Here is a 57671-nt window from a genome sequence, read left to right as displayed (position 1 = left end):
GAATTAACGCTAACGCTACTACTATACCGGCTAGGACGTCTCCTCTGACGTTTCCAAACCAATCTTGTTTAATTTTTGCTACGTTCATGAAGCACCTCTTTCTAATTTTTTTGGCTTCTCTGATCCCCTCAGAGAAATTTTCCGAAATGAACAAATCGAATCATACCACAATTCACAAAATCGACAAAACTAAAAGAAAACGCGAACATCGATTTTATACTTTCATTTTCAAGCACATACTCTTCCATTCTTCTATTTATACTAAACCAAATAAAAAGTTTACTTTTCTATGTATTCCTTTTTAATTAGAAAATATATCTATCAAAACAAAAAACTGACTTTTAGAAAGCCAGTTTCATAGATACTCTGCTTTATTTGTTTTTTTCGCAAGTGGTGCACTTAATATACCAATAATAGGAAATATAAGTGTTAAAATAATGATTGGAAAAATTAGCTGAAGGTAAAAACCCACGGAAAGGGAAGCGGGCAGCCGGAGCAATGTTTTCCGTCTACATATCATTTCAAAATGACCATCTATGATACAAAAGCACTATCATGCCGCGTATTATATACTTTCCTATCTGATAAGAAAAACTGAGAAAAATTTTCTCAGTCCTTATCACTAAATGCTCAAGTTTTACGCTTCCACTTGTGGAAATTATGGAATTATTTCAATTGCTTGACCACTACTCCGGCTGCCCACGATAAGTACTGCTCTACAACATATGTCAGAGCTAGAAACTTGAATTATTCTCCCATAAAAACACTAAAATATTGCATTGAACTCTTTAAAAAAGTTATGATACCAATGTTTATATACTTTCCTTACAAAAAAAAAGGAGGTCTCCCTCCCTTTAAAATAGCTTTTGCCATGTTTCTGGACCTACGATTCCATCCACTTTCAAATTATTCCGTCTTTGGTATTGTTTCACTTTTCGCTCTGTCTCTGGTCCGAAAATGCCATCGACTTTAGCACCTACTCTTCGTTGTATAATTTCAACAATATCTCCTTTGCTTCCTCTTTTGATAATGCCAGGATAATTAGCTACTAGTGTGGTATTTTTGTCCAGTCTCGCTCTTGTTACTGGACCTACAATTCCATCTACTTTTATACCTTCAGATCGCTGAAAAGCTTTTACAGCTGATTCTGTTTCATCTCCAAACACGCCGTCTGCCCCATATTTATTTAAGTTAAAACCAAGTTTTATTAACTCTCTTTGCAGATTTCTTACTTCTGTTCCATTACTTCTTTCTTTAAGTGTTTTATTTGAACTAAACTGATTCAAATAAGAAATCGGATTTACGGTAGATGATGGTTTGTCAGCACGATATCCATATGGTGGAGCGGTTTCTACCTTTTTACGTACTTCAAAATGCAAATGTGATCCTGTTACATATCCGGTTTGTCCTTGATAACCTATTATTTGATTGTATGATACTGTATGGCCACTCTTTACGGCAACAGAATCGAGATGTGCGTAAAGCTGGGCTCTGTTATTTCTATCTCGGATTAACACTACATTCCCGTATCCTCCTAAGCCTGTACCACTTTTACCAAAGCCAGCATAAATAACGGTTCCAGAAGTAAAAGCATGAATCGGTGCTCGATGTGATTTCACTAAATCAACACCGGCATGAAAATCTCTTGAACCCCTTATCGGATGAGTTCTGTAACCATATGAACTCGTAATTCGATATCCTCGAAATTCCGCCATTAACTCCCCTCCCTTATAGTATCCTTTGCTCTATTACAAGTTTGCTTTACTATTTGATGACTAAATACAGCCAACCCAGTTGCAATAATTCCTTCCGCAATGGATCGTATGTTCCAACCATACAAATTACACGCTGCTAGGACTCCAATCGTTAATAAAATCCAAATAATCAGCCAATCAGGTATAAATGGTGTTCTTTTGCAGGCGTATCCGATAAACCAGAGTGCTGGTATAATAAAGTGAAAATCCTCTGGTAGCAAATGCCATAAATCATCCATCGAACGAACACCTCCTCTGATTTCTTCATTCGAGCCACTAAGCAGTTGAGTTCTTCCGCTTCCAACAGCGCAAAGTAAGGACTCATATTACAATATGTATCGACCTCCAATCATGACTTGGCGTTTGACATGGATATTGTCTTATTTTTATAATCGGTGAGATACAAAAGAAAGTGTCTAAATTAATTTATTATTTTCAAAAAAATGTTTATGCTAAAAAATAATAGATTAAATGTTATAAAATGAGGGAATACCTATTAAAATTAACCGCAACATAGAAAGGGGGAACTATGTCAGTAATTGACATAGGTACATATGAAAAAAGAGGACTCAATTAGTGATAAAGTTGGAAAAGTTGGTATTGTATTTATTATTTCGGCTATCTTCGTTGCTATTTTCGTATTATGGGGGGCTATATCACCTTCATCCCTGAGCGATGCTGCAAACTCAGGTCTAGAATGGATGATCACTAACTTTGGTTGGTTCTATATGCTAATCACTGCCCTGTTCGTTTTATTTGTTATAGGTTTAGCTGTTAGTCCTTATGGAAAAATACGATTAGGTAAAACCGATGACAGGCCAGAATATTCTTGGTTTTCGTGGATTGGCATGTTATTTGCAGCTGGTATAGGGGTTGGTTTTGTATTCTGGGGAGTTGCTGAACCAGTTCTATATTATATGGACCCACCTCTCGGATATGAGCCAGGAACAAGGGAATCCGCATTAGCTGGTTTACGTTACGGTTCTTATCACTGGGCTTTACATCCTTGGGCTATTTTTTCAATCGTTGGGATGACATTAGCCTATGTTCAATACCGAAAGGACCGACCAGCATTAATCAGTTCAGCATTTTACCCGATCTTGGGTGACAGAGTGAATGGTTGGGCTGGTAAAACGATCGATACATTAGCTGTATTAGCTACTTGTACAGGGGTTGCGACTACATTTGGTCTAAGTGCTATGCAAATCACAGGTGGTTTATCTCATATTACACCAATCCCTAATTCACCTTGGACACAACTTGTCATTATATGTATCGTTACCGTATTATTTATGCTTTCAGCAGCTCGCGGCCTTGACCGTGGAATCAAAATATTAAGTAATATTAACCTAGTTGTGGCTGGATTACTTCTACTATTTGTTATTATCGTCGGACCGACATTATTTATTGCAGAAAGTTTTGTTACGACATTAGGTGGTTACATAACAAATGTCGTTCCAATGGCACTTACTTTAACACCATTCTCAGAAAGTGAATGGTTAGGGACAAATACCATCTTCTTTTGGGCATGGCATATTGCATGGGCTCCATTTATGGGAATTTTCATTGCACGTATTTCCAAAGGGAGAACGATTCGAGAATTTATGGCTGGTGTACTGATTGTCCCTTCTCTGCTTGCGATTATTTGGTTTACTACATTTGGTGGTACAGCGTTAAATATCGAAATGTACGGTGCAGGAGGTCTAGCAGAATTAATTAATTCGGAAGTTGAATTAGCCTTATTCGCAACACTTGCTGAACTTCCGTTAAGTTTTATTACTAACACTTTAGCGATACTGTTAATCTTGATTTTCTTTATAACTTCTGCAGATTCAGCTTCATTTGTACTGGGGTCCATGACATCTAATGGCGATTTAGAACCAAAAAACTCAGTAAAGTTAACGTGGGGTTTCTTGATAGCTGGTGCCGCAAGTGTACTACTCTTCAGCGGAGGCGGTGGTTTAAATGCTCTGCAAACCGCTTCGATTATTGCTGCATTACCTTTCGCGATTGTGATGGTGCTCATGATCATCTCCATTGTTATTACACTAGGAAAGGATTGGAAGCTTGATCAAAGGCTCCATAGAAGAAGACGAGAAAAACGTGTAAAAACGGAGTTCAAAGACGAGTTTAAAGATGAGGTAAAGGAAGATATCCGTGATGATTTTAGGGACGACGTCAAAGAGGATATTTATCAAGATATGAAAAATGACTTCTATGATGACTTCAAAGAAGAAATTTACGATGAAATGAAAGAAGAGTTATATGATGATTTCAAAGAGAAAATATATGATGAAATGAAGGACGAAATAATCGAAGAAATAACAGAAGAAGATAACATAGAGAAAGATAAACCTGACAAATAAGTCTTATAGTCCAATAGTGCTGTACTAACAAGTATACACCTCCATAAGCAAATTGCTTTCTTTGACAGATGTATTTATGTCAGAATAAGATAGAAGCTTAAGAGAGGTGTTTTTTATGCAAATTGAAATATGGTCCGATTTTGTTTGCCCATTTTGTTATATTGGTAAAACAAGATTAGAACAAGCTTTGGAAAGATTTCCACAGAATTTAGATGTTTCGATTCAATATAAAAGCTTTGAATTAGATCCGAATGCAGCTAAATATTCAGGAAAAAATATACATGAATCTTTGGCAACTAAATACAATATGACAATCGATCAAGCAAAAGAAGCTAACCAACAAATTGGTGAACAAGCAAAAGCTGTAGGTTTGGATTTTGTTTTTGACACGATGAAACCAGGTAATACGTTTGATGCTCATCGGTTAAGTAAATATGCTCGCACATTGAATCGTGAGGCAGAATATATTGATACGATGCTTTATCAATATTTTACTTTATCAAAAGATCTTAGTGATAAAGAAACACTTCAATCTATTACGAATGAGCTTGGTTTTGATCAAAAAGAAGTTCAACGTATTTTAGAGGATGAAACAATCCATGCTGATTTAGTCAGACGGGATGAAACAGAAGCACAACAATTAGGTGTAACTGGTGTTCCATTTTTTGTGATCAACAAAAAATATGCTATTTCAGGTGCTCAACCTATTGAAACATTTATGCAAGCATTAGAAAAAGTAGCAGAAGAGGAAAATAATCAATTAGAAAATTTAAACCTTCAACAAGGTAGTTATTGCGACGGAGATCATTGCAAATAAACCATCGCTATAGTGCGAAAATAGGCTCTTTCCATTTAAATGGAACAGATCCTATTTTTTTGTGTTAATTTTAGTCCTTTAGTCCTGATTTTATGGTTAGATGAAAAGTTTGCTATTTCTTGTCGTTTATTGAATGAAAACATGTTATAATCTATTTGAACTAATTCTTAATGATTATACACCATTTATTCACCAAGAATATTTACCTACACCAATTATGAAAACCCTTACTAATAATACTAGAAGTACGGAGGATTTGATTATGACAAACAAATTTATACGCAGAAGTAAAAGCGCTTTCAAAAAAACGAAACAAGCATTTCTAAACACATCTAAGAAAATAGGCAAAGGCGCAAGCAAACTAAAAATAAAAATTCCAAGCAATAAATCTAAAGATGGACAACAAGTACTGCAAAATAGTAGTGTTTCTAAAAAAGATTCAATTAGCACCAAAATACTAATTAGTATTTTAGCAACAGTACTAATCAGTGTTTTGATCGTTGGAATTGCTTCTTATTTTATTTCTAATAATATTATTAAAGATAAAGTAACAGAAGCATCTGAACAAACAATTGTCCAATCTGGAGATAAACTCGACTATTTGATGAATCAATATAAAGATCGGGTAACAGAAATTTTAATGGCTGATAATTTCAGTAATACATTAGCCGAACTAGATCGCTACGAAGAAACAAATAATTTTGATTATTTCAATTTAAAAAGTACGATTGATGATGCGCTAACCCAAATTACTATGATTGATAACAATGTGAGTCTCTACCTTATACATACCGAAAAAGAACGATTAATCTCTTCTTCGGAAACGCTTCCTGAGGAATCCCTTTTTAGTTCTGATTGGTATCAGAGTGCTATGGAAGCGGAAGGTTCGACTGCCTGGATTGGTGGCCTTGCACAAGGGGTTAATGGGACCTCTGATGATCCTAAAGTTGCTTTTGGACAGAAGTTAAGAATTAGTGGTACAGAATATATTTTAATAGTTGAATTAGATACTGCCGTATTTGAAGATGCTCTACAAGATGTTAGATTTGGAGAAGAAGGTCTCGTGAGCATGGTAGATCGAAATAATGAAGTTGTCTTTTCTTTTGATCACGAAGAAATAACACAACCATATGCTTACCAAATTGCAGTAGATTCTGAAGAGAACATGACCGAAGATAATGGGCAACTCGTTTTTCAACATGATTCTGAAGTAACAGATTGGTATTTAGTTGGCTCTGTTCCTGAAGCAGAATTAACAAAAGATACAACCATTATTTTCTACGTAACGGCAGGTATTATCTTATTATCGTTAATTATCTCTCTTATCATTGCAAACGGAATAGTTAAAACAATTGCTCGGCCAATTGCTGATGTTTCCAGTTTGATGGCTTCTGCCGAACAAGGTGATCTTACAGTGAGATCGAATCATACGTCTCGCAAGGATGAAATTGGAGAATTGGCAGAAAGCTTTAATGAAATGCTCGAAAATATCTCAGGAATGATGCATCAAACAAGAGAATCTGCCAACAAAGTATTACATGCTGCTATAGAATTAACGGATATTTCTCAAATGCAATCACAATCAGCGAAAGAAGTCGCTGCTGCCTCTGAAGAAATTGCTAGTGGTGCTACAGGCTTAACAGATGAAGCTGAAAAAGGTAATTCCTTAGCATCCAACATACATGATGAAGTGGAAAATGTCTTCGAAAATAATAGTGATATGGAGAATCATGCAGTAGAAGTGCTAGAGCGAAGTCATGAAGGTTTAGAAAAGATGGACGAGTTAGTAACCAAAACAAAAGACGGCGAACAAATGACAAATGCACTTGTCGAAAAAGTTGATACATTGAAAGAAAGCACAGAGCAAATCAATCAAGTAATGGAAATGCTCACGAATATTGCACAGCAAACGAACCTACTTTCACTCAATGCTGCAATTGAGGCTGCACGTGCAGGTGAAGCTGGTCAAGGCTTTGCAGTAGTTGCAGATGAAATCAGAAAGCTTTCTACTCAATCTAAAGATTCGATTGATAAAGTGGAAGAAATTACAACAGGTATCGTAAATGAGGTTAATGAAACGTTAGAGATTTTAGAGGAAGCTACTCCTCGTTTTAAAGAACAAGTAACACAAGCAGAAGATACACAGATAATACTAAATGGTGTTGGAGAAAGTATGGGTACGTTTACTGGTAAGATTCAGCAAGTTACTCAATCTATCCAGCAATTAAGAGATTCACAGGAAGTATTAACTTCGACCATTCACCAAGTAAGTGCAACAGCACAACAGTCTTCTGCGATTAGTGAAGAAGTGTCAGCCACAACAGAGGAGCAATTAAAAGTAAGTGAGTCGCTAGTTACTACTTCCGATGAACTAAAACAGCTTTCTGAAGAATTACAAGAAATGATGAAAAAATTTCAGGTGTAGGAGTAGCAGATGATTCAAAAGTAGATACAAACTGCGAAGTAATGAGAATTTGACTTGATGTAGCTTCTCCCATTCTGAATTAAGGTGAGTGCTAGCATCCGCTACGGCAGAGTACTGCGCTTTCCATGGGCACGGCTTCAGCTTCCTCGGAAAGCGAAAATCACTTTCCTGCGGGATCTTCAGCTCGCGCTGTTCCCATAGGAGTCTCCGTACTCTGCCTCCGCTATTTTTGTTATCTGATTATAGAAAAAAATGAACTCATGGAACAAAACTTTTCTACAGTACTAACCCTTTTAGCATAGTCGTACCCTACGCTACTATAGTGGAGAAATCGACTGGCTGATTTCGGATAAGTGTTGTGGAGCATAGCTTAACGAAGGCCGCCCACTTCCACTCCTGTGGGACCTGTTTGACCTGAAGATCCACTTTTTCGAGTGGTTTTTGCTCGAAAAAGTTAGCTGAAGGGCAAACCCCACGGAAAGGGAAGTGGGCAGCCGGAGTGGTAGTTAACATCATGATATATTTCAAAATTATCTCTTAATGCAGTACGAGTAAGGGAAGAGAACAAATCCATGTCCAGTTACTTCGCAGTTTTTTAGATATTGTGCATTAAACTATCTTTACTTTTTGGATTACAAAATTGGATGATCAAGCAAAGCTTCAAATTGCAGCGCTATTATTTTAGCTATTTGATCAGCACCTTTTTCTGTAAAGTGCGTATGATCTTCTCCATTATGCGCAACCATAAAATAAGTTTTAGCAGCTTGATAACCTATTGATTGTAAATGAGCATTGCTAAGTTTCATTAAATCTATTAAAGCTACATCTTCTTCAGCTGCTACTTCTTTCATAGCATTACAATAATCACCGAAATCCTGCAAAAATTCTCCCTTAACGTAATGTAACCTAGTTACAGGTGTCAACAGTAATGGTACAGCTTGCTTAGCTCTTGCTCCTTCTATATACTGACGAAGAAAATCCTTATATTCTTGATAAGGCTCTGTATACCTAGTAGGTTTTTCTTTAGTAGAATCATTATGCCCCATCTGAATAAACAAATAATCCTTCTCCCTTATTCCTACTAATATTTCATCTAGTCTTCCTTCTTCTATAAAAGTCTTGGAGCTTCTTCCACCAATAGCATGATTATAGATATTATATCCCTTCAAATACAGACCAAGAAACTGCCCCCAACCTGCTTGAGGGTAATCTTGCTTTTGATACGTCTGACATGTAGAATCACTTGCTAGGTAAATACTCGTTTTTTTCATAACTCCATTCCCTTTTCTTCGTTTTCATTTCTGCTTCCAGTTGTTCTTCTATCCTTTTTTGTTTATGTTCAATCTTCACAAACGTAACATACGTAATATACATGACGACCATACTCGTTAAACTCCCGCCAAATAAAAAGATAAAGATCGGAAATGTTGCAAGTAAATAATACAATGTAAATAGTGCCGCTAAAGCATAGATCGTCCTTAAAGGTTGATAAATGGCAATTAAAAAGGCATTCTTGAAATATTGTTGAAAACTATTTTGATAATGGACATATAAAGGAAATAAGTATACTACCATTATGAAAAACAGAAATGCAAAAAATAGAAAGACACCTTTTACTATCAGATTCCATATGGGATCAGGTAACGAGAAATACTGTAAATTCGTTAACAGCATTAAACCAAACAAACCGGTAACCCATGTTATCCCATTGGCTCTTAAGAATTCTTTTCGATATGTTTGCCAAAATAACTTCCCAATATGGTATCCTTGCTCTCCCATCACCCATTTACGAAACACAGTAAACATGGCTACAGTACTCGGACCTAAACCAAAAAAAATCAGCCCAATACAGGAAAAAATGATCCACAAAAAATTGACATATAATAAGAAAAGTACTGCTTCACCAAATTGATAAAATTTCCCTATCCAGCTATCACTATTCATTTGATCACCAACTTTTAATTAAGTATGTTCTATAATTAATTGTACTGGGCCAAGTAACCCAGATGGTAATGCTAATTGATCCATTTGATTTGAACTGTTGTTTGTTACTCTCACTTCTAATTGGTTCGTCCCTTCCTTTAAAACATGTATTGGAATACTAATCTGATAAGGAGCCCAAAATTGTACATCCGTAAAATGATCATTTAAAATAATTTCCGCTATTTCATAAACTTCTCCTAAGTCAAGGATTGCATCCGCTATTGGGAAAATATCTTGTTTTAAATCAAACTCAAAATAATAACTCATCGTACCAGAATAATAGCGGAGCTCTTCGAATGTAGTCCAACTAACTAATTGCTCCTTTGACCACTGGCGATAATTTGCCTTATTCGATTCTTTTTGGGGATTCCATTTAATAGGTATTTGACTAATCAAATTTTCGCTATATACCTCTTTTTTTGCCATTGATTTATTAGGATCTACCACAATGATCAGCGAAGATCTTCTTTCTAACTCTACATATAGTTCGTCATTTTGAAAATACGCCTTTTTTTGTTTTCCAGTCCATGGATCCCATATTGCTGTTGCGCCTTCTTCTTTCAAGCCTACTGTACCTTTAAATTTTTCTTCACCTTCATTGACTATCAAATAGAAATATTGCCCTAGCTTTTCTACTAGACTCACTCTGATATCAGGAAAGTATTCAGCCAATTGAACCGTTTGATACTGTTTAATATACTCTATCATCTCAACCGAATGATCTAACTGAGTGATACCATCCACTTCAGCTTCTCCACCAACTCTGATCATTTCTCCGCCCTGATTAACCCATTCCAATAATGTATCCCTTACTTTAGGATGACATTTTCTCCAAGATAACTGATCTAATATAACAACCTTATAATATTGATTGGCAATCTTTAAACTGGTACTTACTTCTACTAATTCATCAACAAATAATCTTTCATTTACATAATTAAATTCAATCTGGTTTTGAAATAATTCCATTGCTGCTTGCCATGGTAAATAATCATCTTTTGTTAGTATGGCAACTTCAGCTTGATTGACACTATCTGTCAAGAGCCAGCTTAACCTTTTCATATAGGTGCTAAAATATTGATAATATGGCCACCAAACATTATTAGGTCCTACATCTGGCGGTCGTTCATGACTTCTATGCTGACCATCTATCGAATAATAAAAAGCATGTGGGCAAAACAAATTAACACCCCGAACCGCTAACCAGTCGATGTACCATTTCATATCAGCTGCAGACAAATTCCAATTATTATCTACGCCACAAACACCTAAGAATTCATTTATATTTCTTCTGCGACGATAATGTCTCGCAATGTCTGCGCCACATTTACCTGCAGTAGAATGGGTACCTTGTATTCCCTTCTCTTCTTCAGGAGCTACCCATCGCCAAACTACGTCCTGTCCTGGTATATGGAATGGTTTTAACAAACCAATGTCATCACTTGCAGCTGGATGGCCAGTCAATGACAAGTTATTTTGCTCACACCATTCACTTATAGGACGGTAATAACTATCGAGCAGTCTTTTATGAAGTGCACGTTTATACCCTTCTTCCACTTCTTCTACCTTTCCATCTAGTTCAAAAAATAATGCAAGTAAGTCTTCGATATGAAAACCTTCGGCAAAGAAATTATTTTCAAAACTAGATGTCCATGGAATTAATCCTTCTTTGGCATTTCTTCCTAGCATATCTGGTTCATCGGTAAACACCGCAAATATAGTAGTACCAAAATAGCCTCCTACCACTTCTTTGTAACGCTCATGCGTAATATCTATAAATGTTCTAACAGCTTCCTGATTTAACAAATCAGCTGACCTTGGTGCATGAATTTCACCGTCGTCTTGACCTTCATGAACTCCTCTTATCGTACCCTGTGATTCCGTCTCAACAAGAGCAACTAACACCCATTCGTCTATGTTTCGATTGTTACTTTGGAAAAATTGTTCAATAATTTCACCTCGTAATGTAACCTCTATCTTATCCTCAACATGTTTCTGTTCTACAATTTCCACATTTAATGGATACTGGCAATATATATTGTTACGATCGATCACTCGCTCTATTTTTCGTACTAAAAATAAAGCTACTAACCGATCTGATCGCTTCATTGTAAGTTTATTATTTTGGAATGTCAGTTGCTGCTCAATAGCTTTTAAACCTTTACTAGCAAAATGTGGATTTCTTTCTACTACTTTACCATTCGCCGCACCTGATGGATACATTGCTTCATCGTATAAAATAACATGCATACCTAGTTTATCTGCTTCGGTAACAGCAAATTTTACAAATTCCATAAATGTATCCGATAAATATTCCAAATTATCTGGTAACCCTATTCGTGGATGCAGTACAAACCCTTCGACACCTTTCTCTTTAAAATCGTGGATTTGCCTTTTTAGTTCGGTTTTGGATAATTGATCATTCCAAAACCAAAATGGCATTGGTGAGTACTCAGATTCTGGATTTTTAAATTGGTTCCATAATAGCTGACTCAAATTAATCCCCCCTCTATATATTTAAGAGCTATTTGATTTTATTTTTCTATACTGACTTGGAGGTACACCTACATGTTTTTTAAAAATACGATTAAAATAACTGTGGCGATATCCAACACTCTCTGCTATTTCATTAATTTTTAAGTTTGAATTCATTAATAATTCTTTCGCTTGATCAAGGCGTATCCTTGTTAGGTAGTCTATAAAATTAATACCTAGCACTTTTTTAAATGCTTTACTTAATGTATATGCAGTCGTATCAGCTTGATCCGCACAAATTTCTAAGGAGATATCTTCCATATAATTTTCATGTATATATAATGTAACCTCATCTACTAGATGTTTCATTTCAATATTCATATTATTCTCTACAAAGTCAACATATGGTTGTATTACCTTATCTACTAACCATCTAACAATCCATTCTCTTTCTCGTATTTGTGCAAGCTCTTCATACATATTTCTCCCATTATAGAGTACAGTAGGATCAATACCAGAATGTAATATTTCATGTTGAATCGTACTATATAATTGCATTATACTAGCTTGCACATTTAATTCTTTATTACCGTTTTCAACTAAATAATTGAAAAATTGACGAATAAATGCTTCCGTTTCATTCGTACGACCTCTTCTTATACATTGAATAATCTCCTTTTCCAATTCGAACGGATAATACAACTTCTTCTTATATTCTCTTTCCTGCAATTCATTTAAATGGATAATTTGATTTTGATTTTCAAACTCCCTGTATCTTTTTCCACGCCCTATTTCCTCAAACAAATGACTGATTTGTTTCACTTGCTCTGTTTTAGAACTTATCGTTATCGTCACCTTCAAGGCTAAAACCTTATTTATTGCTTCTGTAATATTTTCTGCTAACTTATGAAGTGATGTTGGTAAACTCTCTTTATTGTTGGGAACGATTAGAAAGATTCCCGCTGATAGGTCATAATTATTTAAAATGGTGTATTGTTGAAATTGTTCTTTCGTAATATCTTCTGCGATATTAGCCATTGCGAATGTTAATAAGCTGTCATCCTCTTCATTTACTTTATCTGCGTCATACATCCCTGTAAGCTGAATATCTAAAAGGACAAACGTATGATCCTTCACACTCCAACCGTATTTCTCCATCCTTTGTTTTAAAGCATTTTCGCTGTAATCGTATAAGTATCCCTTTGTTAATTGAACTAAGAAATTTTGCCTTAATTGTGGTATTTGTTCTGATAACCTTTCTTCTAAATGACGCCTTTCGTCTGTTAAGGCATGAAACTGCTCATGAATTTGTTTAAACTCATCTGTCTTTACCTTCTGTTTGTCTGGGGTTGTAAGTGAATTGACCAAATTACGAACCGGTTTATATAATCGATTAGATGCAAACCAAGTCATCAAAAATGCTAAAATTAATATCGACAAGCTAGCGACCATGATAACTTTCGATATGGTAACGATAGGGGATGTAATAGCAGTTATTGGCGCCGCCGAAACATAAGTCCATGTTGAGCCTATTCGATCAAACTGCCCGGATGAAACTGAAAAAGTTTCATTCTCCCAATCTAATTGAAAGGAACTACTTTTATTTTGATTTTTGTTAAGTTCATTTGATAAAACATTCGCTAAATCCTCATGATTACTTTCTGCCGTAGATAGTAATACTTCATTATCCTGATTAAATAACATCGTAAATCCGTCGCTATATGGAGTTAACGTTTCGATTAATGAAGCCAACTTCTGTTTATCAATTTTCACAATAATAGCACCGAATGGATGATTAACAACACCAGGTATTTGATGTGTTAAGACAATATCATTCGTGTACTTAGTATTTTCAATAAACTGTTCTTCCTGGTCCCAGGTAACATTCTGACTGCCCAATAGTAATGATTGGTAAGCATCTTCCATATTGTGATCCTTGATAAAACTTAAGTATGGTGACAGTAATATCGGATCTCGACCATTTACGAAAAGCTCTACTTCATCAATTAGTGGATGACTCCCTTGTAATATCAGTAACTTTTGCTTCAAGTCTCTCGTTTTCTGAAATTCGCTGACATAATCCATATTTGTTAACTGAGAATTAAAAATCGGTTCAAAAGCCCAATAACTTAATGATTCTTCTAGATAGGTAAATTGATCATCAATATTCTGGGCACGATCATTAATTTCCTCCACGTGAATTTTTCGTAATTCTTCTTCAGTAGAATATAATCCAAACGTATAAATGCCAATGGCGGAAACAATACCTGGTATGGAAGTGATAAAAAGAATCATTAAAAAGCTTTTGCGAAAATACTTACTACTCCACCGGTTATCGATCCAATTTCTAATCTTTGTCCAAAAATTCATTTACGCCCACCTCTTATTCCTATAAGCATATCACATTTTGTAAGCGTTATCATGATATAAAGAAGAATTAAGGAAAATAGAACTATATTATCCTTTCACAGATCCTAGTAAAATTCCTTTTGCGAAATGTTTTTGCAAAAATGGGTAGAACACAAGTATCGGAAGTGTTGCTACTACTACTACTGCCATTTTCAAAGACTCTTCAGGTGGATCAGTGAGCATCGTATCCATTGTACCAAAGTCTACATTGGCGACCATTATTAATTGTTGTAATAATAATTGGACCGGCCATTTTGCACTATCACTAATATATAGTAAGGCATTGAAGAAATCATTCCAGTAAAATACCGCATAGAACAGAGTAAATGTTGCGATTACTGGTTTGGATAGCGGAATGACAATTCTCCAAAACACCCCCATATCTGAACAGCCATCAATACGAGCAGCCTCTTCCAATTCTGTTGGAAGGTTTTGAAAGAAACTTTTGACAATGATCAGATAGAATGGGTTGATCGCGACCGGTAATATTAATGCCCATAATGAATCTAATAATCCTAAACTTCGAACAACGATATAGGTTGGAATCATACCACCATTGAATACCATCGTAAACACAACCAAATTTAAGATAATATTACGCCCTAACAAATTTTTTCTAGATATTGGATAAGCCATAGACATCGTTAATAACAAACTTACTAATGTACCTAATACGGTGACTAGCACAGAAACCCCGATACTACGAACAAATGTATTGGTCGAAAATATATAATCATATGCCGCAGTAGTAATCGTTTCAGGTACTAGAAAAAAAGGTCTGGCTGCTATTTCTGCCTCAGTAGCAAACGATGCAGCGATTACATAAACAAATGGTATAAATGTTACTAACCCCATTAATATTAAAACGATATGGTTAAACACATCAAATACTCGTCCTAATGGTGTATTGTGCATTTTGTGCATATGAGCTTCCCCCTTTGATTGACACTTCTATTAGAATAGACCTGTTTGCCCCATTTTCTTGGCAAAATAATCTGCACCATATATCAGGATAATCCCAACAACTGCTTTAAACAGGCCAACTGCCGTACTATAACTAAACATACCTTGGGTGATACCAACAAAATAAACATATGTGTCAAATACATCTGCAACATCTCTGTTTAATGAATTGGTCATTAAGTAGATTTGCTGGAAACCTTGGTCTAAAAAATTACCTAATCGTAATATTAATAAAATGACAATGGTACTCCTTAATGCTGGTAAGGTAACGTGCCACATTCTTCTGAAGCGTCCCGCACCATCCATGATCGCTGCCTCATATTGTTCGGCACTAACACTTGCTAATGCTGCTAAAAAGATAACCGTGCCCCAGCCTGTTTCTTTCCAAATTACTTGTGCAATAATCATTGGTCGGAACCAGTCTGGACTCGAAAGAAAGTTAATTTTCTCACCAGTAAAAAATTCTACTACTGCGTTCACCGCGCCACCACTAGTGGTTAAAAAAACGTACGTAATACTAGCGATAATAACCCATGACATAAAGTGAGGTACATAAACCAATGTTTGAATTGTCCGTTTAAAAAATTGCATTCTGACTTCATTTAATAGTAAAGCTACAATAATTGGAGCGGGAAAGAAAAATATCAGATCATATAGAGCTAAAATTAATGTGTTACGTAAAAGCCTTATAAAGTCAGGGTTCTGAAAGAAGTTGATAAAATGGTCAAAACCAACCCAATCACTAGCCCAAAAACCCCTAAATGGTGAATAGTCTTGGAAGGCCATCAATACTCCCCACATGGGTAAATATTTAAAGAGAATAAAATATAAAGCACCTGGGATTAATAAAAAATATAGCCATTTATCACGCAATATTCTTTGCATATTAGTTAATTGACTTGTCGAGACAACGACATCGTTTTTTGCCTTTTTAGACTTCATACTTAGCTGTGCCAATGGTTTCCCCCCTTAATAAGCGGATATCTGTTATTTACGCTATCAAGCGTAGACAACAGATATCCAATCCAACAATCATAAGAAATTATTGTGTTGCTTGATATAGTTCATTTATTTCCTCTATATACTCTTTACCACCTGAATTCATCCACAATTCTTCCGCTTCATCCAATCCGGCTTCATCAATTTGGCCTACAATATATTGGATTTTTGCATCTAAGATAATGTTATCCAATTGTTCACCTTGACGACTATAAATCTCAGAAACGAACGGTTCAGCAGGGTTTCCGACAACTATTTCTTCATTTGCTTCTAATACTTCTTCTTCTTTTTCTTCCAGTTCTTGAAGTGGTTTTTCTAAATAACGATCTTCTGGCACAAAGGTTAACAATTGGTTGGTATCTTCATGTTCATAAATCAATGACTGATCAGTCGTTGGTGTGTAAACACCATCTTCTATTTCATAATGTCTACCTTCAATACCATTAAACGCTAAGGTTTGACCTTCTTCGGTACTCATATCATCCATAAATTGTAATACTTTATGCAGCTCTTCTTCCGTTTCAACAGTCTGTTTAGAAATAGCATACATCATGTTATATCCGGAAGTAGGCAGATTAAATAATCCATTTGGTCCCTCTACAGCGCCAAATACATCTACCGCCCCTTCTAATGATGGGTCTGCATCAATCATTTGATCTTGATTTCTACTTGCAGCATCTACTACGTCGACAATGGTTCCTGCTTCTCCATTCACAAAAGCATCATGCCATTTAGCTGGGTCCATTACCGCAAAATCTTCATTTACTAACCCTTCATCATACATTTTCTTAAAGAAATCTAAGGCATCTCGATAGTTAGGATCCTGGAAGTGAGGATAGAGTGAACCATCATCTGCAATCCCCCATTTATTAGGAACACCAAACCATGTTTGCATGATATCCCATGGGCCTTCATATTCTGAAACAATTGTACCGAGTGTATCATCTTGTCCATTTCCATCAGGATCATCATGTGTAAAGGCATACAGCACATCATAGAATTCATCAATTGTAGTCGGTGTTTCCAGCCCTAAGTTATCGAGCCAATCTTGTCTAATTGAAACAGCCATACGTCCTAATGGTCTGGAACGGTAAATTCCATAAATTCGCCCATCAATGGAGATATTATTAAGCACAATATCATTCATTTGACTTAAATTTTCATAATCGTCAAGATAATCCGTTAAATCCCAAAATGCACCATCATGAACAGCATTTATAAAACTCGACGTTTTTCCTGTTAAGATTAATGATGGAAGATCTCCAGATGCAAGTGTGATATTAAAACGTTCATCATAATTACTATTTGGAACAAAGGTAATATCTAAATTAGTATTAGTAAATTCCCCTATCGCTTCTACAACAGGACTATCATTTCCTGGAGGTTCTGGTGAATGGGATGTCGTCATAATGGAAATGTCGAATGCACCTTCAGATCCATCACCTGAATTAGTTTCAGAAAATGCATCGTCCCCACCCTCTTCTGTAGAACTATTAGTATCAGTATCGTCACTACACGCTACTAACATGGAACTAAGTAATAAACTAAATAATAACAATACAAGACTCTTTTTCATTTTCAATTCTAATTCCTCCCCTTTTTCATCATAAAAGAATAATAAACGCTTTCGTGAAATCGTGATGAGTTATTCACCCCCTCCTAATTAATCTCGTCACCTGCTGTAACGGCTTAAACAAAATATAAAACGCTTTCATTTTTCCTACAATATTCATTTTTTGTCCTTTATACTGAATAGTTGAAAAAATCCGATTCTTATTATGGATTAAGTAATTTAATATCACTTTTTTATCCTATTATCACTTTTTTGCAATCCAGTTCATACAAAGAATAATCTGCTATTAAGTAAATATTTCATCTCCATAAGAAAAGCGCAGAGCGCCCGCTTAAAAACGTAGCGGCTGGAGCTAATAAACTGAGATAAAGGAATCACTGAGAAAAGCGAACCGATGATGACTTATCGTAGGGTGATTCGTGAAGTCGCCTAATTTTTGGCACTCGGAGCTAGACCTATGCGCAAATTTTATACTTTCCTTACATACTAAGAAAAACCGGCAAACCTCGCCGGTACGTTTTAAAATGCTAATTGGATGTCGATTATTTTGGTAGTAATTATGAAATATTTGAAAAGCTTGACCACCGCTTCGACTGCCCACTTCCTTTTACGTGGAGGTTGCTCTTCCCTATGATCATGCTTTACAACGCTACCCTGAGGTAACTGGTTGTTTTTACAAATAGCAATTTTCAACCCATTGTCATAAGTGAATCTATTACTTATGACAAGAATTGTTGCATCTTCTCATAGCGGAGACTAATTACGTAGACTCCTGAGGGAATAGCGCGAGCAGAAAATCCACATTGCAAAGTTAGTTGAGGCCGCGCCCACGGAAAGTGAAGTAATTAGTCGGAGCCTTGGCAAATACATATAAACATATCAAAATAACTACTTGGCTTAACGCAGTCATTGCACTGATTTTATACTTTCTTGTCTGAAAATAAAAACCTCCGCTTGATAAGGAGGTTAATGATGATTCGAAATTCTACATGTTTAGTTCTTTTGGGATAATACTTTTATGTGTTTCTCTAGAATAGACAATGACAAAGGGGTTGGATAACCTTCGTCCCCATCTATATTAGCTACCTTTTTAGGATTTGTATCAATCTTGATAGACTTAGCCTTGTAATAAGCTACCTGTTGATGATCTTTTAACATTCCATTCCATAAATTTGAGAGCATCGAAACACTATCAAAACCCGAGATCTGTTTAATTACAAATACATGTAAGTATCCATCATCTGGATTAACTTCTCTCATTACATGTTGTAAACCTGCTATCGTATCGGTAACTGTAGTAAGAACAAGCATCGCTTCCAACTGTTTCACTTCATTTTCATATTCTACGGTGACAATAAATGTGTCTTGTTTTGTATATTGCTTCACACCCTCCATAAAGTATGCCAGTGAACCGAGCTTGGATTTTTGTTCTGAAGTAACCTCATAAGTCGCTTCAGCAATTGCTCCTAAATTAACAAGGTTGATAAAATAAGTGTTATTAATTTTGCCAATGTCAGTTATTCTTTCAACAGGATTTTCTAATACTTGTATTGCTTCTTTTGGCTTTAATGGGATATCAAGCGCTTTAGCAAAGTTATTTACGGTACCCAATGGAATTATATGTATTACTGGCCGATATTCTTTCTCTGCAATACCACTTAATACTTCATTTACAGTTCCATCTCCACCCATTACTGAGACGATGTGCACCTTTTTTTCACATGCTTCTACGGCAAATTTTTCCGCATCACTTTCTTTCTTGGTTTCTTTCACTGTAACTTGGTATCCCATTGTCATTAGCATATTTTCAGTATCGTCTATAAATAAAGAACTCTTTTCTTCACCAGAACTAGGATTAACGATTATCATTGCCTGTTTTGATATCAATCAGTTTTCTCCTTTCATTACCACAACAAATCTTCATTCTCATCCATATACATCGGCGAAATATCCATAAATAAATACAAGGAATCAGCTAACGGATAGGAAAAAGTACGAATCCTATCACCTGTTTCGATATCATTGTAAAGATCAGAAAGAATCCCAGCTTGATCTTCTTTCATACGAATAACATTTTCAATAAAATACGGACGCCAACTCCAATTTTTCCCTTTAATCGTCTCATCCCAGACCCAGCCTTGATCCATATGAACAAGGTTAACAGTTTTCTGAAACCCATCTTCATCTGTTACATAAATTCGAAAAAAGATATGTTCCATTTCTTTTGCTAGACTATCAACTTGTTCATCTAAACTCTTATTCTTCTTCACTAGCTGCCATTTTTCTTGAACCTGTTGATTTAGTGTGGCTGTCAGCTGATATTTAGTAGTTAGTTTGGATCTTTCCACCTCAATAAACTGTTGGATATTTTGACGAAAACGTGCTTTCAATACGTCTTTTGCCACGAAGGTATCAGAAGTTTCGGAGAGAAAGCTTCCTTGGTAAAACCGGCCATTATTCCTCCATGCATAATGAAAGTGATAATTGGACGTAATACCGTCAAATAATAATTCGGCTCCAAGTTTACGCGCAAGTAATGATAGGGAATAAATGATGCCATGAAAACCATTAGAATTTGATTCACTTTGAAGGGCTTGCAAATCAACTTTTAAAATATCTGGTTCCATGAGGCTAATCCGATCTAAATTACTTGTTCCTGTTCCTAGATCATCAATAGCTACTTTCACACCCATCGTTTTTAAATATTTGAATGTGTGTGTCACCAGTTCAATATCTCCACGAAATTGATGCTCCGTTATTTCGATTACAATTTTGGAAAGATCAAGACCTTTTTCCTGATATTTTAACAGATGATTTAGAAACTGATCTTCCTTATCTAAGAGAAAATAATTCGCATGCACGTTCAAATACAAGTGCTCATCCATTCCTTGCTCAACATACTGTTTTAATGCCATGTCTTGAACCTTTTGATCGATTTCCATTTTGAAATCATCGGGAACATTCGTATCATGGAAAAATGAACCTAAAGGAATAACTTGATTATCAATTTCCAATCTACCTAACACTTCATAACCAGTCACTTCATGACTATCCGCACTGAAAATTGCTTGGAAATAAGGCTTCACTTTATCTACATGCATCATTATATCTAAAGGATCCATCTTGATTCCCCTCTCTTTACATTAATTGTAACCGCACATATTGTTTTATTCAAAAAAAATAGTCTGAATCCGATTGGAATTCAGACTATTCACTACTTCGATTAAAATTTCGCTTGATATCGATCTAATTCCCATTCTGTAACGGCTATACGATAACTATCCCACTCATCTTGTTTCAATGATAAGTATTCATTTAACGCATAGTCACCAAGAACTTTTTTACCAATTTCACCGGTTTTTAATGCTTGAATGGACTCACCTAATGTTGTCGGTAAGTTTTCAATACCACGCTCTTCACGTTCTTCATCACTCATGCTAAAGATATCATCTACTGTTTCTGTAGGTGCTTGTAATGATTTTTCCACACCATCGATACCAGCCGCTGCAATACTAGCATAAGCGTAGTAAGGGTTAGCGCTTGGATCTGGACAACGAATTTCAACACGAGTTCCCGCGCCACGCGTAGCTGGAATACGAACTAATGCAGAACGGTTAGACGCAGACCATGCGATATAACAAGGTGCTTCATAACCTGGTACTAAACGTTTATACGAGTTTACTAACGGATTTGTAAATGCAACAAATGATGGTACGTGGTGTAACAAACCAGCGATAAATGAATAGGCTGTTTCAGATAACTCACGAGAATCAGACTCATCATAAAAAGCATTCTTCCCTGCTTTCTCATCGAATAGCGACATGTTCACGTGCATGCCGTTACCATTTTCACCAAATACCGGTTTTGGCATGAATGTAGCGCGTAGACCGAATTGCTGTGCTACAGTTTTTACAACCCACTTAAATGTAGTAGCATTATCTGCAGTTGTTAGTGCATCATCGAATTTAAAGTTAATTTCGTGTTGCCCTTGAGCAACTTCATGGTGAGAAGCTTCAATGGTAAAGCCCATCTTTTTCAAAGTTTTATAGATTTCCAAACGAACACGCTCACCTAAATCGTATGGTGCTGGTTCGAAATAGCCACCTTGGTCATGTACTTGTTGAGTTGGCTGTCCTTTTTCATCTGCTTCAAATAAAAAGAATTCTAATTCTGGACCTACATTAACCGAAAAGCCTTTTTCTTTAGCGTCATCTATTGTTTTTTTTAGAATATTTCGCGGATCTCCTTCGAACAAAGAACCATCAGGATTTGTGACACTGCATAAAAAACGTGCTTCTGAGTAATCTGGTTCTTCTGTCCACGGTAATACTGCGAATGAGTTTAGATCTGGTAATAGGTATAAGTCTGATTTATTAATCGGTGTAAACCCTGTAATAGATGAACCGTCGAACATTGTTTTTCCTTCGACAACATCATCTAATTGTTCTGCTGTTACCGTCACCTGTTTTAATGTTCCTTCGATATCAACAAATTGTAAATGTAGTAATTCTACATGTTTTGTTTTGATTTCTTCTTTAATCGTTTCTAGTTGCGAGACAGTGTCCACTGTTTTCTCTGGAGCAATTGTTGCCATTTTTCATTTCCCCTTTTCCATGTAACTTTATTTAACATCTTTTGTTATTAACAATCCTACAATAGACCGAAATATATCGTCATGACTTTTGTAAGAAAATCTGACAAACTTTTTTGGTGTTTTGTAACTATTAAAATGCTTTTAATCACTGGCAAATCGCCTATTATGACGTTTGTACGATAGCTTATTTTTTTTTTGCAGAAAATGATATTATGTAAAGTGTAGCTGTATACGTATTACAAAACATAGATAATGGTTACAGAAAAAAACCGGTTCCTTTTCATAGGATACCGGATTAAACAATCATTGATCTTTCACAAATAATTTTAAAGCTTGCCATTCCTCTGGAGTCAGAGTTATGCCTTTGCCCATTTTTTCATGATCTGGTGACCAATCACGAATATCATACTTTGGTTCACGATCATTCCAACTGATAAGATTTACTTCCTTTCGCCATCCTTTTGATGATTCTGAAAGAACAGCGACTTCTTCTATAATCTCATATTTAATACCTGCCAATTTAAGACCCCCTATTAAATTGATTTGCTTCTAATGATTATTTTAATAGAAGATATAGGGAAAAACAATTTATCACAGTGCTCAGCACTTTATTATGCTCTCCGATTAAGATAGAAAAATAGAAATAGAATCATTCCTACAAAAACAGCTAACATAATAAACATATTGGTAAAGCCCATTAAACTAACAACTATACCGAGGATATAAGAGCCTAATGCGATCCCTAAATCATATAAAGTATAAAAGGTTGCTGTTGCATGTCCAGTACGATGTTGCTTCACTCTGGAGACAGCTAACGTTAAGAAAAATGGCAACAATGAGCCATAACCGACACCAATTATAGCAGCAGCAATCAAAAACGTTACCGCTTGATTAGAAAAGCTTAGCATGAATAACCCTAATGAAAATAAAACCATACAAGGAATAATGACTGGCTTTGGTCCTCGAAGATCGAACTGTTTCCCTAAAAATGGTCTTGATAAAAGCATCGTTACTGCAAACACAACAAAGAAGTAATTGGATACATGATCTAATCCACGTGCATTAGCATAAACAGAGATAAAGGAAACAATACTCGCATAAGCAAAAGCAATCAATAAGCCAATAAAGGAAATAGAGACTGCTTCTTTCTCAAGTAATTCTTTCCACTTAAATGAAGTTCCTTTTGGTTGAACGGTTGATTCTACCTCTTTCGCTTGAACGAAAAAGCTAGAGATTACACTTAAGACCGTAAACAGGTTAAGCATAAGAAATAAGTTATGATACGAAGTAAATTGGATAACGGTAAGACCTATAAAGGGACCAAAAACAACCGCTAAGTTCATTGCCATTGTAAAGTACCCAAGTCCTTCTCCACGCCTTTTGGCTGGTACAATATCTGCAGCAATTGCAGATGTTACGGTTGTAACAATCGCAAATGATAACCCGTGTATAAATCGAAGTACCAGCATTGTCATAAAAGAGTCTACAAATAAATAAAAAATCATCGTCATCGCAAAAAGGATACTACTGATTAATAACATTTTGCGTTTGCCAAATTTATCGAGAATGGTACCTGAAAATGGTCTTAACAATATCGCAGCTAACAGCATGGCAGTGACAACGAGACCACCTTGTGCCTCCGTAGCCCCCCACTTATCAATCACATACAACGGTAATGTCGTTAGTAACGTATAAAATGAGATAAAAATAAACAGATTCACTGCCGCTATACTTATAAAATTCTTCGTCCATATTCTTGGTTGGGACATACCTATTCATCTCTTTCTATTGATAGTTTTTCTAGAAGGTGTTGTAAAGTAAGTTTTTCCTGTTCTGATAATTGTTCCAAAAATAATTCTTCTGTTTGTTTCACTGCTTGAATAATTTCCGGATAGGTTGATGTTGCTTTCTCCGTTAATGTGACAATCCGTTCTCGTTTGTCAGTTCCGATTTTCCGCTCAACCCAACCACTTTGCTCCATCCTTACTAATGTTCTCGTGATGGTTGGAGCTTCTACCTTTAAATATTGCCAGATTTCAGTCTGTGTCATCTTCCCCTTTTGATATAAGGTATAAAGAATTGTCCATTGAGAATGATACAGTCCAAACTGTTTTAACGTTATGTTTAATTCATTTTGAAACATTCGCAGTTTTTGATGATATAAGTGCAACAAATGACTCGTATCCATGTTCTTACTCCCTTCCATTTTATTTACCTAGGTAAATAAACAACTTTACAAGTATAAGATATAAGTGATAAAAAGTAAAGAAGCAGCCAGTAATAACTGACTACTTCTTACTTTTCATTCGTTCTTTTACATATTCAATAAATTCATTTGCTTTTTGTTCGGGTGGTTGTGTCATTAAACTAACTACTATAAATAAAGCTGTTGCAACCACAATTCCCCAGATACCAGATTTCAAACCAAGTAACAATCCGCCAGTTGCCTCTATATAAATCACCAGAATACTACTGATGGTAACACTGACGATAACTCCAGCTGCTGTACCTCGTTTCCAGAAGAAAGTCCCGATGATTGCCGGAACAACAACAATTAATCCAGCTGAAGAAGCAACTGAAAGAACAGCAATTAAATCAAGCTCCAATTGAGCAAATAAAAAGGCTAATACAGCAATTACCGGAATAACGATTTTACCGATTAATAATTGCTTACGATCGTCTGCGTCCCCTTTCACATTACGATATACGTCTCGTGAAAATAAAGATGATAATGTTAGTAAAATCGAATCAATGGTTGAAATTGCAGCAGCCATAATTCCAACCATTACGATCACACCTAAAATCGGTGGAACGACTTCAGAAGATAACAACATCGGAGTTGCTAAATCCGCATTTTCTAAACCAGGGAACAGAATAGATGCAGAGAAGCCCCAGACAACAGATACAACCGTATATATAAGTCCAAACACTAAAAATCCTATTAACATATGACGCAAACTTTTTAATGAAGCTGGCATAAATAATCGCTGACTTACTTGTGGATTGGATATACTAAAGAAAAACCACGGTATCGTTAAACCTAAAAACGTCCAGAAATTAAAAAACCCATTGCCCGGAACAGCTAATGCTTGTGGATCATTGACTTCAATTGATGAAAAAAATCCACTCACACCACCTAAACTATTGACAATTAAAATGACGACAATAGTTGAAGTAATGATCATGATTAATGATTGTAAGGAATCGGTCCATGCCACTGATCGAATCCCCGCAATATAAGAAAAGATCAGTGCTAGTACCGTTGCAATAATAACACCTATAGTATAAGGTATCGCATCATTCGTCACACCTTGTAGCAAATAGCCGATTCCTGTTAACTGAACAGCACTGTACGGAATTAAAAATAAACAGCTGGCAATCGCCGAAACGATAGCTACCCATCTATTCTGATAACGGTCACCTAACATTTCGGATGGTGTTACATAACCATACTTATTACCTACTAGCCAAAAGCGTGGACCAAATATAGCAACAAGGGAAACTCCCATAAAATAAATAATTTCAAACCCTAAGGCACCAACACCACCATTGTAAGTAAGGCCTGCCAGTCCAACTAACATAAAAGCACTATAAGTCGTAGCACTATAACTTAAAGCTGAAACAAAACCATTTAATTTTCGTTCTCCTAAAAAGTATCCAGACATACTGTTTTGTCTACCATTTCTTGATAAATAGGCAATGACAATAGCAATCACCACATAAATGGTAATCGTTGACCAAACCAATGTTGTGCTCATTCCTCGTCACTCCAATCAGTTGTTAAGAAGTAATTCGCCAAAATGGTGATAACAGCTAAGATCGACCAGACTAAAAAGCTGCCATACCATTTCGTGACATCACTGAGGAATGTGTAAGGAATCACATAACCAAGAATAACAACAAGCAAAATAATAAGTCCCCAAAATTTCTCTTTTTGATTCACTTCTCTCACCTATCCTTTCGTGTCATGATTCTTATTATACAGATAATCATACACGTGTAAAGACATCTGTTAAAAATTTTCTTTCTTATAAAGAGAGGGGATGGCGGAAAGGGAAGTGGACAGCCGCAGCAATGGTTTCCTGTACAAGCTATTTCAAAATGGCTACTCTGCTTAAAAATGCGTTGATACCGCGGATTATATACATTCCTATATTATAAAAAACACGACCAGCTTCAGAGCTGATCGCAATTTTTTAATCTTCTGGTGGATCTGGATTTTGGTCTTTTAATACTTCTAACGGGGATCGTTTCTTCTTTTTCTTTTTCCAACGTTTAATATAAATGGTTGGTGATTCATAATCATCAGACGCGGTAATATCACGATTCGATGCTCGCATAAATGACCATGCTAGTAAGAACATAATAAAAATTAATGGAAAACCACCCACAATACTAGCTGTCTGTAAAGTATCTAAACCACCAAGGAACATTAATGTAAGTGGCATAATACATAATGTAAATGCCCAAAATAGTCGGTTCCATCTCAATGGCTCATCTTCAACTTCCTTTTGCGCAACAGATGCTAAGATAAATGAGGATGAATCAAACGTCGTTGCTAGAAAAATGATTGCGAGAATTGTAAAGGCTGCAACCATTAATCCTGGAAGTGGAAGTTGGCCAATAATCGCGATAATTGTTGCTGGTGCGCCAAAGTCATTAATATAACTCATTGCGTCAAATTGTCCTGTTAACTGTAAATGCAAGCCAAAGTTGCCCATGATTCCGAAGAAAAGTACACAACCTAACGTGCCGTATACCATCGTACCAAATATCATCTCACGGATCGTACGCCCTCTCGAGATACGGGCCACAAACAAGCCAACAAACGGTGCATATACTAGCCACCATGCCCAATAAAAGACAGTCCATGCTTCTGGGAAACCAGATTCAGTGAACTCATCCAAATTTCCGAACGGTTCTACCCATGTTGCCATTTTAAAGAAGTTATCTAACAAAATCCCTAAAGAGTTGAAGGTTGTCTCCACAATGAAACGGGTAGGACCAAGTACGAGAATAAAGGCTAGAATAAAAAGTGCTAGCCATAAGTTAATATCACTTAACAGCTTAATACCTTTCCGTAGACCAGAGTAGGCACTTACCGCAAAAATGGTTGTACAGACAAGCATGATAACTGCTTGTAACCATAAGGTAACAGGCCAGCCTGTCAAATAGTGAACTCCTTCTGCAATCATTGGAGTTCCCAAAGCTAGTGTAGTTCCTGCTCCACCTAACAATCCAAAAATAAAGAAAATATCGATAATTTTACCTAATGGTCCATCTACCAAACCGCCTAAAACTGGTCTAACTGCTTCACTTACTTTTAATACAGGTTTCTTACGAACATAGAAAAAGTACGCGATTGGTAATGCCGGTAATGTATAAATCGCCCAAGCTATCGGTCCCCAGTGAAAAATACCATAGGCAGTCGCCCACTGAATTGCCTCCGTTGATTCTCCTGCCAAACCGAATGGAGGTCCTTGATAGTAATATACCCATTCAATAACAGACCAGTACAAAATACTAGAACCAATACCTGCTGCAAATAACATTGCGGCCCATGAAAAAGTATTAAATTCAGGTTCTTGACCCTCATCTCCCAATTTCACGTGACCATTCTTACTAAATGCAACATATAAAAGAAAAGCAAATATAATGAGACCCATCGCTAAATACAGCACACCAAAATTAGTGGTCATAAAAGTATTAGCCATACCAACAATTTCTTTTCCTTCTTCCGGAAATAAAACAAGCGGTAGTACTACTGCTAGTAACAGTAAAAATGCTCCAATAAATGTCGGCCAATCAATCAGTCGATGTCTCATTGTTTTTCACACCTTCCTATTCGATATTATTTTTTAACTTTCCCATATTAGCCAAAAACAAACTAAAAAGAGGACAATTTTTTGATTGTCCTCTTCTTATTTTTTCTTATTTTTATTATGTTGATTCGATACATTTCTTCGAATATGGATGTTATACCACAGTAACGCAATTGCAATAATAAAAATAACAATCGCCGGAACATGAATAACACCTGTTAAGTCTAATATCATCATCACGACTAATACTGTCAGCAATGGTATTCGAATTTTATTATAGTTCATGACATCCCCCTTTAAGTGTGTGTTCAAAAAAGTTTAGAAGTGACTTTTTGAATAAACTATTTAACCGCTTTCATTCATTAATCCTACCATAAGTAGCGGGGAATTCATAATGTTAACCAAATAATTGCTTTTTGGTTGTTGAACTCATCTGTGAAGGACTCCATACAGGTGCCGATACTAATTCAACGGTAACATCCTACACACCTATTGGTACACGCGTAAACGCTCATGTTCATCATGAGCGTTTACTGTCCAATCCATTATTTATTTGTACCATCTTTCAACCTTCTATTTACTTCTGGGATAACTTTATGGACTAGTAAATCCATTGTTTCTTTGATGGATTCGATCGGTTGCCCACCAAAATCAACTTGTGCGTAAAATCGATCATGATGAAACAATTGATGTTGGTAGATTATTTTTTCTACGATTTGTTCTGGTGTTCCTACAAATAATGTTGATTCTTTACTCGTGATAAATTCTAAATCAGTTCGAGCAGCACCCATTGCTCCACCAATTCCTTGTTTCGTTAAATGTTTCCAATAGTTAGCATAATAGGGATAGAAGTCGTGTTCTAACTTCGTTTCTGTTTCACGAATCATTGTATGACCAGCAATCGCAACTACTGGACTTTCCCCTTGATAGACTTCATGATAACGGTGCACTAATCGTTGATACTTTTTAGCAATTCCACCAATCATCACAATGGTTAAACCACAGCCATTGCGCCCTGCTCGCTCGGCACTCTCAAGCGTTCCACCAACTCCGATCGAAACCGGTAACGTGTTCTGTATCGGGCGTGGCGCAATCTCTGCCGCTTGTAAAGCTGGTCGGTATCTACCTTCCCATGTTACTCTTTCTTGTTGATTCAGCTGTAAAAATAGTTGTAAATGTTCGTCAAAGAGGTCATCATAATCCTTTTCACTGTAACCAAACAACGGAAAGGATTCGACAAATGCACCTCTCCCTGCCGTAAATTCCACACGACCGCCTGCTAACAAATCTAAGGTCGCAAAATCTTCGAATAATCGTACGGGATCCGCTGTATTTAATAAGGAGGTCAAGGCTGTTAATTTAATCTTACTCGTTTGCTGAGAAATGGCAGCAAGCAACATTTGCGGCGAGGAAACAGCGTAATCCAGACGATGATGCTCACCCACACCAAAGAAGTCTAATCCTATTTTATCTGCATATCGAGCCATTTCCACTAACATATCGACTCGCTCTTTCGTTGTTATCGTTTCTTTTGTTTTCGGATTTTCTAAGATTTCAGATAAACTATACACACCAAACTCCATACTATTCTACCTCTCTCTCTTTTGTAAGCAGAGCTTTCCAATTTGACCATGGGAACTGATTAGGCGGAAAGGACACCGCACTGATTTCCTCTTTACGCACAGGATGATTAAGTCGTAATTCGTGCGACCATAACGCAATTTGCTGACCAGGCTTGTTTACCTTTTTCCCATATTTCTGATCGCCGTATAGCGGATATCCACGTGAAGCAAACTGAACTCGAATTTGATGTGGGCGACCAGTATGTAAATTAATTTTTACCAAACTCAAACCTTTATCACTAGCTAAAAGTTGATAATCAAGCACCGCTTTTTTTGCTTTTGAATTATTTTTTGACGAAACCGTGACAATATTGTGACGACGATCTTTCCACAAAAAATCGACCCATTCCTCAGCTGGTGACGGAACCCCTCTGACAACAGCTAAATATGTTTTATCTAATTCATTTTTTCGGATTGTATCAGATAATCGGGATGCAGCCTTTGATGTTTTCGCAAATACCATCACCCCACCAACTGGTCGATCTAACCGATGGACTAGCCCTAAATAAACATTACCAGGCTTCTGATAACGGATTTTGATATCTTCCTTTAAAATAGTGAGAAAATCCTCATCATTACTTTGATCTTTCTGTACAGGTACATTGACTGGTTTTTCCACCATTAACAAGTGATTGTCTTCATATAAAATATGGATATTCATAAGAAACCCCTTTTTTTGTAGATAGTCATTCATACTAACATTCTAACATAAGAAGCGTTTAGAGCACCTGTTCGAAATATTTTAATACAACGATTTATATCCCTTCGCTTTAAATATCCTTAAATACAAAAAGATCCCCTAACTATATGTAAGGGACCTTTTATTATTTACTATTCTACTATTAAGGTTGCCACCATATCGTCGTGACCAGGACCACACTGAATCGAACATCTAATAGTATATTCACCTGGTTCAAGTGTTGCAGTTTGAGAACCTGCGTCATCCAATGCAATATCAGTACCCTCTATTTCAATACCATGAAAACCTTCTTCATTTGTTAAGTTTACCGTAACTTCACCGGCTGGTACCGTATATTCTTCTTGATCAAATTGCCAGTTAGAAGCCTGGATATCTACTGTTTCACCATCACCACTCGCAGCTTCTTCATTGTTATTTGAACTTCCTTCATCATCACCGCTACCACAAGCTGCAAGCACAAGTGCTAATGATAATGTCATCATGGTTAAAAGTATTTTTTTCATGATTGTTTTTCCCCTTTCTATTCCATTTAGTTTGTTAACCACTTACATCTTAAACGATTCCCCACCAGATTCATGTAATTTTAATCACATTCTGTGAGTCAAATCCAATAGATAGGCCGAATTGCAACATATAGAAATCAAAGGTGGCAGGTGTATTGGCAATTTATATGGCTAGATTGTGAGCTATAGCTCCATTATAACGATTTGTTTCCTTACTTATCTACTTTTACCTAGATTCTTCACAAAACATTCAAGATTTATGTAATTCCTAGAGTAGACTTTTTACCGTCAATTTAAGAAAGATGAAGGAGTTTAGAATACAAGATATTTATAAAAGGCGGGAAATTCGCGAATGGTTGAGTAAATATCTCGCCATTCAAAATATTCTGCATATGATCCGTATACTTCCTCAAACCCTTGCTGTTTCATAGCCAATTTAGTCCTGGAAATATGAAAAAATTGCGTAATAACCGTTATATGGTCTGTTGACAAATCATGTTTTTGAGCAATCTCCAAACTGTTCTCTGCTGTCATTTCGGTATTATAGCCATTGTTATCCGTTATGATCGATGATTCAGGTACTCCTTTTTCCATTAAATATGCTTTCATTACTACTGATTCATCATATCCTTCTCTACCAATGCCACCACTGACAATAATCATTTCTAGTAAGTTATTATTATACAAATGGTAGGCTTTATCAAGACGAGCTTGTAGTCAAGCTGAAGGCGTCCCATCTTCCTTCACTTTATTACCAAGGACTACGCCCACTTCTGACCGTTCGTTTTCATCAGTTAATCCATCAATAGTTATAGCGATTGTATGTATAACAAAAAAAGTTAACGCCAGTCCAATCAAAATGATAACTATTTTTTTCATAGAATACTCCTTTCCCTTCCTATCATAACTGAAAAAAGGCTTTTAAACTATTCCTTCATATAGTAAACTTATTTTCAAAGAGACAACTGGGGGATACATCATGTTAATGAAAAAATGGCTGATCAGTTTACTTATTGTGATGACCATACTAGCCGGGTGTGGTACTGCAACAATCGAAGAGGAACAAACTGATCCAACCGCAGCGGACAATACTACTGAAGAAACAATGTCTCAGGAAATAAAGACACCATCAGAAAAGCCTGAGCATGCAGAAACACCAGATGATGAACATTTCGCCACGGCTACTGTTAGTCGTGTAGTCGATGGTGATACGGTCCAGATTGAATTAGATGGTCAGGAAGAAACAGTAAGACTTTTATTAGTCGATACACCTGAAACAAAACACCCTAACCTTCCTGTTCAACCTTTTGGTCCGGAAGCATCTGAATTTGCAGTGGAAAAACTGGCAGAAAAAGAAATTCAAATCGAATTCGATGGGCCAGAACGAGATAAATATGATCGACTTCTTGGCTATATTTGGGTCGATGGAGAAAATTTTAATCAACTATTATTAGAAGAAGGCTTAGCACGTTATGCTTATGTCTATGATCCTCCTTATATCCACCAGGATGAAATGAAGCAAGCGGAACAACGAGCACGTGAAGCAGAGATTGGAATCTGGAGTATCGATGGATACGTAACTGATGATGGTTTCAACCATGAAGGAGTCAAAGATGACCCTCAAGAAAATCAAAAAACTGAAACACCTGATGAAGATGTTTATTATGCTAATTGTACAGAGGCTCGCGAAGCTGGTGTAACTCCTTTGCATGAAGGTGATCCTGGTTATGGAAGTCACATGGATGGCGATGGTGATGGCGTAGCTTGTGAGTAATGAAGGAAAGCCCGAAAGGTCGGATGACCATTTGGGCTTATTTTTATCATTGATTTTATACGCGATAAAATAATGTCGTATTCTGTTCTACTTGTTCTTTTATATGTTGTATTGGTAACTGTTTAATTTCTGCTATTTGTTTAATCACTTCTTTTATCATATTCGGATGTGTCATTTCCCGTTGAAATCGCCCTTCAAACGGCCATGGACCATCTGTTTCTACCATCATCAATTCAATAGGATAGCTTTTAATTAAATCCTGAATCTTTTTTTCATAAAAACAATCTGGTGTCACAGAAATCATAAATTGTGCCTCTATCATCCGCTTAATCGTAATGTCATCTCCTTTAAACCAATGAAAATGTGCACGTTTTACCCCATGCTTTGCTAGTAAATCACATACTAATGCAGCATCATCATATACTGCATGCAACACAATCGGCAAATCATATTGTACAGCGAAGACCATGAACCGTTCTAATATAGCGATGTATGGTTGAAGATCGAGACTAGGTTCTTCTTTTCTTTTGTAAAATGGAAGCCCGACTTCTCCAATCGCAACTAACTGCTCATGATGTTCGTGGATCAACGTTTCAATTTGTGTTAATTCTTGATCAGTCGGGAGTGGTTGTTCAGGATGCCAGCCAAACGCTGGATAAACAGTTGGATATTGCTCCGCTAATTGCCAGACTTTTTCACAGCTTGTTAGATCACTGGATACTGCAATCATCCCAGCCACGTCTAACGTATCCATGACCATTTTTTGCTCAGCGGGCTTGTACCAATCCAAATGGATATGTGCATCAATCATTTAACACACCTCGTAATGTTTGATAAATTTCCTTCTTTTTTTCAAGGAATTCCTGCGTTAACGTCAACTCTTCATTTCTCGGACGTTTGAAATCTATCGTAAATTCCTTGATGACATTGGCAGGCTTAGAACCCAACACTAGAATTCGATCTGATAAAAAAATCGCTTCCTCAATATTATGGGTAACAAATAAAACAGACGGTCTTTCTTGTTCCCAGATAGTTAATAACCATTTTTGCATTTCTAACCTTGTGAACTCATCTAATGCCGAAAAAGGTTCATCTAAACAGATAAAAGATTGTGGACTCAAAAGACTTCGAACAAACGCTACACGTTGGCGCATCCCACCAGATAATTCGTGGGGATATGCGTTGGCATAATCTTTTAACCCTGCCCGTTCCAACATTTCTAGCGCTTTTTGTTTATCAGGCTTTTGATGTAATTCCACACTTAACACAACATTTTCGAGAACAGTACGCCATGGAAAAAGCGAAGGTGTTTGTGGCATATAGCTTATCGATCCTTTTTTACCGTTGATCGCTTCATTATCTAAACGAATCGTGCCATGATCGGCTTGATAGAGCCCGCCAATCAAGTGAAAAATGGTACTTTTTCCACTGCCAGATGGTCCGAGTAAGGAAACGAATTCACCATCGTTCACGCGTAAATCTAAGTGATCAAGAATAGTTAGTTCACCAAAGCTTTTTGAAATATTTTCGAGTTCTAGTGTACTCATGACTGTTCCTCCTTACCCGGATGCCATTTTAAGATGATTTTTTCTGCAGCAATGATAATAGCGAAAAAAATCAGACATAAGATCATAATAAATAAAATCGCTACAAAAACTCGATCAGTTCGGAATGATGATGAGGCTAGCGTCATGTATACACCAATTCCTTTGTTAGCACCTAACCATTCCGAGATAACAGCCCCCATCACACTATAGGTAGCGGAAATTTTTAGTCCGGAAAACATTTGTGGAACTGCATGAGGCAGTTCCAGCTTAGTGAAAATTTGTTTCTTCGTTGCACCAGCCATTTTCATATAATGAATTAATTCCGGATTTGTATGTCTTAATCCATCGATTGTTGATACCGCAACCGGGAAGAAACATACTAATGTAATAATTAATAGTTTAGGTGTAACACCAAATCCAAACCAAATAACAAGTAAAGGTGCGAGTACAATAATCGGAATGTTTTGCGACATAATCAGCAATGGATAGAGTGCTTCACGGATTTTAGGCAATAAATGAAGCATAATCGCAATGAGTAAACCTACACTTACACCAATGGCAAATCCGCTCACAGTTAAAAATACAGTTGATAGGATATGATGCTGATAATCACTCCAGCCATTAATCGCCTCTTGCATAATGATAGTAGGTGCAGGAAGAACCCAGGTCGGAATAGCTAATATCCGACTGGACAATTCCCATATGATTAAAATACTGACGATCACACTAACTGGTAAAAAAGACTTTCTAAACATAGAGCATGCTCCTATTGGTTTACTGGACACTTTTCCAATTAACGATACTTCTTCGTCAATTCACTCATGGAAGCTTGTTGATCTTTATGAGAATAAATCTTCACTTGTGAGATCACACTTGGACAGTCTAACTCATGCATACGTTGATTCATCTTTTCGATAACAGATAATAACGTTGCCAGTTCACCCTCCATTGTTGTTTCTAATGGATGAACTTGATAGTTGACACCTGCTTGTTCGATAATCTTGATTGCTTCATCAACAAAAGGGATGGAATCTTCCCCATTAGGTGTCTTCGGAATGATTTGTACACTAACTAATGCTTCAGCCATTCATACCCCTCCATTATTATTCTGGTAAAAATTCGTTTGTATATGCTGCATCAACGTCTAGCTCGCGTTCTAGTAGGTCATTTTCGAACATGAATTCTGCGTAATTGCTCCAGACTTCTTCTGATTGTTCGCCCCATCTATCCGCATCATCTTGATATCTTGGTGATATCCATTCCTGACTAGCATGTACTAATTCTTCGTCTAAATCTGGTTGCGCTTCTATTAAAATGTCAGCTGCTTCTTCTGGATTGTCGATCGCATCCTGATAACCGCGACTAACTGCAGCCATAAATTTTTTGATTGTTTCTGGATTTTCTTCGATCATATCTTCATTTGTGGTAATAACTGGTGTGTAGTAATCTAGTTTTTCTGAATAGTCCGTAAGATAGATCATATCAATTTCCTTACCTCGAAGTTCTGCCTCGATTCCAGTCCAGCCATAGTAAATCCAAGCAAAATCTACATCACGTTCTACTGCTGTGAAAAAGTCGGTATTACCCATATTTACGATATCAACATCTTCGACAGATGCATCTTCCTGTTTCATTAACGCATCAATAACTGCCGATTCAACAGGAGCACCCCAACCACCATACGTTTTTCCGGCAAAATCTGCAGGTGATGTGATTTCTTTTTCCACTGGTGCGGCGAATCCGGAAGTATTGTGTTGGATTACTGCTGCAATCGAAACGAGTGGAATATCTTGTGTGCGAGCTTCTGTTACTTGTTCTTGATAACTGATGCCAAATTCCGCTTGACCTGAAGCAACAGTTTGATCTGCTCCAGCTTCTCCTGGCATAACAATTTCTACATCTAATCCTTCATCTTCGAAATATTCTTTTGATTCCGCAACATACAGCCCGGTATGATTAGTGTTGGGGGTCCAATCTAATACTAAGGTAACTTCTTCTAATTCTTCTGGTGTGCTTTCTTCATTCCCGCAACCTGCAAGTATAAACATACCTATTATGGCAAATAAAATTTTTTTCATAATGACTCCCCCTATTTTTTATCTTTTTAGCGGAACATATAAGAAAGCGCCCTAGACTTATAGCCTAGGGCGCATATAGATATCTCATCTCATATGTTCCCTACGCTGGTGCTAACCAGATCAGGTTCTAAGGGTCAGCATCTTTACGGATACAGTCTCAACCGGCAACACCGGTCCCCCTACATTTCATATAATATTGCTACCTTCTACTTTGACATAATTCGTGTTTTTCTTCAAGTTTTGACCACTAAAAAAACGAACCTCTAATAAGAGAGATTCGTTTTTTTATTATTATCCATGAATTTTACTTGCTACTTCAACGACACGTTTTGCCTGATGTTTAACCGCATCTTGAACATTTTCGACCATAGAGCCGTCTTCCTGGCTTTGAGTAACACTTGTACCATAAGGGTTTCCGCCAGCTGCAAAAATGGAATCATTCGAATACCCTGGAGGAACGATGATAGCACCCCAATGCATCATAGATGTATAAAGACTTAACACCGTTGCTTCCTGTCCACCATGGGGATTAGAAGCTGAAGTCATCGCACTTACTACTTTGTTAACTGTCTTACCTGATACCCATAGACCACCTTGTGTGTCAATAAATTGCTTCATTTGGGAAGCAACATTTCCAAAACGAGTTGGCGTACTGAAGATGATAGCATCTGCCCATTCTAAGTCTTCTGTTGTTGCAACAGGAACATCTTTAGTTTCTTCCACGTGCTTTTGCCAGCCAGGATTTTGAGCAATCGCTTCTTTTGGTGCTGTTTCAGCAACTCGTACTACTCTTACTTCTGCTCCTGATTCTTTTACTGCGTCTGCTGCCCAGTTTGCTAATTGATAGTTTATACCTGTGGAACTATAATAAACTACTGCTACTTTTACCATATTGATAAAACTCCTTTTCTTATCAGATATTATTGGTTTGCCCCGTTTAATAAAATCTATGCATTTTATCTCGAAACTGAGACTTTTATAATTTACCACGTAATTATCTCAGTTTCAAGGTAAATGATTTGAGAAAAACATGGAGTGATGCGCTCCATGTTTAATCAAATGTTAAGCCTGTCTCAACCAATGTATTATAACGGATCACATTTCCTACTTCCTGATAATCAAAATGAATGATTGCTTGTTTACCATATAAAATAATTTCCCCTTCTGGAGCCATCATGGTCATCGTCATTACAGATTGTGGAGTACCCTCCCGTATTTTTGTTATGATCTCCTCTTTTTCGGATTCGTCAGTTGTATCTAATACAACCTCCTCACCTACGATCACCTCAACACGGTGATAGATGTCTTCAGGAACTATCATATCTTTAAAGGGTAGATTTGCGATCTCTAATACTCCAGTGTCGTTATCACAACCTGTTAGTTCAATCATAATGTTTTGATCATCTGTTAAGTAATATTCTAATTGTTGACAGGATACTTCACCTATTGTTTCTACTTCAACAAAGTTATCTTGCGTTGCATCTTCTCTTACGGTATACTCTCCATTCTGAAAAATAAAAGTATCAAACACAGAGCTACCTTCAACTGTAATGTTTACCCCTCGCATGGTGGCTTCTTCATTGTTTTCTGTTTTTTGAATAAATTGTTCCAAAGCGACTAAGTTTATCGTTTCATCAGGTGCAATGACCATATCATGTTCTTCATCAACGATCCGTTTTATGGCAATTGCACTACTTTGTCCTGGATAGGATTCGGCAACTGCACCATGAGTGACTTGAACTTTTTCACCTCTCATAAGTGAATTAGCCATGCTATCTTCTATATCATCGAGGCTGAACCTAATTGCGTTCCCTGCCTCTTCATGCTGTTATGGATGGAACTCAGAAATGCTTGGATCTAATCGATTCTCGACAACTAATACACTATTGTCCCCTATGTTAGCGACATAACCTTCCATCACATTTTGCACATCATCTTGTATTTTATTCCCGTTATCCAAATTTGTACCACAAGCAGTTACGAATAATAGCGTGATAATACCGAGTACATATTTCAACACAATCGCCTCCCTTTTTCTATTAGTCGTTGCCCTTTGAAAAAGGTTACACTATAAAAAGGTAGCGACTGGTTAGAAGGATATTTATCTGAAACTACAAATACTACAATCCTGTTTTAGTGTTACCACTCGGGACAAATATTAGTTTCAGTTATTTTCCGGTGAAAGATCCATTTGCCAATCAATTAAGTAAAAAGGACTTTTCTTCGAATATAACCAATGTTGAAAATATTTGTAGTTTTGTTCAATAAATTTTGTATCATAGTTAATTGCTTGGATTTGTTGACCTAAACTGTAACCATAAATAAATTCAATCCAATTCTGATACCCTTGCTGTAATAATTTAACTGCCTGTATAGCTAATTGATCTGCTTCTTGTTCTGATAAATATCCGAGCCGTTTGCCAGCAGTAATCAATAATAAGTATTCCGTCATGTCAATTGCTACAATTCCTCCTTTAGGAATACGGTACATCTGCTTTATTAATAATTGATAAAGCGGATAATGCTCTCCATCCTTGGGCATGATACGCATCTGTTCTTCTCGATCCTCGGGTGGGGTCATCTTGATCGTATTAAGAATACGCTGAAATTCATATCTAACTCCTGTATCCCATAACCAATCCAATTGCTCTTTTAGCTTTTTACCGTTCGAGATATTTCTCATTTCCAGTTCACTTTTTAACTGTCGTTTTGATGTGGAATAAAAAGAATGACTAAAATATGTAAAATGCTCGCGCCGATACCGGAAAGAAATGATCGTATTAACTAGTTTCTGTAAACTCATCTTCTCACCATCCTAGAAAAATCCGAAATCTTTTAATCACCATAGCCAAAACAGTACACAGAATACAGCAATTAATCAGCATGTAGATATATACATCAAAAGGTAACGTATCACCTATTAGCTCTAAATGATCTGTTTGTAAATACTTATCTTCGACAATGAAAGCTGGTGCCTCTTGGTAAAAGGGTGGTAAATGTGCGTTAAATGAATCTTTGATTGCTGTTAGAGCTTGATCGGGAAAATGATTCCACTCAGCATTTAAGACTATGGTTTTAGACTCATGGTAAGACGTGTCCTCTACCTTTTCTTGAAGTGTGAATGGAACCGCCACATCATCTACATACCCGACATAAACAGCCAAAGCATTTTTTCCTAACAAGCGCTCCATGTCTTTTACTTCTGATAATTTAAAAAATCCTGTCTGCTCTTTTCCTTCTATTGTTCCAACTGTTTCATATAATCCTGTATGTGTAGCATCTTCTATGGTAACATTTACAAGTTCATCCTGATTATCTACCGTTTCCCGTAACAGTTCCATTGTGTCTGCCTCGATAATCTCTTTGGATTGAAATCCATTTTTTATCCAGTCAGTATAGGAATAACCTGTATATTCTTTTACTGTTTCACTTATAGAAATTTGGAACAGGATCGTCATAACTAATAAAATTCCAATTCTCCAAAGAGGCAACAGCCTTTTAGAATAACGGATTATTTCTTTTAATGAAAAAGGATTAGATCTCTTATTTTTTAATTGTTCTGCTAATAAAATTGCTTCGATGTCATATTGATCTTCAGATAATATCTGTTCTATCTCGTTCTTTGCTTCTTCATCTCTATTCAATCGGATCAATGCCTTTGCCATTAAAAGACGAACACCGTTGCTTGGATAATGATTTAAAAAGGTGCTTGCATGTTCAATCACTTCATTCCATCTTCCCATTTGAAATAAAATATCGATTTGTTCCCCATAGCTATCCATATCATCTGGATCAATGGCCAGACACTTCTCATAAGCCTGTATAGCTTGTTGCCATTCGTGCAATTCTTTACATATTAACCCTTCCATTTTTAACAAATCAGGATCATGGTCAAAAATAGCTTTGGCTCTTTGTAACAACTGTTTTGCACTGTTATGATTATTAGCTAAGATAGCTTGTGCGACCTTATCTCGGTAAGAAAAAAATAAATCATGATCAATATCGGTTTGACTTGCAGCATATGTATAGCGAAATTGATGATGTCCTAGGATATTTCTCTCAATTAAATCAACATCCGTTTCTTGCCAATCAAATATACGGGCTAATAACTGCCATATTTCTAAAGGTAAATTGGGGTATTCTCTAACGTGGCTTGTAATGAATGTTTTTACCTTAGGGTATTCTTCTATTTGCCAAATTGCTTCCGCATCCAATAATTTTTGCCATTCACGAATATCAATTCTTTTTTCAATATCATTAAATATACGAAGAAAGTGATCTTGCCAGCTCTCTTTCGGTGTTATTGGTGTAGGTGCGGATTCAGTCGTGATCGGCTCTTCCCAATTCGTTTTTTCATCTTTTGCATACTCTATTGCCTCTTCATATGCTTTTCTAAGCTGCTGGTAACCTTCTGGATCATCTTCCGGATGAAATTGTGGTAGCTGCTTAGCATATGCTTTCTTGATAACGTTCAAATCCTTTGTTGGTTCTATCCCTAGTAAATTCCAATTAATCATAAAGGAGGTGATCCCCCTTCTAACTGATTCAGGTGTTGCCTCAATGTATGTGCTGCTTGTTCTATTTTATCTGGTCGTTGTGTCGCCAAAACGCGCTCAAAAGCTTCTAACAGTTGTGCAATGTATTCTCTTCTCTCTCCCAAAGATTCTTGATAGAGTCTTTCCCCCTTGGAAATAAGGAGACGATTTTCTTCCTGGTTACGTGGGTGTATTTTGATTGCTTCTAATTCCTTTAATCGCTTATCAATCTCTTCATTTGACATATTGCCTGGATTTTGTTCAATTACAATACGTTTGGTAATACCAGTTGAAACTGGTGTACATTCTACTTCTAAAATACCATTTACATCATAAGTATAACGAACATCAACCATTCCTTCTCCTGCAGGGGCAGGTGGTACCTCTACTACTACTTCTCCAATTTTAAGATTTTCTTTTGTTATTCGATTTTCTCCTTGGTAAACATCCACTTTTAATTTGGGCTGATTATCATATACCGTGTAAAGCCGTTTGACAATACTGATCGGAATTGGGGTATTACGCTCAATAATAGGATAAAAATAACCACTTTCAATCTGATTATCATTTATCTCTTTCACAACATCTGTTCCTAAAGTAAAAGGACAAACATCCGTTAAGATGACTTCTTTCAATGATTGATCACGTTGCTTCAATGCAGCTTGTATAGCAGTGCCAACTGCGACAGATTGATCAGGATCAATGTTTGAAAATGGTATTTGACCAATGATTTTACTAACTAGCTTTTTGATCAATGGCATCCTTGTTGCACCGCCGACTAATACTACAGCATCTAGATCCTCAGGACGAAGGGAAGCATCATTTAATGCACGTACAATTGGTGAACGTACCCGTAATGCCAATTCTTTTACAAGCGTATCAAATTCTGTAGAAGTAAATTTGATCGTTTTATATTCTTCATTTATTGTAATGGTGATTTCTATTTCTTGTTGCTGACTAATCAAACGTTTGGCTTGTTCTGCTTGATTCATTACACTTTGTTTTTCATGACTTTTCAAATCATCTTCAGCTATTTTTAATTGTTGCAAAATGTACTGATAAATGGCCTTAGTAAAATCTTCTCCCCCTAAATAATTGTCTCCGGCAATCGCCCGCACTTGTATAACTCCCGCAAATTTCTCTAAAATTGAAACATCATATGTACCACCACCTAAATCGAACACTAAAAAATTACAATCTCGCTCAAACTCGTGCAAACCATAAGAAAGTGCAGCTGCAGTAGGTTCGCTAATGAGACGTTCCACTTTTAACCCTGCTAATTCCGCTGCACGCTTGGTAGATTTACGTTGCCGATCATTAAAGTAAGCAGGTACACTTATAACAGCTTCTTCTATTTCTTCTTTTAAAAAATGTTCAGCGTCTTCTTTTAACTTTCTTAATACAAAGGAGGACAATTCTTCAGGTAAATAGTATTCTCCTCCCAATTCAAAGGTTTTATCTGTGCCCATATCGCGTTTGAAAAGAGCAGCTGTTTGATCAGGGTGCGTTAATAACCTTTCTTTAGCTACCTGCCCAACAAGCAGTTGCTTTTCCTCATCTATACTAACAACTGATGGGGTCAGAATTTCACCCAGATTATTTGGAATTACATTCGCTTCTTCTTCTCTCCAATATGCTACAACACTATTAGAAGTACCCAAGTCTATCCCAATAACCGTCATCTTATCACTCCAAAATATAGTATTCATTCATTAATATAGTAATCTTAAATAAGCAATTTGCATAGTTACTTTTTACCTATTTTTGGATAATAAAATAAATTATGGTTGAATAAAATTGTTCCTTATCCCTGTAAAATATAAGAAAAATGCTACGCTAGGATTTAAAATCTTAACGTAACATTTCTATTCAAGCAGTTCTCATTTCCAAAAATAATTATTCTCCTGTTTCCGCAAACTTTCTAATCCGTTCCCCAATCTCATCACGTACTCGTTGGAAAACAGCCCATTTCTCTTCCTCTGTTCCTTCCGCTTTTGCTGGGTCATCAAATCCCCAGTGTTCATTACGGATACCAAACGGGATAACAGGACACTTATCTCGTGCATCACCACATAATGTCACAACCATATTTGAATTGCTTAGTATTTCCATGTCAATTTTGTCAGAGGTTTGTTCAGAAATATCAATACCGACTTCATTCATCGCTTTCACTGCATTTGGATTTAATCCATGTGTCTCAATTCCTGCACTGTAAACATTCCAGTCATCACCTAAATATTTTTTTCCCCAGCCTTCTGCTATTTGACTGCGACAAGAATTACCTGTACATAAAAAGTAAATGGTTTTTTTCGCCACTTTGAATTCCTCCTAATAGTTAAAATAATAATAGTGTCAGATATAGACCGACTAGTGTAATAAATAAAATCGGGATCGTGAGAATAATCCCAGTCTTAAAATAAGTACCCCATGAGATTTTTACACCTTTTTGGGATAGAACATGTAGCCATAAAAGCGTTGCTAGTGAACCGATCGGAGTGATTTTTGGACCTAAGTCAGAACCAATTACATTGGCGTAGATCAATGCTTCACGTACAACACCAGATGTATTTGTTTCGGCAATCGCCAATGCATCAATCATTACCGTAGGCATATTATTCATCACGGAAGATAATATTGCCGCTATAAAGCCCATGGCGACAGTAGCACTGAATAATCCTTGATCTGCACTCCATTGAATGAGACCTGCCAATACGTCAGTAAGTCCGGCATTACGAAGACCATAAACAACGACATACATACCAATAGAGAAGAAAACAATTTCCCATGGAGCTCCTTTAACCACTTCTGTCGTATTAACCGCTGCACTATTTCGTGCCATGATTAAGAAAAAGATAGCAACGATTCCAGCTATAATGGACACTGGAACAGCAATAAACTCACTAACAAAATAACCAACTAATAATATCGCAAGGACATACCATGACAGATGGAACATTTTAATATCTTTTAATGCTTCAGATGGCTGTTTTAAATGGTCGAGCTGATATGTTTTCGGAATATTTTTCTTAAAGTATAAATACAATACCACAATTGTTGCTAGGATTGAGAATAAGTTTGGAATGATCATTCTTGAAGCATATTCAACAAAACCAATCTCAAAGAAATCTGCCGAAACAATGTTGACCAAGTTACTCACAACTAATGGCAATGAAGTCGTATCAGCAATAAATCCACTCGCCATGATAAAAGGAAAAACCATTTTTTCGCTAAATTGCAGATTGCGTACCATCGCAAGTACTATCGGTGTTAAAATCAATGCAGCACCATCGTTTGCGAAAAAAGCAGCCACTAGTGCACCAAGTAAACTTACATAGACAAACATTTTAATACCGTGACCCTTTGCAAGGCGTGCCATATGTAAGGCAGCCCACTCAAAAAAGCCGATTTCATCCAATATTAACGAAATAATAATAATTGCTACAAATGCAAGTGTTGCATTCCAGACAATTCCGGTCACTTCTAAGACATCCTGAAATCCGACGACTCCTACGAGCAACGCTAATACAGCACCACCGATCGCAGACCAACCAATCGATAAATTTTTAGGTTGCCAGATCACTAGTACTAACGTTGCCAAAAAGATGATAATAGCTAAGATAACATCTAACAAAATACCCGTCCCCCTACTAACAACATGTAATTCTTGTTCCGTTTTTCTCTAATTCTATTAACTTGTCTTCCTGACTAGGTAGTTGTTCCAAAATAGACTTCATTAATCCGAACCATTCACTTTCATGATTTAAGGAATAAAATACCCATTGTCCTTTCCGTTCTTCCTTGATTAAGCCTACATCTCGTAATTTCCGCAAATGCTGACTGATTGATGGCTGACTCATTTGAAAAATTTCAACGAACTCACAAACACAACAAGTCTGATTTTCGATTAATTTCATCATGGTAAGTCTTGTTTTATCACCTAACACCTTAAAAATTGGTGCAGCTTTTTCAATTTGAAATTCCGTTTTGGTAGCCATACTCATCCCCCTTTTTCATTCGTATTTAACTATATAACAATATACTTATATGATCAATGCATAAAACCTATCTTTACAAAAATTTATCGAAAATAAAGGAAGAGGCTATTTTGCCTCTTCCTCTAATCCTCTAATAAAAACAAGGTACAATAGAAACTAGTACAACGGAAAGGTCTCATTTGCAATAAAAATCACTCCGTTTTTTTCTTTAGTTATCTAATGCTTCAGTTAATACGTTTAAGTTTCGTTCCATTAAACTAAAATATGTTTCGTCATTTTCAATATCTTCATCAGTCAAAACGGATAAGTTATGCAATTGTAATGATTCAACATTTGTTTCTGCTTGAATCACTTCTGCTACTTTTGGTTCTACATTTTGTTCGAACAATAGATATTCGATATTGTTATTTTCCACACGATCTAGAATTCTTTCCAACTGTTTCTGAGAAGGTTCCTGAGATGACGACACTCCCGTTATTGCTATTTGTTCAATACCATAGCTCTGTTCCCAATAGCCATATGCTGCATGTGTAACAAGGATTTCGTTATTTGGTGCAGATTCTAATTGTTGATGAAATTCTTCATCTAAAGCAATTAATTTTTCTTCAAGGTCGCTAAAATTAGCTTCAAAGGTTTCCTCTTGTTCTGGATTTAATTCGATTAAGCCCTCTTTGATATTGCGTGCTAATTCTATGGCACGAACAGGATCTAGCCAAAGGTGTGGATCGACATCACCATGGTCATGATCATGTGCTGCTTCCTCTTCGTGTGTATCTTCTTCATGACTATGCTCTTCTTCTTCGTGTGCATGTTCTTCTTCATGACTATGCTCTTCTTCCTCATGCGCATGTTCTTCTTCATGGCTATGCTCTTCTTCGTGACTATGTTCCTCACCTTCGTGATTGTGCACATGCTCAACTAGTGATACTCCTTCAGCTGCTTCAACCATTAATACATCTTCACCTACAAGCGCTTCTTCTATTTGCCCGGCATAGGTTTCTAGATTTGCTCCATTATATAAAAACATATCAGCTTCTGCGATATCTACCATCATTTTAGAAGTAGGTTCAAAGTTATGTGGATCAGATCCAGGCGGTAATATCGTTTCCACCTCTACAAACTCCCCGCCAATTTCTTCTGTAAAATAAGCTAATGGATACAATGTTGAATAGATTTGAAGTGTATCATTTTCTGACTCTTGTTGAGTTGTTTGGGAATCTTCCTCAGCATTACAACCTATTAATAGAAATAATATAGATAAAATGGCTAAACTTGTCTTTTTCATTTAAAAATTGCCCCCTTAATATTATGTATAAAATTTATACTGGGAATAAAACATACAAAAACAAACCGTAATCAATACGATTTAATAGTATTATAGATGATTAGCTTCAAAATGTAAATAATAATTGTTACGATTTGTTTATTTTTTTCAACCAATTATAGTAGGCAATAAACTTTTTGGAACCATGATTATAGTCAGATGTTAAATGTCATACATTGTTCATTGATTATTGTTGCTAGAAGTCGTATAGTTACATTAGAAAAATGCATATACGGAGGAACATAATGAAAAAGAACTATATATTAATCACTTTATTAGCCTTGTTATTAGCAGCTTGTAGCAGTCAAGCAGAGGACGATGACCAACACGAAGATGAGGAAGTAAAAGGTATTCAAGTAGATTTTAAACTTCCTAAAGAAGCAGAAGTAGGTGAATCCGTATCGTTACAAACTACCGTAACTTATGGTGAAGATGAACTGGTCACAGATGCGCAAGAAATGACCTTTGAGTATTGGAATGTAGAAGATTCGGACAATACAGTCCATGTCGATGCTACTAATCACGAAGATGGTACTTATTCAGCAGAGGTAACATTTGAGGAACCTGGTACTTACGAGATTTATGCACATACGACAGCTAGAGAAATCCATTCGATGCCGAAAAAAGCCATTACAATCACTGGAGAGGAAACGGAACATCATGATCATGAGTCACATGAGGATACAGAAGAACATGAACATGAGCATCAACACGGGTTTGACATTAAGCTGAATCCTTTAGAAGGTATAACGGTTAATCAAGAAGAAGACATCACCGTAGAGCTTACGATGGATGAAGAACCATATGAAAATGCACGAGTACGCTATGAGATTATTCTGGAAAATAACGAGAAACACGACTGGGTCGAGACAGAGGAAGTTGATTCTGGTAAATACGTGGCTTCTTATTCTTTTAAAGAAGCTGGACAGGCTGAGATGGTTGTCCATGTAACAGATGATACCGGTCTACACGAACATAAAGAGTATGATTTTGAGATAGAAGAATAATTTCCAATGAAAAAGGTATACGGCTGTTTCAGTATCTAGTTGAAACAATGTATACCTTTATTTGTTACTATCTTGTCAGTAATTAGCGCAACTTATTTGATAAAGCGGATTACGAGCGGAATTCGATATTCCTCTCCATTGAATGCTTTAAATAAGGCAATAAGAGTAAATATAAATGCTAGAACAGCTACAATTGCCAGTAGTACAAAACCAATCAACACCACTACAAGAATTCCACTTACTATGCTATAAATCGTGAAGGAAATAAAGAAATTGAAGTATTCTTTTCCATGATAGTCAATAAATGCTGACTCATCACGTTTGATCAACCAAATAATTAATGGCCCAATTATTGGAGCAAAAAAACTTAGTAAATAAATTAACATTCCAAACAATCTTTCATCACTATTCGTCATTATCTACACCTCCTCCTTCGATATTGTACCATATCTTGTCATTTTCTGTTGATAATTAGATAATTTTTTTGTAACGTATATAATAAGAAGAAATCATATAAAAAAAGGGGTATACTATGGAACAATATGATCTTATCGGAATAGGGATTGGCCCCTATAATCTGGGACTCGCAACATTAACAGCTGAAAAAACAAATCTAAAAACCATCTTTTTTGATCAAAATGGGCAATTTGCTTGGCATCCTGGTATGCTCATTGAAGGTACTGATTTACAGGTTTCCTTTTTGGCAGACCTTGTAACATTCGCGAACCCTACTAGTAAGTATACGTTCTTAAATTATTTGCATGAACAAAATCGCCTATATAAATTTTTCTTTTTTCATAAATTTGAAATGCCTCGCGCTGAATATGCTGCCTATTTAAAATGGGTAGTCAAGCAAATGCCAAATTGCCACTTTAAATCTCAAGTCAAAGATGTCATCGACCATGGTGATCATTACGAAGTAGTTGTCAACCATTGGGGTGAACAAAAAGAATGTTCCTACTTCACAAAACATGTCACACTAGGTACGGGTGGTACACCAATGATTCCATTCGAATTAGATGATATTGGATCTGAAGATGTCCACCATTCCAGTCAATATTTATACCATAAAAAACGAACCGTTCAAGCGAAGCATATTACCGTTGTTGGATCAGGACAAAGTGCGGCAGAAATTTTCTTCGACTTGTTAAAACTACAGGAGCATTTCGATTATCATCTATTTTGGTACACGAGATCTCCTGGATTCTTACAACTTGATAACAGTAAATTAGGACAAGAAGTTTTTACGCCGGATTATGTGGACTACTTTCATGAATTACCATACCAAGAAAGAACGGATTCATTGGAACTCCTTGGCCAGTTACGAAAAGGGATTGACCAGGAAACATTACATAGAATTCATGAGCTGCTCTACCATCGTTCTATTGAAAATAAAAAGCTGCCTGTAACGATTCAACCATTAACAGAGATACAGAAAGTTGTAATACATGGATCGCTTGTAAAAGTCGAGGCAAAACAATGGCAGAAAGGCGAGGATGTCACTTTTGAAACTGAGAAAGTGATACTAGCTACTGGGTATAGGCCAAACATTCCAGATTGGTTTTACCAACGTTTTGAAAACAACATTGAATGGGAAGATGACAAACGCTTTAAAGTAGATAACAATTTTAAACTTGTCTTTAAACAAGGGCAAAGAGAACATCACTTTTACACCTTAACGAATTTGGAACAATCACATGGAACAGGAGCGACTAATTTAGGATTGGCAGTAGATCGCAATATCCAAATTATTAATGAAATTGCCGGAGAAACCGTTTATGAACAACAAAGAGATACGATTTTTACCCAGTTTGATTCGTGATAGACTTTAAGCGGACATCTGTTCCGCTATTTCACGAAAAAAGGGGGAATTTAAACTGTTTGCGGACATCTATTCCCTTATTTATATGAAATTCTCCTAATACAAGCCAAATCTCGGTGAATAACGGAATAGATGTCCGCACCTCCCTTAGAATGAGTCGTTTTTGTAAAAATAGCGGAATAAATGTCCGCTGACTTCTTGTCATTTCGTTTCTATCAAAGTTAATTCTGTTAGACTATGTATTACTTGTACACTTGATGTAGTTTTGTGACCTATTCTGTTTAGCCATACCCCAATCATTCCTGCTTGTTTACTACCTATTGCATCTGCTTCCAATCTATCTCCTACATAATAACTTTTATGAACGTGAGCATTTGCTAGTAGACATGCTTTTTGAAAAATAATTGGATTAGGCTTAGCAACACCTATTTCACTTGAGGTAATAATATGGTCAAAATAATGCTTAATCGCTAAATTCTCTAATTTTTCAATTTGTTGCTGATAATCACCATTGCTAATAATCCCAAGGCGAATCCCTTTTTGTTTTAATGATTTTAAGCAAGGGATTACATCTTCAAAAGCAGACCAATTTCTTTTATACAAAACCAAATAATAGTTGAATATGTCATCTGCTTGTTGGTCATTCAAATGACGACCAAATAAGTCTTTTATACGTAATCTTCTTTGTTCCTGAAAAGTTACTTCACCTGATAAAAATTTCTCGAAATACTTTTTGGATAATGCAAACCACAAATCAACAAAATCCTTTTTGCTACACACTAGCTCAACGCTATATTTTTTATAGAAATCGATTGCTGCCAACCTTTCCGCTTTGTCGTGGTCAAGTAGTGTTGCATCAATATCGAAGAATATCACTTAAACTTTCCTCCATGGTTTAATATAAATGTGTTCAAAATGGGTACTCTTATTTCGTAAACAAGTATATTTATTGTTTTCTAATCTATTTGTAATAGACATGCTCCCTAAGAACACAAATCTTCAAATTATTTCATTGCTTTCCAAATTGTCCATCTATCCTTTTCGGTTATTAAGATAATCCAAGACTATATCAACTCTTTCTGCCACTGTATAATCTCCTTCAATCCTTAAAATTGGACAAGTTAAATCCTCCATCCAATGCTCATGTAAGGTTTTACTTCTCACATCCATACCACCATTATCATATAGGGAAGCCCATTTTAAAAACGTGTTCGATTGCTCGTATTTGCTACCCCCTGCTAATATTTCCTTTCCATACCTTTGAAATTCTCTTTGTCGCAACCTTTCCAGTCTAATATCTGAAGGAATCCATAGAAATATAACCAGATCAAAACAATCTTTAAAGGTATCCCCCCAACCACAAACTGCTCCGGATAAAATCCAGTTTCCATTTTGTGATAAATCCTTTGTAAGCATTTTTCTTCTTTCTGGAACTTGCCTTTGTTCTGTAAATTTGGTTATCCAAAAATAATCATCTGTATCAAGATGTTTATGGGGTAAAGCGTCTGACAATGAAGCACCAAGTGTTGAAGTTCCAGCACCAGCTGCTCCCATTATATGAATTTTCCTGTACATTTTTTCTCCTCCTGTATGACGACCTTCATATATTATTATCATCTAATTCTAAATCAGGACAGATAACTTAATTAACCGTTTACAATTATGATTTCATTTTCTATTTCTTTCATAATATCGTATGCGCCTTCCGACTTATTCGAGCAGACTACAACCTTATAATTGTTTTCTGGATAATAGGCAGAATGAAAACTAACGCCTGGATCATACCCCATCACGTGATACTTATTAATATTGGCATGCTTTTTTTCAATCCAGACACCGTATCCATAGTAACTATTCTGCTCATCTGTTTTCACATAAGGTGTAAACAGTTTTTTCGTGTATTCCACTGATAAAAGTTGATTACGTATCAGTGCATCCCATAACTTAATCATATCTTTCACAGTAGTGTATGCTCCTCCGTCAGATCCACCTTTTACTGGAAGCGAATAAATATTTGTCTTCCAACTACCATCTGAAAAGTCCATATACCCTAGCGCTGTGTTTTGCGGTAAAGCATCAAACTCAAAGTATCCTGATTGATCCATACCTGCTTTGTTAAAAATATGTTCTTGAATATAATCTGAAAAGCTAAGGTTGCTTGCCTGTTCAACAATTAAACCAAGTAATATATATCCTGCATTATTGTAGTGAAATCTCTCCCCAACTTGTAGTTTCATAGCATTTTGTTGAAATAACGGCAAAAAATCCTCTAACCTTCTGATCGTGTACATCGGGTATTTAATCCATAATACTTCAAAGTCATCCATTACCTCTTCATCAAAATAGTCAGGTATTCCAGAAGTATGTGTTAGTAGATGATGAATGGAAATGGATGAATCGAAATGAGGAAGCGAGATGTCCAGACAGTTTTGTAACTTGGTCTCAAACGATAGCTTACCTCTTTCAACTAATTGACAAATAGCTATCGACGTAAACAGCTTACAGCCTGAAGCAATACCAAATCTAGTATCTACTTTATTCTCAAGATACTCTGAACGATTTGCAAAACCATAACTCTTCTCCACCACAATATTATTAGGATTTTGCACAATAACAGTTCCCGAAAAATCAATCTTTTCCATAGCAGCTTTAATACGTTTGACAACATTTGCTTCCAGCATAAATTTGTTCCCTTCTATTTAGTTTTCCGCAAAGAGTCGTGCTGGCTCTATAGCTTACCACTTTAATACTAACATAATATTCCAAAGAAAGATGATATTTTTGGATTTCCCTGCCTTTGTGGTAAATTGTTGTAGTGTAGCTTTAATAAATGTTTAATTAAAAACAAAGAAAGCATCCATTTTAAATAAAAACTAATCAAAATGGATGCTTTCTTTCTATAGTATTTTTATATTTGAACCTTTTCAATTACACTCACGCATTTATGTTGGAAATTATAATTATCTAAACAAATATTTGATTGAGAACTACTTTTAATCCAGTTATGATATTTACAGAAATTGTGTCATCTTTCGTAAAGACTCCTTGAAATTTATATTGATCGCCTACTAAAAGATGTATTTCTACAGATTCGTTTACCGGATCAATAAGCCAGTACTCTTTTATCCCCGCTTTTTGATAAAGATGATATTTCTTCCAGCGATCTAACTTTACAGAAGACGGTGAAAGGATTTCGATAATCATATCTGGTGATCCATTACAACCTTTGTCATCAAGTTTTTCCTGATCACATACTATCGATAAATCCGGTTGAACAACATTATTTATCTCATCATCCTGTTTATTATCTACTAACAGGCGTACATCAAAGGGCGCGAAAAACACTTCACATTCCCTTTCTCGCAAGAAAACAGAAAAAGCTGTAGATAATTCCCTCAGAACCTCTTGATGCCTTCTAGAAGAAGCAGGAGACATATTGAAAATCTCCCCATCAATTAACTCGACCCTTTCACCATCATTCCAGGCTCGATAATCAGCATACGTATATTTCCCGTTTGGAATGGCCATATAAATCATTCCTTTCAACTTATGCTTTTAAAATATATTACCATAAACGAAAACATTACACAGCTAACCTTCAATTTATCACTTAGTCATTTAAAGGTATAAGCTTTCTAGAAGTAAAATCATGACCTTGAAACAACTTTTCCTTTGTAGCTACGAAATTACGTTAAACGAGTGTAAATACTCCTCCATTTCCATTCTTGTTTTATGAAAGTACTTATTCTGGTGCTTACCATAGTTAAAAAAACCATGTTCCATACCTTCAAAAGTTTTGAAGGTAATATCATTTCCTTTATCTCTCATTTGTGTAATAAAATCTAGATTTTGAGCATAAAAATCGTCAGCTGTACCACAAATCCATAGTGTAGGAGGTAAACATTTTTTCATATTATGAATAGGTGAAAGTTTAGTAGCATTTTCGAGTAATTGAGGGTATCGTCTTCTCATGATATCCACTCCATCCATTCCGGCAGCGAAAATAATTAACAAATTGGGAATATGGTCGATACTTTGATTACTATATTCAGATTCATCATTTAAGTCTTTAAACATAATGGAAGAGATAGTAATGTATCCTCCTGCAGATGAACCACATACAACTATTTTGTTAGGATCGACTCCCAACTCAGAAGAATTTCTCCTTACCCATCTAACGGCTGACTTTACATCAGTTATGGCTTGGGTAGGTAAGAAATCTTTATCAGAGCCATTTCGATAGTCAACACATATGGCAACCATACCCTTAGAAGCAAAATAATTTGCTTGATGTTGGAATTGTACGGGAGATTTAGGATTCTTCTTAAAACTACCTCCATTAAAAAATAAAATTGCTGGCCTGTCTGTTTGCTTTACCTCTGGCTCAAAAATGAACAATTTTAATTTTCTATCCTCCATCACCTTATAAGTTCTTTCAGATACGGGGAAATCAAACTTAAGTTTACTCATCGCCCAACCACCTTGAAGTTTAGAATCATATTAGTTAATTCTCTATGTATCTCTGATTATCCTGCTAAACTATTTTCAAATCTGATCTTTTTTGTGATAAGCAAATGATGAGAATATTGCGTTAGCATTAAGCGCTACTTGGACGATTTGTTGTTCTCCATTTTTCTCAAAGACTTTATATTTCTTCATCCCTATTTTCTCTGCTACTTTTTTTGACGGTATATTATTCATAGTAGTGTATGAAAAGATCTTTGGATAATGTAAAACTTCAAATGCATATTCTTTGCAGGCTGATGCAGCTTCTGTCGCATATCCTTTATTCCAGTAGTTCTTGATAATATGAAAGCCGATCTCAGGTACTGTTTCACCTTCAATATTTTGCATTGTAATACCACAATCATCAATGAATGTATCATCATTTTTTAAAACAACTGCCCATAACCCGTGATTATATGTTTGGTAATTTTCGATATTCCACTGGATCCACTTTTCTACTTTTTTGATATTAAATGGTTCAGGATAGTATTGCATCGCTTCTGGATCAGAAAGAACCTTTGATAATTTTTCTGTATCCTCCAGTTTTAATTCTCTTAAATATAGTCTTTCAGTTTCCATTATTTTCACTAATTTCACCTTCTTTATAATGAACCTTTCTTCTCTAATATTACCATAATATTCAAAACCAATTAATGGATACATAATAAAAAAAGAGCGATCCATTTGCTGACCGCATTGTATTGTGCATGTGCTGTTGTATTATAAGGTATCTGGGAGGTGATTCTTGTACATTTCGATAACATTTGTATAGGCTTGTAAAGTAGTAATTGTATTGTGGTTAGGTTTTGTAAAAATAATTGGATAATCTTCCTCGCCAAACTCCTCCTGAACGGAGAATGCTAACTTTTCTTCTTTTAAAGAAAATTCTGCTTGTACTCCTGGTTTATTTCCCCGAGCGTCTACCCTTATCCAACGATTTACCGAACTGAGAAAAACGCCATTTAATGCATGTAATGAGTAACCCTTTTCTGGTGTGTCAAAGATCATTAACTTTTGATAACAGAATCCGGTAGGGATCCCTTCAGCACGTAATATCGCTGCTAACAAATTAGCTTTTGCATAACATATACCTTCTTTAACTCTTAGCACATCTGAAGCTTGACAGGTTACAATTGAGCCTTGAATATCCCATGAATGAGATATTTCATCTCTTACAAATTCAAAAGCTGTTTTCACCTTTTCGATTTCAGTCTGCTCTTCGTTGAATAAATCTTTTTTCTTATTTTGAATGATGGAATGTGAATAATTAACAACTTCCAGCTCTTTGAGATACTCTGCCATGTTGTATGATTCTGGTATCAGTTTCATTCTCTCATCTCCTTTATGTATAATTATACAAAATAGAGAATATTAATACAACAACTAATCAAATTATCCTAAGTATTTTTTAAATAACACTCTACCTTGATCAGAACCATCATAACTGGTGTGAACTGGTACACCATTTACTTCACTATCGCCTTCTTCTATTTCAAACCCCATTTTTTTGTGATAAGCAATCGAAACTTTATTCACTGGGGAGGTGACAGCACGAACAATATTTCTATTATGTTTTTGAACCACTTGAAAAAACTCCTTATAAAGTTGTTTTCCGATCCCATATTTTCGATAATCAGGGTGAACACCGACGAAATGAATATATGCTTCATTAGCATAAGATTGGGACAAAAAGCCAATTAAAAAACCAATAATTTCGCTATCCTTCTCAGCGATAAAACTTGTATTATTGAAATGGACGAAAAATAATTTGGGCAACATATCAGACATTTGTCTACCACCCCACCAATCATTGATTAGGGGAGATATATTATTATAATCTGAACTTTTCACTAGTCTAATTTCCATTATTTTCATCACTCCTAATTAATCTATTTCAAATCAATTGTAAAATAACGGTGTAAAAACTCAAAGTATAAAATGATACTAACAAAGACGTACATAAAACTGCACGCCTTTGTTAGTTTTCACACACCTCTTTTATTTCCCCATACCAAAGTATGGATCTGTGGCAACACACGGACATCGTTTAAAGCACTAGAGTTCATCACCTTCTCAATTAACCACTCATATTTCGTTAATAAATGACTCGCTAATTCGTTCGGTGCTACTGCTTCTAAATTATCATTCCCTACCTGTACGAAAAAGGAAACCTCTGGATATCTATGATGAACATTAGTTGCATAATCCAGGTCATTGTCATCAAAAATAACCACTTTTATACTTGTATGCGGAAGACGCCCGTGCTTTTCTAGTTGGGCTAAAATGTCATCCAACGTTGTCCAATTGGTTTTCATCATGGAGCTTGGTGGTTTTGGAGATATCGTTAAGTCGTCTACTTCCACAAACCAGTCCTGCCAACGACTCCCTTGCGTTTCCAGTGCTACTTCCATATCGTTCGAATGTAACAAGTCTATTAATTCACCTACATGTTTAAGGAGTGCTGGATTCCCACCTGAAATCGTGACATGATCAAACTGATCGCCACCAATTTCTTTTAATCGATTGAAAATTTCTTCACTAGTCATCTTGACAATATCTTCTTTGGCACTTCCATCCCAAGTAAAAGCAGAGTCACACCATGCACAACTGTAATCACAGCCGGCAGTACGAACGAACATTGTCTTACGACCAATTACCATACCTTCTCCTTGGATAGTTGGACCGAATATTTCCAATACAGGGAGCTTACTCACTGATCATCCATTCCCTTCTTGCTTCCGCATAGCTAGTTGGCGTTTCAAATAAACGGACAAACTCTACCCGACATTGATTTGGTAAATCTTGTACTGCTTCTTCCATCTTCTCAAAAATCCAAACAACCATATTTTCTGCTGTCGTGTTCATCTTTGGTAATGTTTCGTTTAAATAACGATGATCGAGATGGATTTCAATTTTTTCTTTCCAGATTTGTTTGATATCGCCAAAGTCCATGACAATTCCAATGTCATCCACAAAGCCACTAATACCAAATACTACTTTATAAGTGTGTCCATGCAGATTTTTGCATTTTCCTTCATAACAATGAAGGTGATGGGCTGCATCAAAGGTGAACTCTTTACTTACCATGACACGTTTCTGGTGATATTTTAATTGATCGCGTTTAATGTCCTGATCTATTTTCTGTAAATCATCGACAATTCGAAAGCCGTACATTATTGATTCACTCCATTACGTTTTGCTAAATAGGTGTCTAATCCTTTTTGTCTTAAATGACAAGCTGGGCATTCTCCGCACCCTGTTCCTCTAACACCGTTGTAACAGGTTAATGTGTTTTCTCTGATATAATCAAAAGCTCCTAATTGGTCGGCTAATTCCCATGTTTCTGCCTTATCGAGCCACATTAATGGCGTATGGACGACAAAATCATCATCCATTGATAAATTCAAAGTAACATTTAATGATTTAATAAAGATATCTCGGCAATCGGGATAACCGCTAAAATCTGTTTCACATACACCTGTAATAATATGTTTCGCATCAATTTGCTTTGCTAGAATCGTTGCGAAGGATAAAAATAATAGATTTCTTCCCGGAACAAACGTGTTGGGAAGCTCACCATCTTCTCCATCCGCTACTTCAATATCATCTCTTGTCAAAGCATTTGGTGCCAATTGATTTAACAATGACATATCCAAAATATGATGTTTAAGGCCTTGTTCTGTTGCAATTTCTTTCGCTACCTCAATTTCCGCTTGGTGACGCTGATTATAATCAAAAGTTACTAATTCTACATGGTCGAACTTTTCTAACGCCCAAAAAAGGCATGTCGTACTATCTTGACCACCACTAAAGACAACCACTGCTCGATTATTTTTATCCATAAAAAAAATTCCCCTTTCACATTGAAAAAGAGAATTCTATACACCCAAAAACAAAAATCATACCTAAGGCACGGCATGATTATCCTTAGTTTTTTATAGAGGGTGTAGCTAGAACCTCTCCTGCTTAAATCGCAGACTTGTATGTTATTTTAAGCACAATTTGTAGTATAGCATATTTTCCTAGACAAAAGGAAGTCAATTGAACTACCCCCACTTAACCTTCTTTCAGGATGTTT

At 36.2% G+C, this 57671-nt stretch carries 57 protein-coding genes, 1 pseudogene and 2 riboswitches (1 of these 60 running past the window's edge); of the genes and pseudogenes, 6 read left to right on the top strand and 52 right to left on the bottom strand.

Annotation, left to right across the window (positions count from 1 at the left end):
* The 3 genes from GH715_RS09290 to GH715_RS09280 form a co-directional block, all read right to left on the bottom strand.
* On the bottom strand, positions 1–88 hold the beginning of the coding sequence (locus GH715_RS09290) for a SulP family inorganic anion transporter (protein WP_153835162.1). Its footprint begins 1373 nt before the window's first position; only the first 88 of its 1461 coding nucleotides appear in the window; the start codon lies at positions 86–88; the stop codon falls past the left edge of the window.
* A gap of 766 nt (positions 89–854) precedes the next feature.
* Positions 855–1715: a peptidoglycan-binding protein gene (locus GH715_RS09285; RefSeq protein WP_153835161.1), complete on the bottom strand. Its 861-nt coding sequence runs from the start codon at positions 1713–1715 to the stop codon at positions 855–857.
* A complete protein-coding gene (locus GH715_RS09280; protein WP_018933042.1) occupies positions 1715–1993 on the bottom strand; it encodes a phage holin family protein in 279 nt (92 codons plus the stop codon). Before GH715_RS09280 ends, GH715_RS09285 begins: the two co-directional genes overlap by 1 nt.
* A 315-nt stretch (positions 1994–2308) precedes the next feature.
* Between GH715_RS09280 and GH715_RS09275 the strand changes: the two genes are divergently transcribed.
* From GH715_RS09275 to GH715_RS09265, 3 genes are all read left to right on the top strand, one after another.
* Complete coding sequence (locus GH715_RS09275; protein ID WP_153835160.1) at positions 2309–4120, top strand: BCCT family transporter; 1812 nt, start codon at positions 2309–2311, stop codon at positions 4118–4120.
* Between the two features lie 115 nt (positions 4121–4235).
* Positions 4236–4937, top strand: a complete 702-nt coding sequence (locus tag GH715_RS09270) for a DsbA family oxidoreductase (RefSeq protein WP_153835159.1) — start codon at positions 4236–4238, stop codon at positions 4935–4937.
* A 262-nt stretch (positions 4938–5199) separates the two neighbouring features.
* Positions 5200–7362 carry a methyl-accepting chemotaxis protein gene (locus GH715_RS09265; RefSeq protein ID WP_153835158.1) on the top strand — a complete coding sequence of 721 codons (2163 nt, stop codon included), beginning with the start codon at positions 5200–5202 and terminating at the stop codon, positions 7360–7362.
* A 632-nt stretch (positions 7363–7994) separates the two neighbouring features.
* Here the strand turns inward: GH715_RS09265 and GH715_RS09260 are convergent.
* The 22 genes and pseudogenes from GH715_RS09260 to GH715_RS21540 form a co-directional block, all read right to left on the bottom strand.
* Complete coding sequence (locus GH715_RS09260) at positions 7995–8633, bottom strand: rhamnogalacturonan acetylesterase (protein WP_153835157.1); 639 nt, start codon at positions 8631–8633, stop codon at positions 7995–7997.
* Positions 8602–9306: a YesL family protein gene (locus GH715_RS09255; protein WP_153835156.1), complete on the bottom strand. Its 705-nt coding sequence runs from the start codon at positions 9304–9306 to the stop codon at positions 8602–8604. The genes GH715_RS09260 and GH715_RS09255 overlap by 32 nt, the downstream gene beginning before the upstream one ends.
* A gap of 18 nt (positions 9307–9324) precedes the next feature.
* Positions 9325–11841: a glycosylhydrolase-like jelly roll fold domain-containing protein gene (locus GH715_RS09250; protein WP_153835155.1), complete on the bottom strand. Its 2517-nt coding sequence runs from the start codon at positions 11839–11841 to the stop codon at positions 9325–9327.
* A 21-nt stretch (positions 11842–11862) separates the two neighbouring features.
* Complete coding sequence (locus GH715_RS09245; protein WP_153835154.1) at positions 11863–14190, bottom strand: AraC family transcriptional regulator; 2328 nt, start codon at positions 14188–14190, stop codon at positions 11863–11865.
* An 87-nt stretch (positions 14191–14277) separates the two neighbouring features.
* On the bottom strand, positions 14278–15153 hold the full coding sequence (locus tag GH715_RS09240) for a carbohydrate ABC transporter permease (protein WP_018933050.1): 876 nt from the start codon (positions 15151–15153) through the stop codon (positions 14278–14280).
* Between the two features lie 30 nt (positions 15154–15183).
* Positions 15184–16077: an ABC transporter permease gene (locus GH715_RS09235; protein ID WP_245548507.1), complete on the bottom strand. Its 894-nt coding sequence runs from the start codon at positions 16075–16077 to the stop codon at positions 15184–15186.
* Between the two features lie 157 nt (positions 16078–16234).
* Positions 16235–17767 carry an extracellular solute-binding protein gene (locus tag GH715_RS09230; protein WP_163578571.1) on the bottom strand — a complete coding sequence of 511 codons (1533 nt, stop codon included), beginning with the start codon at positions 17765–17767 and terminating at the stop codon, positions 16235–16237.
* A gap of 990 nt (positions 17768–18757) precedes the next feature.
* Positions 18758–19651, bottom strand: coding sequence for a diacylglycerol/lipid kinase family protein (locus GH715_RS09225; RefSeq protein ID WP_153835152.1), 894 nt, complete (start codon positions 19649–19651; stop codon positions 18758–18760).
* Positions 19652–19668: 17 nt separating this feature from the next.
* Positions 19669–20886, bottom strand: a complete 1218-nt coding sequence (locus GH715_RS09220) for an EAL domain-containing protein (protein WP_153835151.1) — start codon at positions 20884–20886, stop codon at positions 19669–19671.
* A 101-nt stretch (positions 20887–20987) separates the two neighbouring features.
* Positions 20988–22358, bottom strand: coding sequence for a type I glutamate--ammonia ligase (gene glnA / locus GH715_RS09215; RefSeq protein WP_018933054.1), 1371 nt, complete (start codon positions 22356–22358; stop codon positions 20988–20990).
* 303 nt (positions 22359–22661) lie between these two features.
* Positions 22662–22877, bottom strand: coding sequence for a YdbC family protein (locus GH715_RS09210; RefSeq protein WP_153835150.1), 216 nt, complete (start codon positions 22875–22877; stop codon positions 22662–22664).
* A 92-nt stretch (positions 22878–22969) separates the two neighbouring features.
* Positions 22970–24127, bottom strand: a complete 1158-nt coding sequence (locus tag GH715_RS09205; protein ID WP_153835149.1) for an MFS transporter — start codon at positions 24125–24127, stop codon at positions 22970–22972.
* Positions 24128–24129: 2 nt separating this feature from the next.
* Complete coding sequence (locus tag GH715_RS09200; RefSeq protein ID WP_153835148.1) at positions 24130–24546, bottom strand: MarR family winged helix-turn-helix transcriptional regulator; 417 nt, start codon at positions 24544–24546, stop codon at positions 24130–24132.
* Between the two features lie 100 nt (positions 24547–24646).
* Positions 24647–26116, bottom strand: a complete 1470-nt coding sequence (locus tag GH715_RS09195) for a sodium:solute symporter family protein (protein WP_153835147.1) — start codon at positions 26114–26116, stop codon at positions 24647–24649.
* Complete coding sequence (locus GH715_RS09190) at positions 26113–26301, bottom strand: hypothetical protein (RefSeq protein WP_018933059.1); 189 nt, start codon at positions 26299–26301, stop codon at positions 26113–26115. The genes GH715_RS09195 and GH715_RS09190 overlap by 4 nt, the downstream gene beginning before the upstream one ends.
* A 253-nt stretch (positions 26302–26554) precedes the next feature.
* Entirely contained in the window at positions 26555–28183 is a 1629-nt protein-coding gene (locus GH715_RS09185; RefSeq protein ID WP_153835146.1) for a BCCT family transporter, read from the bottom strand.
* A gap of 96 nt (positions 28184–28279) precedes the next feature.
* Positions 28280–28465 carry a hypothetical protein gene (locus GH715_RS09180; RefSeq protein WP_018933061.1) on the bottom strand — a complete coding sequence of 62 codons (186 nt, stop codon included), beginning with the start codon at positions 28463–28465 and terminating at the stop codon, positions 28280–28282.
* A 260-nt stretch (positions 28466–28725) separates the two neighbouring features.
* Complete coding sequence (locus GH715_RS09175; protein ID WP_153835145.1) at positions 28726–29763, bottom strand: LLM class flavin-dependent oxidoreductase; 1038 nt, start codon at positions 29761–29763, stop codon at positions 28726–28728.
* 1 nt (position 29764) lies between these two features.
* Positions 29765–30463: an RluA family pseudouridine synthase gene (locus GH715_RS09170; RefSeq protein ID WP_153835144.1), complete on the bottom strand. Its 699-nt coding sequence runs from the start codon at positions 30461–30463 to the stop codon at positions 29765–29767.
* 170 nt (positions 30464–30633) lie between these two features.
* Positions 30634–31005, bottom strand: coding sequence for a cupredoxin domain-containing protein (locus tag GH715_RS09165; RefSeq protein ID WP_153835143.1), 372 nt, complete (start codon positions 31003–31005; stop codon positions 30634–30636).
* A 312-nt stretch (positions 31006–31317) separates the two neighbouring features.
* Positions 31318–31707 (bottom strand): annotated as a pseudogene (locus GH715_RS21545) (YdcF family protein); the annotation flags it as partial.
* 15 nt (positions 31708–31722) lie between these two features.
* Positions 31723–31884: a hypothetical protein gene (locus GH715_RS21540; protein ID WP_228760276.1), complete on the bottom strand. Its 162-nt coding sequence runs from the start codon at positions 31882–31884 to the stop codon at positions 31723–31725.
* A gap of 100 nt (positions 31885–31984) precedes the next feature.
* On the opposite strand from GH715_RS21540, the gene GH715_RS09155 reads away from it, so the two are divergent.
* A complete protein-coding gene (locus GH715_RS09155) occupies positions 31985–32779 on the top strand; it encodes a thermonuclease family protein (protein ID WP_153835142.1) in 795 nt (264 codons plus the stop codon).
* A 55-nt stretch (positions 32780–32834) separates the two neighbouring features.
* On the opposite strand, the gene GH715_RS09150 is transcribed toward GH715_RS09155, so the two are convergent.
* The 15 genes from GH715_RS09150 to GH715_RS09080 form a co-directional block, all read right to left on the bottom strand.
* Complete coding sequence (locus GH715_RS09150) at positions 32835–33590, bottom strand: TatD family hydrolase (protein ID WP_153835141.1); 756 nt, start codon at positions 33588–33590, stop codon at positions 32835–32837.
* Positions 33583–34326: an ABC transporter ATP-binding protein gene (locus tag GH715_RS09145; RefSeq protein WP_018933078.1), complete on the bottom strand. Its 744-nt coding sequence runs from the start codon at positions 34324–34326 to the stop codon at positions 33583–33585. Before GH715_RS09145 ends, GH715_RS09150 begins: the two co-directional genes overlap by 8 nt.
* On the bottom strand, positions 34323–35081 hold the full coding sequence (locus GH715_RS09140; protein WP_153835140.1) for an ABC transporter permease: 759 nt from the start codon (positions 35079–35081) through the stop codon (positions 34323–34325). Before GH715_RS09140 ends, GH715_RS09145 begins: the two co-directional genes overlap by 4 nt.
* Positions 35082–35119: 38 nt before the next feature.
* Positions 35120–35413 (bottom strand): thiamine-binding protein, encoded by a 294-nt coding sequence (locus tag GH715_RS09135; protein WP_153835139.1) that lies wholly within the window; start codon positions 35411–35413, stop codon positions 35120–35122.
* Between the two features lie 16 nt (positions 35414–35429).
* Positions 35430–36404 (bottom strand): ABC transporter substrate-binding protein, encoded by a 975-nt coding sequence (locus GH715_RS09130; protein WP_153835138.1) that lies wholly within the window; start codon positions 36402–36404, stop codon positions 35430–35432.
* 80 nt (positions 36405–36484) lie between these two features.
* Positions 36485–36595: riboswitch (TPP riboswitch) on the bottom strand.
* 100 nt (positions 36596–36695) lie between these two features.
* Complete coding sequence (gene wrbA / locus GH715_RS09125) at positions 36696–37295, bottom strand: NAD(P)H:quinone oxidoreductase (protein ID WP_153835137.1); 600 nt, start codon at positions 37293–37295, stop codon at positions 36696–36698.
* A gap of 160 nt (positions 37296–37455) precedes the next feature.
* Entirely contained in the window at positions 37456–38175 is a 720-nt protein-coding gene (locus GH715_RS09120) for a DUF4362 domain-containing protein (protein ID WP_153835136.1), read from the bottom strand.
* Between the two features lie 57 nt (positions 38176–38232).
* Complete coding sequence (locus GH715_RS09115) at positions 38233–38421, bottom strand: hypothetical protein (RefSeq protein WP_153835135.1); 189 nt, start codon at positions 38419–38421, stop codon at positions 38233–38235.
* A 147-nt stretch (positions 38422–38568) separates the two neighbouring features.
* On the bottom strand, positions 38569–39207 hold the full coding sequence (locus GH715_RS09110) for a DUF1266 domain-containing protein (RefSeq protein ID WP_153835134.1): 639 nt from the start codon (positions 39205–39207) through the stop codon (positions 38569–38571).
* A 4-nt stretch (positions 39208–39211) separates the two neighbouring features.
* Positions 39212–40921 carry a J domain-containing protein gene (locus GH715_RS09105; RefSeq protein WP_153835133.1) on the bottom strand — a complete coding sequence of 570 codons (1710 nt, stop codon included), beginning with the start codon at positions 40919–40921 and terminating at the stop codon, positions 39212–39214.
* A complete protein-coding gene (locus GH715_RS09100; RefSeq protein ID WP_153835132.1) occupies positions 40918–42621 on the bottom strand; it encodes a molecular chaperone HscC in 1704 nt (567 codons plus the stop codon). Before GH715_RS09100 ends, GH715_RS09105 begins: the two co-directional genes overlap by 4 nt.
* A gap of 214 nt (positions 42622–42835) precedes the next feature.
* Complete coding sequence (gene arsC / locus GH715_RS09095; protein WP_163578565.1) at positions 42836–43255, bottom strand: arsenate reductase (thioredoxin); 420 nt, start codon at positions 43253–43255, stop codon at positions 42836–42838.
* A gap of 19 nt (positions 43256–43274) precedes the next feature.
* Positions 43275–44570 (bottom strand): arsenic transporter, encoded by a 1296-nt coding sequence (locus tag GH715_RS09090; RefSeq protein WP_153835131.1) that lies wholly within the window; start codon positions 44568–44570, stop codon positions 43275–43277.
* Positions 44571–44586: 16 nt separating this feature from the next.
* Positions 44587–44934 (bottom strand): ArsR/SmtB family transcription factor, encoded by a 348-nt coding sequence (locus GH715_RS09085; RefSeq protein WP_018933086.1) that lies wholly within the window; start codon positions 44932–44934, stop codon positions 44587–44589.
* Between the two features lie 208 nt (positions 44935–45142).
* A complete protein-coding gene (locus tag GH715_RS09080; protein WP_153835130.1) occupies positions 45143–46219 on the bottom strand; it encodes a metal ABC transporter solute-binding protein, Zn/Mn family in 1077 nt (358 codons plus the stop codon).
* 284 nt (positions 46220–46503) lie between these two features.
* Here GH715_RS09080 and GH715_RS09075 point away from each other — a divergent pair, with 284 nt between their 5' ends.
* A complete protein-coding gene (locus tag GH715_RS09075) occupies positions 46504–47265 on the top strand; it encodes a FixH family protein (RefSeq protein ID WP_153835129.1) in 762 nt (253 codons plus the stop codon).
* Between the two features lie 92 nt (positions 47266–47357).
* Here GH715_RS09075 and GH715_RS09070 read toward each other — a convergent pair whose 3' ends face one another.
* Positions 47358–47681, bottom strand: a complete 324-nt coding sequence (locus GH715_RS09070; protein ID WP_153835128.1) for a DUF4870 domain-containing protein — start codon at positions 47679–47681, stop codon at positions 47358–47360.
* Between the two features lie 116 nt (positions 47682–47797).
* On the opposite strand from GH715_RS09070, the gene GH715_RS09065 reads away from it, so the two are divergent.
* A complete protein-coding gene (locus GH715_RS09065) occupies positions 47798–49087 on the top strand; it encodes a lysine N(6)-hydroxylase/L-ornithine N(5)-oxygenase family protein (RefSeq protein ID WP_153835127.1) in 1290 nt (429 codons plus the stop codon).
* Between the two features lie 201 nt (positions 49088–49288).
* On the opposite strand, the gene GH715_RS09060 is transcribed toward GH715_RS09065, so the two are convergent.
* The 11 genes from GH715_RS09060 to queC form a co-directional block, all read right to left on the bottom strand.
* Positions 49289–49963 carry an HAD family hydrolase gene (locus GH715_RS09060; protein WP_163578564.1) on the bottom strand — a complete coding sequence of 225 codons (675 nt, stop codon included), beginning with the start codon at positions 49961–49963 and terminating at the stop codon, positions 49289–49291.
* Between the two features lie 156 nt (positions 49964–50119).
* Positions 50120–50662 carry an ATP-binding protein gene (locus tag GH715_RS09055; RefSeq protein ID WP_153835126.1) on the bottom strand — a complete coding sequence of 181 codons (543 nt, stop codon included), beginning with the start codon at positions 50660–50662 and terminating at the stop codon, positions 50120–50122.
* A 71-nt stretch (positions 50663–50733) separates the two neighbouring features.
* Positions 50734–51768 (bottom strand): serine hydrolase domain-containing protein, encoded by a 1035-nt coding sequence (locus GH715_RS09050; RefSeq protein ID WP_153835125.1) that lies wholly within the window; start codon positions 51766–51768, stop codon positions 50734–50736.
* A gap of 283 nt (positions 51769–52051) precedes the next feature.
* Positions 52052–52615 (bottom strand): Uma2 family endonuclease, encoded by a 564-nt coding sequence (locus GH715_RS09045; RefSeq protein ID WP_153835124.1) that lies wholly within the window; start codon positions 52613–52615, stop codon positions 52052–52054.
* Between the two features lie 150 nt (positions 52616–52765).
* Complete coding sequence (locus tag GH715_RS09040) at positions 52766–53557, bottom strand: alpha/beta hydrolase (RefSeq protein WP_153835123.1); 792 nt, start codon at positions 53555–53557, stop codon at positions 52766–52768.
* A 75-nt stretch (positions 53558–53632) separates the two neighbouring features.
* On the bottom strand, positions 53633–54277 hold the full coding sequence (locus tag GH715_RS09035) for a GNAT family N-acetyltransferase (protein ID WP_228760275.1): 645 nt from the start codon (positions 54275–54277) through the stop codon (positions 53633–53635).
* 36 nt (positions 54278–54313) lie between these two features.
* A complete protein-coding gene (locus GH715_RS09030; RefSeq protein ID WP_153835122.1) occupies positions 54314–54922 on the bottom strand; it encodes a transglutaminase-like domain-containing protein in 609 nt (202 codons plus the stop codon).
* Between the two features lie 63 nt (positions 54923–54985).
* Entirely contained in the window at positions 54986–55459 is a 474-nt protein-coding gene (locus GH715_RS09025; RefSeq protein WP_153835121.1) for a GNAT family N-acetyltransferase, read from the bottom strand.
* Between the two features lie 119 nt (positions 55460–55578).
* Complete coding sequence (gene queE / locus GH715_RS09020) at positions 55579–56307, bottom strand: 7-carboxy-7-deazaguanine synthase QueE (protein WP_163578563.1); 729 nt, start codon at positions 56305–56307, stop codon at positions 55579–55581.
* Complete coding sequence (queD, locus tag GH715_RS09015; RefSeq protein ID WP_018933107.1) at positions 56300–56767, bottom strand: 6-carboxytetrahydropterin synthase QueD; 468 nt, start codon at positions 56765–56767, stop codon at positions 56300–56302. The genes queE and queD overlap by 8 nt, the downstream gene beginning before the upstream one ends.
* Complete coding sequence (gene queC / locus GH715_RS09010) at positions 56767–57435, bottom strand: 7-cyano-7-deazaguanine synthase QueC (protein WP_153835120.1); 669 nt, start codon at positions 57433–57435, stop codon at positions 56767–56769. The genes queD and queC overlap by 1 nt, the downstream gene beginning before the upstream one ends.
* A gap of 79 nt (positions 57436–57514) precedes the next feature.
* A riboswitch (PreQ1 riboswitch) is annotated at positions 57515–57559 on the bottom strand.
* Positions 57560–57671 lie beyond the last annotated feature (112 nt).

The organism is Gracilibacillus thailandensis, from assembly GCF_010994055.1.
In the GTDB taxonomy this organism is placed as follows: Bacteria; Bacillota; Bacilli; order Bacillales; family Amphibacillaceae; genus Gracilibacillus; species Gracilibacillus lacisalsi.
Note: the sequence above shows the minus strand (reverse complement) of the source record. Positions and strands in the feature narration are given on the sequence as shown.

Excerpts from the sequence above, each read along its gene's own strand:
- GH715_RS09285 (WP_153835161.1), bottom strand. The coding sequence starts at position 1,715 with ATGGCGGAATTTCGAGGATATCGAATTACGAGTTCATATGGTTACAGA.
- GH715_RS09280 (WP_018933042.1), bottom strand. The coding sequence starts at position 1,993 with ATGGATGATTTATGGCATTTGCTACCAGAGGATTTTCACTTTATTATA.
- GH715_RS09275 (WP_153835160.1), top strand. The coding sequence starts at position 2,309 with ATGAAAAAAGAGGACTCAATTAGTGATAAAGTTGGAAAAGTTGGTATT.
- GH715_RS09270 (WP_153835159.1), top strand. The coding sequence starts at position 4,236 with ATGCAAATTGAAATATGGTCCGATTTTGTTTGCCCATTTTGTTATATT.
- GH715_RS09265 (WP_153835158.1), top strand. The coding sequence starts at position 5,200 with ATGACAAACAAATTTATACGCAGAAGTAAAAGCGCTTTCAAAAAAACG.
- GH715_RS09260 (WP_153835157.1), bottom strand. The coding sequence starts at position 8,633 with ATGAAAAAAACGAGTATTTACCTAGCAAGTGATTCTACATGTCAGACG.
- GH715_RS09255 (WP_153835156.1), bottom strand. The coding sequence starts at position 9,306 with ATGAATAGTGATAGCTGGATAGGGAAATTTTATCAATTTGGTGAAGCA.
- GH715_RS09245 (WP_153835154.1), bottom strand. The coding sequence starts at position 14,190 with ATGAATTTTTGGACAAAGATTAGAAATTGGATCGATAACCGGTGGAGT.
- GH715_RS09240 (WP_018933050.1), bottom strand. The coding sequence starts at position 15,153 with ATGCACAAAATGCACAATACACCATTAGGACGAGTATTTGATGTGTTT.
- GH715_RS09235 (WP_245548507.1), bottom strand. The coding sequence starts at position 16,077 with ATGCAAAGAATATTGCGTGATAAATGGCTATATTTTTTATTAATCCCA.
- GH715_RS09230 (WP_163578571.1), bottom strand. The coding sequence starts at position 17,767 with ATGAAAAAGAGTCTTGTATTGTTATTATTTAGTTTATTACTTAGTTCC.
- GH715_RS09220 (WP_153835151.1), bottom strand. The coding sequence starts at position 20,886 with ATGGATCCTTTAGATATAATGATGCATGTAGATAAAGTGAAGCCTTAT.
- glnA (WP_018933054.1), bottom strand. The coding sequence starts at position 22,358 with ATGGCAACAATTGCTCCAGAGAAAACAGTGGACACTGTCTCGCAACTA.
- GH715_RS09205 (WP_153835149.1), bottom strand. The coding sequence starts at position 24,127 with ATGTCCCAACCAAGAATATGGACGAAGAATTTTATAAGTATAGCGGCA.
- GH715_RS09200 (WP_153835148.1), bottom strand. The coding sequence starts at position 24,546 with ATGGATACGAGTCATTTGTTGCACTTATATCATCAAAAACTGCGAATG.
- GH715_RS09195 (WP_153835147.1), bottom strand. The coding sequence starts at position 26,116 with ATGAGCACAACATTGGTTTGGTCAACGATTACCATTTATGTGGTGATT.
- GH715_RS09185 (WP_153835146.1), bottom strand. The coding sequence starts at position 28,183 with ATGAGACATCGACTGATTGATTGGCCGACATTTATTGGAGCATTTTTA.
- GH715_RS09180 (WP_018933061.1), bottom strand. The coding sequence starts at position 28,465 with ATGAACTATAATAAAATTCGAATACCATTGCTGACAGTATTAGTCGTG.
- GH715_RS09175 (WP_153835145.1), bottom strand. The coding sequence starts at position 29,763 with ATGGAGTTTGGTGTGTATAGTTTATCTGAAATCTTAGAAAATCCGAAA.
- GH715_RS09170 (WP_153835144.1), bottom strand. The coding sequence starts at position 30,463 with ATGAATATCCATATTTTATATGAAGACAATCACTTGTTAATGGTGGAA.
- GH715_RS09165 (WP_153835143.1), bottom strand. The coding sequence starts at position 31,005 with ATGAAAAAAATACTTTTAACCATGATGACATTATCATTAGCACTTGTG.
- GH715_RS21540 (WP_228760276.1), bottom strand. The coding sequence starts at position 31,884 with ATGAAAAAAATAGTTATCATTTTGATTGGACTGGCGTTAACTTTTTTT.
- GH715_RS09155 (WP_153835142.1), top strand. The coding sequence starts at position 31,985 with ATGTTAATGAAAAAATGGCTGATCAGTTTACTTATTGTGATGACCATA.
- GH715_RS09150 (WP_153835141.1), bottom strand. The coding sequence starts at position 33,590 with ATGATTGATGCACATATCCATTTGGATTGGTACAAGCCCGCTGAGCAA.
- GH715_RS09145 (WP_018933078.1), bottom strand. The coding sequence starts at position 34,326 with ATGAGTACACTAGAACTCGAAAATATTTCAAAAAGCTTTGGTGAACTA.
- GH715_RS09140 (WP_153835140.1), bottom strand. The coding sequence starts at position 35,081 with ATGTTTAGAAAGTCTTTTTTACCAGTTAGTGTGATCGTCAGTATTTTA.
- GH715_RS09135 (WP_153835139.1), bottom strand. The coding sequence starts at position 35,413 with ATGGCTGAAGCATTAGTTAGTGTACAAATCATTCCGAAGACACCTAAT.
- GH715_RS09130 (WP_153835138.1), bottom strand. The coding sequence starts at position 36,404 with ATGAAAAAAATTTTATTTGCCATAATAGGTATGTTTATACTTGCAGGT.
- wrbA (WP_153835137.1), bottom strand. The coding sequence starts at position 37,295 with ATGGTAAAAGTAGCAGTAGTTTATTATAGTTCCACAGGTATAAACTAT.
- GH715_RS09120 (WP_153835136.1), bottom strand. The coding sequence starts at position 38,175 with ATGGCTAATTCACTTATGAGAGGTGAAAAAGTTCAAGTCACTCATGGT.
- GH715_RS09110 (WP_153835134.1), bottom strand. The coding sequence starts at position 39,207 with ATGAGTTTACAGAAACTAGTTAATACGATCATTTCTTTCCGGTATCGG.
- GH715_RS09105 (WP_153835133.1), bottom strand. The coding sequence starts at position 40,921 with ATGATTAATTGGAATTTACTAGGGATAGAACCAACAAAGGATTTGAAC.
- GH715_RS09100 (WP_153835132.1), bottom strand. The coding sequence starts at position 42,621 with ATGACGGTTATTGGGATAGACTTGGGTACTTCTAATAGTGTTGTAGCA.
- GH715_RS09085 (WP_018933086.1), bottom strand. The coding sequence starts at position 44,934 with ATGGCTACCAAAACGGAATTTCAAATTGAAAAAGCTGCACCAATTTTT.
- GH715_RS09080 (WP_153835130.1), bottom strand. The coding sequence starts at position 46,219 with ATGAAAAAGACAAGTTTAGCCATTTTATCTATATTATTTCTATTAATA.
- GH715_RS09075 (WP_153835129.1), top strand. The coding sequence starts at position 46,504 with ATGAAAAAGAACTATATATTAATCACTTTATTAGCCTTGTTATTAGCA.
- GH715_RS09070 (WP_153835128.1), bottom strand. The coding sequence starts at position 47,681 with ATGACGAATAGTGATGAAAGATTGTTTGGAATGTTAATTTATTTACTA.
- GH715_RS09065 (WP_153835127.1), top strand. The coding sequence starts at position 47,798 with ATGGAACAATATGATCTTATCGGAATAGGGATTGGCCCCTATAATCTG.
- GH715_RS09055 (WP_153835126.1), bottom strand. The coding sequence starts at position 50,662 with ATGTACAGGAAAATTCATATAATGGGAGCAGCTGGTGCTGGAACTTCA.
- GH715_RS09050 (WP_153835125.1), bottom strand. The coding sequence starts at position 51,768 with ATGCTGGAAGCAAATGTTGTCAAACGTATTAAAGCTGCTATGGAAAAG.
- GH715_RS09045 (WP_153835124.1), bottom strand. The coding sequence starts at position 52,615 with ATGGCCATTCCAAACGGGAAATATACGTATGCTGATTATCGAGCCTGG.
- GH715_RS09040 (WP_153835123.1), bottom strand. The coding sequence starts at position 53,557 with ATGAGTAAACTTAAGTTTGATTTCCCCGTATCTGAAAGAACTTATAAG.
- GH715_RS09035 (WP_228760275.1), bottom strand. The coding sequence starts at position 54,277 with ATGGATCGCTCTTTTTTTATTATGTATCCATTAATTGGTTTTGAATAT.
- GH715_RS09030 (WP_153835122.1), bottom strand. The coding sequence starts at position 54,922 with ATGAAACTGATACCAGAATCATACAACATGGCAGAGTATCTCAAAGAG.
- GH715_RS09025 (WP_153835121.1), bottom strand. The coding sequence starts at position 55,459 with ATGGAAATTAGACTAGTGAAAAGTTCAGATTATAATAATATATCTCCC.
- queD (WP_018933107.1), bottom strand. The coding sequence starts at position 56,767 with ATGTACGGCTTTCGAATTGTCGATGATTTACAGAAAATAGATCAGGAC.
- queC (WP_153835120.1), bottom strand. The coding sequence starts at position 57,435 with ATGGATAAAAATAATCGAGCAGTGGTTGTCTTTAGTGGTGGTCAAGAT.